The organism is Streptomyces sp. SolWspMP-5a-2, from assembly GCF_900091845.1.
Lineage (GTDB): Bacteria > Actinomycetota > Actinomycetes > Streptomycetales > Streptomycetaceae > Streptomyces > Streptomyces doudnae.
On sequence record NZ_FMCI01000029.1, the window covers coordinates 1 to 49,248 of the forward strand.

The following is a 49,248-nucleotide window of genomic DNA, read 5'->3' on the forward strand; positions in this document are numbered from 1 at the left end:
TCGCAGCCAAGGAGGGAACCCGATGAGTGCGCACGGCGAGGGAATACGGAAGGTCGGCGTCGTCGGCTGCGGCCTGATGGGCTCCGGGATCGCCGAGGTGTGCGCCCGCAACGGCCTGGACACGCTTGTCTACGAAGTCGATGACACGGCGTCGGAGACCGGCAGAACCAGGATCGGCCAGTCGCTCGACCGGGCCGTGGACCGGGGGAAGCTGACGGCACAAGCGCGCGATGCGGTGCTGGGGTCCCTGAGCTTCACGGTCGACCTGGCCGACTTCGCCGACCGGGACCTCGCCGTCGAAGCGGTGCCCGAGGACGAGGAACTCAAGACCGGCATCTTTGCCACGCTCGACCGCGTCATGACGCGACCGGACGCTCTCCTCGCTTCCAACACCTCATCCATCCCCATCATGAAACTTGCTGCGGCCACCTCGTGTCCGGGCCGGGTCATGGGCCTGCACTTCTTCAATCCCGTCCCTGTGCTGGACCTCGTCGAGCTGGTTCCGTCGCTGGTGACGAGCGACGACGCCTGGTCGAGGATGCACCAGTTCGCCACGGAGGTCCTGGGACGGCACGTCATCGTGTCCCAGGACCGGGCAGGCTTCGTCGTCAACTCCCTTCTGATTCCGTACCTTCTCTCGGCGATCCGCATGTTCGAGTCCGGTTTCGCGGTGGCCCAGGACATCGACCAGGGCATGGTGCGCGGGTGCGCCCATCCGATGGGCCCACTGGCACTCGCCGATCACATCGGCCTGGACACGACGCTGGCCGTGGCGGAATCGCTGTACGACGAGTACAAGGAGCCTCTGTACGCGCCACCGCCCCTGCTGGCCCGCATGGTGATGGCCGGTCACCTCGGACGGAAGGCCGGGCGAGGGTTCTATTCGTATTCCGCCGCATGACTCACGCGCAGACACAAGAGGATTCGTCAGTGGCTTGAACGGCCAGAGCGACAGAGCCTTCACCAGCTTCTCCCCGGCCGGCCATGGCATCGATCCGGGCGGGCAGACCGGGGGAGGGGCAGGTTGACGTCCCGGAATCGTCGAGCGTCAACCTGCAAGGTGGAAACGGTAGTTGATACCCGGAGACGGCCTGCACCGGAGGTCGCAGGTCGGGCAGACTCCTCAGCGGAGCGCGGTGTCCGGCGCGTTGCGCAGCTGGTGGGCCAGCTCGACGAGGTGCATGGCTGAGTCCGAGGGAGCCGCGCCCAGCCAGACGGCGTTGAGCGCCCGGATCGGCCGCAGGCCTGGGACGTCGAGCCGGACGAGGCTGCCGTTCTGTATGTCGGCCGATGCCGCTCGCGCGCTGATGACGCCGATTCCCCCGCCGGCGCGTGCCGTGGCGAGAATGGTGGCCGTCGAACCGAGTTCGATCGCGTACGGAAGCTTGGGCGCGCCGGTTCTCAAGGCGCCGGCCAGCGCTGCCACGAACGTGTCCCGTGTGCCCGACCCGTGCTCGCGCAGCAGTGTCGGCTGGGTGAGCAGGTCAGCGGGCCGCAGCGGGAACGAGCGGCGTGCTGCCGGATAGGTCGGCGCCGCGACCAGGGCCAGCTCGTCGGTGTCGATCTGACGGTGGGACAGGTCCTGGGGCACGGTCGGCATCTCCACGAAGCCTATGTCGGCCTGTCCGCTGCGGACCCGGTCGCAGACGTCGTGCGAGTTGGCGACGACGGCGGAGACCTCCAGGCGGGGATGGTCATGGCGCAGGACGAGCAGCCAACGAGGCATGAGGTACTCGGCGTTGGTGAGGCTTGCCGCGACTCTCAGGCGCGCTCCTCTGCTGCGGCGCAGGGCCTCGACATTGCTCGCCAGTACCTGCGCCGGCCGGAGGACGTCGCGGGCCCACGCGGCGAACGCCTCGCCGACAGGTGTCAGAGTCGTACCGGTGGTCGTGCGCGTCAGCAGGGCGAGGCCCGTCCGGCGCTCCAGTCGGTTGAGCCGGTTGCTCGCCGCCGGTTGGCTCATGCCGTGCTCGTGGGCGGCCTTTCCGACGCTGCCCAGCTCCGCCACGCTCAGCAACAGGTCGAGTGACCCGAGGTCGGGAATCCATGGGGGAAGCGGCACGACGTCACCCGACCGCGAGTTGGAGGAGGAGACTCGTCGCGGCCACCGTCGCCCAGAGGACCAGTCCCAGGACGACGGGCCGGGGGCCGGTGCGGCGCAACTCCGTGATGTCCGTGGACAGTCCGATGCCCACGAGGGCAGTCGTGATGAAGAACAGTGCCGTGTGGGCAAGCGCCGCGTGCGTCGACTGCGGCAGCAGGCCTGCGGTGTTGGCCGCCGCGGTGAGCAGGAAGCCGACGAGGAACCACGGCACGAGCCGGACCGGGTTGACCTTCCCGGCTGCGGTCGCCGGGTCGGTCCTCGCCTCACGGCGACGTACCAGGGCGGCCAGCGCGAGGCAGATCGGTATGATCATCAGCGATCGTACGAGCTTGACGACGACGGCGTGGTCGGCGGCCTCGTGCCCGTAGGACGAGGCCGCCGCGACGACCGAACTGGTGTCGTTGACGGCGGTGCCGGCGAACAGGCCGAAGTCCGACTGGCTCATGCCGAGCGCGTGGCCCAGCGGCGGGAAGACGAGCACCGCGGCGACGTTGAAGAGGAAGATCGTCGATACCGCGTAGGCGATGTCGTTGCTCTTGGCCTTGATGACCGGGCTCACGGCGGCGATCGCGGATGCACCGCAGATCGCTGTACCGACGCCGATGAGCGTGCGCAGGTCGGCGCCGATCCGCAGCCGGCGCCCCACCAGGTACGCGACGCCCAGGCATGCGGCGAGCGTGCCGAGCATGACCGGCAAGGAACTGGCTCCAACCTGTGCGATTTCGGTGAGTGACAGCTGTGTGCCGAGCAGCACGACGGCGAGCTGCAGCACAAAGCCCTTGGCTCGGGCCACTCCGGGCAGCAGTACGGGGCTGATGCCCAGCCTGACGCGCCACAGTGTGCCGATCAGGATGCCGATGACCGGAGCCCCGACGAGCGGGGCGACCAGTCCTGCTCCGGTCGCGGCGGCCGCGAGGACCGCGCACACCGCGAGCCCGGGAACATGCCGCAGGACTGTCGTGCGCGGTGCGGCAAGGCGCTGCGGTCCGACGTCCGGCGTCCGTCGTGCAGGGGGAGTCTGTTCGCCGGGCTGACGCTGTGTACGGGGCATGCGGTCAGTCTCTGTACGGGGTAGACCTCCAGGTAGCCGTCACTTGGTTGGCACGCTCATAACACGTGGTTATGAGCCTGGGGCAGGGTCCGGTGGGAGCAGGGCGGTGGTGATCAGCAGACGTCCCGCGGCTCTCGCGGCCTCGAACGAGTCCTCGCCGGGGCGCAGGGCGGCGGACAGCAGCGCTCCGTCGTAGAGCACCATCAACGACTCCGCGGTGCGTTCGGGCACGGCCACTCTGCCGGTCAGGGCCTGCTTGAGCAGCGCCTTGATGGCTGTCTTGTGCGTGCGTGCCCAGTGCGCCGCGGGCCCGTCCGCCGCCGGCATCTCCGCGACGGCGAGTGCGAAGGCGCAGCCGCGGAACGATCCCTGCTGGGAGCGGCTCTCGCCGACGTCGAGCAGGGCGTCGAAGACGTCGGCCGGGTCGTCGCTGTGCGCGTGCTCGATCGCGGTGGTGACGGCGGCGAGCGTGTGGGTGTGGCGTCTTTGGAGGTAGGCGGCGATCAGGTCGTCCTTGCCGCCGAAGTTGCCGTACAGCGTGCCCCGGGCGACGTTCGACTGCTCGAGTATGCGCTGGACGCCGGTCTGCTGGATTCCTTCGGCGTAGAGCAACTCGTCGGCGGTGGCGAGGAGTCGCTCGAGTCCTGGCTTGCGCCGCTGCTGTCGTTCGACGCCGGTCTGGGGCGTGTTCTCCGCCTCGCCGGTCTGCGTCATGGGATTGAGGATAGCACCGTCATTGACTTTAAGTAGACCGACTGTTCTAGTGAGGACCGCGCCTGCGCAGTCGCCCAGACGCCTCCTCCGAAAGGATCCGCGCCATGTGCTTCCACGACCCCGCCGACCGCAAGTACGCCGCCAACCTGCGCCGGGCCACGCCGACGATGCAGGCGGCCTACGCCGCGTTCGGCGAAGCGGTGTTCAAGAGCGAGGACGCCGCACTGCCGCAGAAGGTCCGTGAGCTGATCGCGGTCGCCGTCGGCACGACCACCCAGTGTCCGTTCTGCATCGACAGCCACACCCGCGCCGCCGTGGCCGCGGGCGCGACGCCCGAGGAACTCGCCGAGGCCGTGATGGTCTCCGCCGCGATCCGTGCCGGCGGTGGCATCACGCACGGCTTCCAGGTGATGAAGACCCAGGTGGAAGAGGCGCGGAAGGCCGAGACGGCCAACTCCGCCTGAGGGCGCGCGAGCTGAGCACTCCGAACACACCGAAGGACCCCTTCGACGAGCCGAAGCACCCGCACTTCCCATCATGACGAGGTAAAGACACGATGAGTTCTACGCTCGACGCCCCTGCCGCTCCCAGCGACTTCGTCGTCATCAACCCGACCTCCGGTGAGGAGGTCGGTACCTTCGCGAACGCCACCCAGGGCGAGATCGACGCCGCCGTCCGGCGGGCGAAGGCCGCGCAGAAGCAGTGGTGGGGCATGACCTCCGATGCCCGCAGCCGCGCGCTGTGGCGGTGGTCGGAGCTGATCGAGGAGCACCACGAAGAGCTCGCCACGCTCGATGCCCGCTGCACGGGCAAGGTCATCCGTGACGGCCTGGCCGAGACCAGGAACGCCGCGCGGTACGCCCGCTGGTGGGCCGGGAAGACCGACAAGCTGTACGGCGAGCAGCTCGCCGACGTCCCCGGCCGCATGTCGTACACCATCCGCGAGCCCCTGGGCGTGTTCGCCGTCGTCCTGCCCTGGAACGCACCCGCGTTGGGCAGTGTCTCGCGCACGCTGCCACCGCTGGGCTGCGGCAACGCCGTCATCGTCAAGCCGTCCGAGTTCTCCCCGCTGTCCGCGCAGCGCATGGCCGAGCTGACGGTCGAGGCCGGTATGCCCGAGGGCCTGTACCAGGTGCTCATCGGCACCGGGGCCGTGGGGGGCGCCCTCGTCGAGCACCCGGGCGTCGACGGCATCTCCTTCACCGGCTCCGTGCCGACCGGGCAGAAGGTGAACCTCGCGGCGGCCGCCGGCTTCAAGAAGGCGACGCTCGAACTCGGCGGCAAGAGCCCCGTCGTCGTGTTCCCCGACGCGGACCTCGACGACGCCGCGCTCGGCGTGCTCATCGGCATCCTGATGAACGCCGGCCAGATCTGCGCGGCCAACAGCCGCCTGCTCGTGCACGAGGACATCGCCGCGGAGTTCACCGAGAAACTGGTCGAGCGTGCCGCGCGCGTGGTCGTCGGCGATCCGCTCGACCCGGGCACGCAGGTCGGTCCGCTGGTGTGCCGGCGGCAGTACGACAAGGTCATGGACTTCATCGCGGCGGCGGAGGCCGAGGGCGCCACCATCAGCGCGGGCGGCGGGAGGCCGGTCCATCTGGCCGAGGGTGAGGGGCTGTTCATCGCCCCGACGATCATCACCGATGTGCGCCCGGACATGAAGGTCAGCCGGGAGGAGGTCTTCGGACCGGTCCTGGGGATCACCACGTTCGGCACCGAGGAGGAGGCCGTCGCGCTGGCCAACGACAGCGAGTACGGCCTGTCCTCCTACGTGTGGACGTCCGACGCGGCCCGGCTGCACCGGATGGCCGAGCGCCTCGAGGCCGGTGTCGTCCACGGCAACACCTACCTCGTCATGGACGTGCAGCTGCCGTTCGGCGGCTTCAAGCAGAGCGGGGTCAACAACGCCTTCGGCAACGAGGCAGTCGAAGCGTGCACCCAGGTCAAGCGCATCACCCTGCGCACGGGCGAAGGCCCGCTGCCCAGCCCGTGGCCCGGCGTCTGAGGAGGATCGCATGCCCACCACCACCAGGGCCTACTTCCAGCGGGAGCAGGACGGCCCCCTCGAGCTCACCACCGTCACCCTCGCCGACCCCCGCCCCCACGACGTGCGGGTCAGACTGATCGCGACGGGCGTCTGCCAGAGCCAGATCTACTGGATGCACCAGCCCAGGCCCAAGCCGCTTCTGTTCGGCCACGAGGGCTACGGAGTCGTCGAGGCCGTCGGGGACGCGGTCACCCGGGTCGGTGTGGGGGACACGGTCATGGTCACATGGCTGCCCAGTGCCGAGAGCGCCGAGCGCGCGCCCGGTCAGACGCTCGCGACGCTGCCCGACGGCACGGAGGCGTTCTGGACGAACGTCAGCACCTGGAACGAGCACACCGTGGTCGACGAGCAGTATCTCGTCGTGCTCGGGCCCCAGTTGCGTGATCCCGCCCTCGCGCTGATCGGGTGCGCGGTACCCACCGGCGCGGGCGCCGTCATCAACGCCGGTGCCGTCACCGCCGGCGACACCGTGGCGGTCATCGGCCTCGGCGGGGTGGGCCTCTCCGCGGTCGCCGCGGCAGCGGCCCAGGGGGCTGCCGCGGTCATCGCCATCGACATCGCCGACGAGAAACTCGCCTTCGCCAAGCGGTTCGGGGCAACCCACGTAGTCAACTCGGCCACCCAGGACGCCGTCGCCGCGGTGCGCGAGCTGGCCCGCGGACGCAGCGGGAACCCCGGCGTGGACGCCGCCGTGGACTGCGTCGGCAACGCGACCACCATCACCCAGGCCGTGGCGATGGCGGCGGACGGGAAGGTCTCTCTCCACCGGGGTGGCAACGCCGTCGTGGTCGGCGTACCGAAGACGTCCCTGGACCTCGACCCGATCCAGTTGCTGACGAAGGAGAAGTCGCTGCTCGGCACCCTGGGCGGCGGCTGCGGCCACGACCAGCTCGGCCTGTTCTGCGACTGGACCCTGACCGGCACCCTCGATCTCGCCGCGATGGTGACCGAGCGGTTCGCCTTCGAGGACCTGCCGCAGGCTGTCGAGGCCCTGCGCCAGGGAAGGATCCTCGGCCGGTCCCTCGTCGAGATGGGCTGACCCGGCACCGCTCCGCACAGCACCCCCGTACGCGAAGTGTGCGTACGGGGGTGCTGTCCTGGTGCTGCCGGGCAGCGTGGACCACGCTCGCGGACCCGGTCGGAGCGAGCGCCCGCCCGGTGCGCGGCGGTCCGCGAGGCGAGGACGCCTCGGCCTCGTGCCCGCGCCACCGGGGCCGGGAGGACGAAAGGCCGGTGGCGGCGCGATCTCGTCGTCGCGCCGCCACCGGCCTTCCGTGCGGACCCGCCTACCGCGCGTGTGCCCAGGCGGAGACGAACGTCGTGCGGCTGCCGTCCTCCTCACTGTACGAGCGGCGGGGCAGGGAGCCGATGTCCGCTCCGTACACGTGGATGCCGACACACGGCACGTCGCTGGCCGCGGCGACCGAGTGCACGTCCTGGTCGGTCGTGCAGCACACCTCGATGTCGCCCGGCTGGAGGAATCCCTCGTCCAGCTCACGCAGTCCGTTGGGTCGCGAGGGGTCGACGGCGAAGCGCCGCTCCCGCTCCCGGCCCGCGACGATGCCGATCACGCCCCAGGTTCCGTGGTCGTGCACGGGTGTCCTCTGCCCGACGTTCCACACCGCCGAGGCGATGCTGAACGAGCCGTCCGGCGCCACGTACAGGGGGTACATCACGTAGTGGTCCTCGTTCGGCCTGCGCAGCGGTTCGGGGAGGGTGATCCCGGACTCGAACCAGGTCCGCAGATGACGGGCGACCGCCTGGGTGACGGCCTGTTCGTCGGTGCCGAGGGTCTGCACCTCCCCGTCGACCGCGCGGACGAACGCGGCGAACGCGGCGTCGTCGCCGAGGGCAAGGCCGCTGGCTGACTCGGTCATGGAGCTACCTTTCGTCGTGCTGACATCGTGCGGGTCCGGGCAGCGAGCCGCGGGTGTAGTGGGCGAGGGAACCGGCGAGATCGGGGGAGCGGGCCAGCGAACGGGCCAGACTGCCCAGACCGGCGGGGTCCCGCTGCTGGGTCGCCTCCTTGAGCGCGGCCAGCACCCCGGGCGAGCGGTGGACGGCATCGACGGTCTCGCGGACCGCGTCCTCCAGCCGGCCGTCCGCGACGACCTCGGTGAGCAGACCGGAGGCCGACGCCGCGCGCGCGTCGAGGACGGCCCCGGAGGCTCCGAGCTGCACGGCGCGGGCCGGGCCCACCAGCTGCGACAGCCGCGACACCCCGAGGACCACGCCGAAAGCGCTGCCGGGGAAACGGAAGCGGGCCCGTTCGGTGCCGATGCGCACGTCGCAGGCGGCGACCAGGTCGGCCCCCGCACCGATGGCCGGGCCCTCCACGGCGGCGATCGTCAGCATGCCGGACGTCATGACGCGCTCCAGCAGCAGACCGATGCGCAGGAAGCGCAGGGTCAGTACGGCCGACGCGGTCGGGTCCGAGGTGTCCAGGCCGAGGTCGAAGCCACCGCAGAACTGCCGCTCGGCCGAGCGGATCACCAGCACGGTGCACGCCGCGGCCTGCGCCGCCTCGACGCCGGAGAGCATCAGGTCGACCATGTCGGCGGTCAGCGCGTTCGCGCGTTCCCCGCGCTGCAGCGTCAGGGTCGCGAGAGTTCCCTCGGTCTGCAACCGCACCGGCGGCGCGGTCACCCGGTCCACTCGGTCACGACCTCGTCGTTGTGCTCACCGAGCAGCGGCGGACGCCGGGCACCCGCCGCCTCGGTGCCGGAGATACGAGCGGGGAACGTGAGGTCGGGCACCTCGCCGAGGATCGGGGCGGTGAGCGACGTCAGCAGCCCGGTGGCCGCGACATGCGGATCGGCGAGGATCTCCTCGAACGTGTTGATCGGCCCGCAGGGTATGCCGTGAGCGGTCAGCGTCGTGACCCACTCGTGCGCGTCGCGCGTGCGGAACGTCTTCTCCAGCAGCGTGGCGAGCACCTCCTGGTGCGCCACGCGCCCCTCCTGCGTCGCGAAACGCGGGTCGTCGAGCAGGTCGTCCCGCTCGACCGCCGCGCAGACGGAGCGCCACAGCGCGTCCGTCCCGGCGGCGAGGGTGAAGTAACGGTCCTGTGCCTTGAACGCCTGGTAGGGGGCGTTGCGCGGGTGCGCGCTGCCCAGCGGGCTGGGCGCGCGTCCGGTGCCCCAGAACTCGCTGACCTGCAGCGCGGACGTGGCCAGCAGGCAGTCCAGCATCGGCACGTCGATGTGTCGCGAGGTGCGCGGCGAGGCGCTCTCGGTGAGCAGCGCCGCGACCGACATCGCCGCGTAGAGGCCCGTGATGAAGTCCGCCACCGGCACACCGGCCTTGACCGGCGGACCGCCGTCGGACCCGGTGACGCTCATCAGACCGCTCATGCCCTGGATGACGACGTCGTAGGCGCCGCGGTCGCGGTAGGGGCTCTCGAGCCCGTAGCCGCTGATCGAGCAGAAGATGATGCCGCTGTGCTCGGCGGCGATCGACTCGTACCCCAGCCCGAGCCGGTCGAGGACCCCGGGCCGGTAGTTCTGGACGACGACATCGGCCGAGAGCATGAGCGCCCGCACCTCGGCGTTCTGCGCCGGGTCCTTGAGGTCCGCCACGACGGAGCGCTTGTTGCGGTTGAGCGAGGTGAAGTTGTAGCTGAAGCGGCGGCCTTCGGCATCCGCCTTGATCGGTGGCCATCCCCGCATCTGGTCACCGTTGGGGGGTTCGACCTTCACCACGTCGGCGCCGAGGTCGGCGAGGAGCATGCCCGCGAACGGACCGGCCGCCACATGTCCGAACTCCAGAACCCGGATACCGGTCAGGGGCCGTGCTCGGGCAGCCGTCTGCGGCTGCTCGTCGTGGGCGAGCTGTACTGTCATTGTCCGTCTCCTATCGGCCGCGGAAATGCGGTTCGCGGCGCTCGCGGAAGGCAGCCAGGCCCTCTTGCAGGTCCTCGCTCGACGACACCCGGCCCAGCAGGCGGGCAGTGCGCACATGTTGTTCGACGGCGGCCTGGCCCACGTGCTGGTCGACGAGTGCCTTGGCCGTCCGGATGACCAGGGGGGCGGACGCGGCCAGTTTCCGGGCCCAGTCCATGGCCCTGGTGACGTGTTCGCCGGGTGCGACGACCGCGTTGATCATTCCGACGTCGTAGGCGCGGGCCGCGGGGATCGGCTCGCCCAGCATCAGGAACTCCGCGGCCACCTTCTGCGGGACGCGTGCCACGATGCCCGACGCCAGGCCGCCGAACGCGCCCACCCGGCCCTCGGGATAGACGAACCTCGCCGTCTCGGTGGCGACGATGAGGTCGCTGTACTGCGCCAGCACCCATCCCGCGCCGATGCAGTGGCCGGACACCGCGGCGACCACCGGCTTGTCCAGGTCGACCGACAACCCCGGTACACAGCGCCACATGTCGTGGGTGACGTCGCCGAGGTCGATGCCCGCGCAGAAGCTGCGCTCCCCTTCGGAAGTGAGCACCGCGGCCCGCGCGTCGCCGTCGGCGAAGCGCTGCCAGATCCTCTGCAGGTCGTCGACCATCTGCGGCGACAGCGCGTTCAGCTTCTCCGGCCGGCGCAGCGTCACGACCGCCACGTCGCCGTCGACCTCGTACGTGACGCTCCCGCTCATGACGCTTCTCCTGTCGTCAGCCGCTCGTGCGGCAGTGCTCCGAGCACCTCGCCGGTGTGCTGGCCGAGCAGCGGCGCCGGCCGGTCCGGGACGGTGCGTGCGCCGTCGATGCGGAGGGGCAGCCCGGGGTAGGGGTGCCGGCCCGCGCTGGGGTGATCGAGTTCGGTGAAGAACCCGGAGTCGCGCAGCTGTTCGTCGGCGAAGAGGTCGGCGGGTCCCGCGACGCGTGCCGAAGGGACTCTGTCGGCCTGCAGAGCGGCCACGAGGGCGTCGGGATCTGTGATGCCGCTCAGCCAGGTGGACACCGCCGCCTCGACACGTTCCAGGTCACCGGCCCGTCCGGCCGCCGTTTCCCATCCGGGCTGTGGCGTGACACCGGCGCTGTCCATCACCGCGGCGACGGCCGCCCACTGCCCGTCGTCGTGGACGCCCAGCGCGAGCCACTGGCCGTTGGCCGTCGGGTAGATGCCGTGCGGTGCCCCGGTCGGGTCGCCGTTCATGCGCAACTGCCCTGCCGTGCCCCGGGATTCGAGCACGTACTGCTCGCCGAACAGGGGCATCATCGCCTCGGACTGCGGGATCTCGACATGGCATCCGCGGCCCGTGCGGCGGCGCCGTTCGAGGCCGGTCATCACGGCCGCGGCGGCGAACATGCCGCCGACCGGGTCGCCGATGGCGAAGCCGGTGAGCACCGGTCCGGACTCGTCGCCGGAGAGCCACGTGTTGCCGCTCGCCGCGTCGAACTGGGCGCCGAAGCCCGCGGCACGGGCCTGCGGAGACGTCGAGGGGAACGCGGTCATCTCCACGACGACGATGTCGGGGCGCAGGTCGCGCAACTGCTCGTAGCCGAAGCCCATACGGGAGAGCACGCCGGCGCGGTAGTTGGACATGACGACGTCGCAGGTCGCGGCGAGCCGGCGTGCCTTTTCGATGTCCTCGGGCGACTTCAGGTCCAGCCGGACGCTCTTCTTGCCGACGTTCTGCGTGTTGAACCAGGCGTTGCGGTTGCGCGGGTCGTCGCCGTAGTCGAGGTCCGGGTAGCGCAGGCGCAGGTCGTTGCCGTTGCCGCGCAGGATGTCGGGGCGGTCGGGGTTCTCGATCTTCAGGACCTCGGCGCCCAGAGCCGCGAGAATGCGGGTGCCCATCGGCCCCGACCACACGTGGGTCAGGTCGAACACGCGGATGCCGGCGAGAGGCAGGTCCTCGTTCACGTGCTCACTCCCTCGGTGACGAGCAGGTTAGGAATGGTCGGGGCGTGTCCGCCGCCCCGGACCTCGTGCCACACGCCGCGCGCCGAGAGGTCGGGATCGGCGAGCACCTGCTCCGGGGAGCGCACCGCGGCGGTGGCGACGTCGTGGGCGGCGCCGTCGGCGAGGGCCTGGGCGACGGTCCGGCCGGCGCCCCAGGCGTCGAAGAGGAGCCCGAGTTCGGCGACATGGCCGAACCGGTCGCCGAGTTCGACGAACCGCCGGTCCTCGTCGAGATCCGGGCGCTCCAGCATCCTGGTGATCGCGGTCCAGGCGAGGCCCGCGTAGACGACGACCCATCCGTCCGTGCAGGCGACGACGAACCGTGGGCCCGACTGCTCCAGGAGCGAGTCCGAGCCGTTGTAGGCGTACTGGGTGGTCGGGTACGGCAGCACGCTGGCGACCGTCTCCAGCAGGGAGACGCGGACCTCATGGCTGCCGGGCCGCGACGCCGAGAGCTCGGCGACGAGCGCGGTGAAGAGATAGAGCCCGGCGAGGTACTGGTAGCGCAGGCCGAAACCGTAGACGGGGGTTCCGTCGCGGCCGACGGTGTACGCGGCCGCTCCACCCATGGCCGCGAGGGTGACCTCGTCGGCGGCCCAGTCGGCGCGCGGTCCTTCGGGGCCGTAGGCGTCGATCACACCCGTCAGCCGTGCGGCGGACGGCGCGGGGCCGGGTGCGTCCAGGAGGACGATGTCGGGGGTGACGGGCGGACCGGCGGCCCGTTCCTTCCCGGTGTCCAGGAAGTCCAGCGTGGCCTCGGTGAGCTGGTTGCCCGGCCGCCCACCGTGGTCGAGGACGCGGGCGCCGTTCTGCACGAACAGCCAGCCGCAGTACCGTGCGGCGGCGCTGGTTCCCGCGTCGAGGACGGTGACGTGGCTCAGCCACGTGGTCCGGCTCATCGGCGCGGCACGATGCTCTGCGGCAGCAGCCGTCGGACGAGGACGATGATCGCCTGGAGGACGACTCCCAGCAGAGCCAGCACGATCAGGTCGGCGAAGATGGCGGCCGTGTCACCCATCGCCTGCGCCTGCACGAGTATGTAGCCCAGCCCGTTCTGCGAGCCGACCAGTTCCGCCGCCACCGCGCCGAGCAGCGCCACGATCAGCGCGACGTCGAAGGAGGGGAACAGGTAGGACATCGCGTTGGGGAGGCGCAGGTAGCGCATCTCCTGCCAGCGCGACGCGTTGATGGAGCGCATGAAGTTGTGTTCGTCGGCGTCGATCTCGGTGAAGCCGGCGATGGCGGCGGTCATCACCGGGAAGTAGGCGAGCGAGGCCGCGACGGCGATCTTCGGCGACATGCCGTAACCGAGAGCCACGACGAGCAGGGGCGCGACGGCGATCTTGGGGAACGCCTGGAGCGCGATCACGTACGGGTAGAACGCGATGCGGCTGATCGGGCTGTGGGCGAACAGGGCGCCGAGCAGCAGTCCGGCGACGACGCCGATGGCGAAGCCGATGACCATCTCCAGCAGCGTGGTGCTGATGTCGCCCCACCAGTCGCCGTCGACGAGTCCGGCTCGCAGCGCGTCCCAGGTCTTGTCCACCGGCGGGATCAGCAGGTCCGACACCAGGTGGTTCGCCGAGACGAACTGCCAGAGGAGCAGGAGCACGATTCCGACGGCCGCGGGCAGACCGGCGCGCAGGGCGAGCGAGGGCTTGCGTTCCGGCCGGTCGCCGCGGGGGCGACGGCCCTTCGGGGACTCGGGTGCGGCGTCGGGGAGGGGTATGGCGGTGTCGGGCTGGGGTCCGGTGGTGGCGCTCACGCGTGTGCTCCCTGCTCCTGGTGGCCGATGAGGCCCCGGATCCGGCTGACGAGCTCGTAGAAGGCCGGATCGGTGCGCAGGCGTGGTGTGCGCGGGCGGGCCAGCGGGATGTCGACGATCTCCTTCAACGTCCCCGGTCGGCTGGTCATGACGCCGACCCGGTCGGAGAGGTAGACGGCCTCGGCGATGTTGTGCGTGATGAAGACGACAGTCTTGGGGCGGTCGGTCCACAGCCGCATGAGCTCGTCCTGCAGGCCTTCGCGGGTGAACTCGTCCAGGGCGCTGAACGGCTCGTCCATCAGGAGGACCTCGGGATCGCCGACGAGGGCGCGCACGATGGAGGCGCGCTGCTGCATCCCGCCGGAGAGTTCGCGCGGATACCGGTGCCGGAAGTCGGCCAGCCCGGCGAGTTCGAGAAGGTGGTCGGCTCGTCGCAGCGCGGCGGTGTCGACGCGTCTGCCGACCTTGCACGGCAGCAGGACGTTGTCCTCGATCGTCAGCCAGCGCAGCAGCGTCGCCTTCTGGAAGACGATGCCCGTGGACGGGTCGGGCTCGCTGACCGCGCGGTCGCCGATGCGGACGGTGCCGGTCGACGAGGGGAGCAGTCCCGCGATGATGTTCAGCATCGTGGACTTGCCGCATCCGCTGGGCCCGACCAGCGACAGGAACTCCCCGCGGGCGATCGTCAGGTCGACCGAAGTCAGCGCGGTGACCGGCTCCTTGCCCCCTTTGACCGCGTAGGTTTTCGAGACGGATTCCAGGATGATCTCGCGCCCGACACCCGCCGGTGAGGCCGGTGTCTGCGTGCCTGTCGTTGCGGACTTCATAGGTCTTCCAGGTCCTTGTCGGGTGTGGCTGCGGCCGTGGGGTGAATGAAGGGGGACCGGGCGACAGCAGCCCTTAACGCGCTGAGCAGCACATCGAATCGGCTGGTGATGCGGGCTTGCGGTCCGGAGAACCCGATCGCGACGCTCTCACCGGTCGGTCCGCTGACGACCATGACAGCGAGGCCGGCCACACCGGTGCGCCATTCGCTGTCGTTGACGGCGTACCCGCGCTCGCGCGTCTCGGCGAGTTCGCGGCGGAGGACGTCGGCGTCGGTGACGGTCGCCTCGGTGTGTGCCTGCAGCGGCCCGGACAGCACCCTCGTGATCTCGCCCTCGGGCTGCATGGACAGCAGCATCTTCCCGGTCGCGACGCAGTACGCCGGTGCGGTGCCGCCGAGTTCGGTGTAGCTGCGGATCGGCTGCCAGCCGTCCGCCTTGTCGATGTAGGTGACCTGGCCTCGTTCGTAGGTCGCCAGGTGCACGGTCTCGCCGTGTTCCTGCGCGAGGCGGCGGACCATCGGGTAGAGCGTGTCGCGCACGTCCGACAGCCGGAAGGACCGGCTGGCGATGCTCCACACGGTGGTCGTCAGCCGGTACGTGTCGTCGATCGGGTCCCTTTCGACCCAGCCCAGCGCGGTGAGGGTGCGCAGAAGCCGGTAGACCGTCTGCCTGGCCAGCCCCAGCTCCCCGCTCAGGTGCCGGACGCTGGTGCGTCCCGCGGCGAGGCTCTCCAGGACCTGCAGGCCGTTGGCCAGGGTGGACAGTATCTGGCCGTCGTTCTTCTCGGAGGAAGTCACGGTGGTGCTCCTTTCGCGGGCGGCAGCGCCTCGGTCGGGCCCGCCGGCCGGGTGGGGGGACACGGCCGGCAGGGGTGGACCGGCCGGCCGCGCAGGGGCGGCGTCTCAGGGGGTGGCGGTCTGCGCCTTGAGCGCGGCGTCCCGGTCGTAGTCGTTCGCCGCCTCGGCCACCTTCAGATCGAACGTCGAGGGGATGTCGATCTTCCCCTTGACGATGCCGGCGTCCTGGTGGAACTTGACGGCCTTCGCGATCTGCGCGTCGGAGAGCACACCGTAGGCCCCTTCGGGACCCATGTTGGCGATCTTCGACCAGTACGCCTTGACGAGCGCCTCGGTCTGGGTGACGGCATCGGCGTCCGAGGCGCCGCGCGGCTTGGTGTCCGGATGGGCCGCGAACAGCTCCTTGATGATGGTCTGCGGTGCGGACTGCGCGACCAGCGACGTCTCGGACATGCCCTGGATGAACTTCACGATCTCGGCCCGGTGGGACTTCAGGGTGTCGGCGTTGACGATCCACGCGCCGGAGCCGTCGAGCTCGTCCAGCGGGGACGGCAGTATCCGCAGGCCGTCCTTCGTCAGTCCGCTGAGCACCTCGTAGGGGCCGTCATAGGTCGCGACCGCCGCCACCTGCCGGGAGTTCACGGCCTGGGCGGCCTGGGCACCGGTGCCGATCGGCAGCCACTTGACGTCCTTGTCCGGGCTCATGCCGTCCAGTTGCAGCGCGGCGCGGTTGTAGAGGTACGAGCCGGTGTTGAGCGCCTGGACGCCGACGGTCTTGCCCTTGAGCTGGCTGATCGAGGTGATGGGACTGTTCTTCGACACGGCGAGGTGCCAGATGTTGCCGCCGGTCACCGCGACGATCTTGACGTTCGGGCTCTGGGAGGCGACCGACAGCGCCGAGCTGAGGCCGACGATGCTGACGTCGGCCTTCCCCGTGGCGACGAGCTGCGCGGACTGGGTGCCGCCCTGGACGAGTTGTATCTTGACGTCGATCCCGGCGGATTTCCACGCGTGCTTGGGGGCGTACACGTCATAGGGCGCGTTGAACGCCGAGAGGGTCTGTGCCCCGTCGACCAGCGTCAGCGTCTTGTAGCCGGACTTGCCCTCGGTCCCGCCGGAGTCGCTGCCTCCGCACGCCGTCAGACCGATGAGCAGGAGTCCGGCCGTAGCCGTCGCCGTTACCGGCACCAACCGCTGTCCTAGCTTCATTGCTCGCACAGGCCGGCCTTCCATCCCGGAGGTCTCGTCACTATGTGATGAGGCCTAGTCAAATTCTGCGGCGACTGTAGGATGCGGCTCACATAACGTCAAGGGGTCATCAAACTACGTCCACGCCGAGGTGGCGTGGCGGGATCGGATGCGGATGCGATACCACCAGGCACTCGCCCGTGCTCTGCACCAGGCCGACGTGGACACGGTCTTCGGCGTTCTCGGCGATGCGAACCTCTTCGCGATGGACAGCTACGTCCGTGAACAGGGCGGACGCTTCCTCTCCTTCTCGCACGAGGGCGGCGCCGTGCTCGCCGCGGCCGGCTACACCGCCACGTCCGGAAAGCTCGGCGTCGCGACGGTCACCCACGGCCCGGCGCTCACCAACACCGTCACGGCCCTGGTCGACGCCTCCCGCAGCCGCACCCCTCTCCTGCTGATCGCGGGCGACACGGCGGCCGCCGACCGGGACAACCTGCAGAACATCGACCAGGCGTCGATCGTCCTGCCGACCGGCGCGCTGTTCGAGACGGTCCGCTCGGCCGACACCGTCGCGGCGGACGTGTACGGCGCGATCAGCCGTGCCCGGTCCGCGCGCCTGCCGGTCGTGCTCAACGTGCCGGTGGACCTGCAATGGGCCGAGGCCCCTGACACCGTCCCGCCCTTCATACCGACCCCGGTCCGCTCGGCGGCCGCGCCGGACCTGGCCGAGCTGGACGAGGCGCTGGGTCTTCTCGCCAGCGCCCGGCGGCCGATCGTCCTGGCCGGCCGGGGAGCCGCCGGAGCCAGGGACGCCCTGGACGAGCTAGCCGCGGTACTCGGCGCGCCGGTCGCCACCAGCCTGCGCGGAAAGGGACTGTTCGCCGGGCACCCGTACGACCTCGGCGTCTACGGCACCCTCGCGCACGACATCGCCGGTGAGACGATCGCGCGCGCCGACTGCGTGCTGGCCGTCGGTGTCGCGCTGAACGCGTGGACGACATCGAAGGGCGAGCTCACCGCGGGAAGACGCGTCGTCCACATCGACAACGATCCGACCGCGCTCACCCGTGCGATCGGCGCGACCGTGTCGGTACTGGGTGACGCGGAGGCCACCACGCGCGCGCTGACCCGCTCCTTGATCGAGGCCGAGACGGAGCCCACCGGGTTCGCGTCCCGCGAACTGGCCGCCGCGCTGGGGGAGTACCGCGACCGTGGTGCCCGGCCCGCGCCGACCGAGGGCATCGATGTCGAGTTGGCCCTCGCGCAGATCGACGCCGCCGTTCCCGCGGACCGGACCCTCGTGATCGACGACGGGCGGTTCATCATCACCGCTTACCGTGAGCTGACGGTTCAGCACCCGTCCGCCTATGTGCACACCTGCAGCTTCGCGTCCATCGGGCTCGCCGTCGCCAGCGCGGCCGGCGCCCACACGGGCCGCCCGGACAGGCCGGTACTGGTCGTCTGCGGGGACGGCGGGTTCATGAGCGCCGGGCTCACCGAGTTCTCCACGCTCGTCCGGCACGGCATCGACGCGGTCGTGGTCGTCATGAACGACTCCGCCTACGGCGCCGAGCACATGCAGTTCCGGGCCCGTGGCATGGACCCCGCGATCTCGACCTTCGACTGGCCGGACCTCGCACCGGTGGCCGAGGCCCTGGGCGGCATCGGCCACACCGTCACGGACCACGCCGGGCTGGCCGCCGCGCTGGCGTCGCTGCCGGGCCGTGACCGGCCGGTCCTGATCGACGTGAAGATCGACCCGGACCGCGTTCCGACCCCGGGCTACTGATGAGTGCCCGGGTGCGTGAACTCGCCGAACTCCTCCTCGACGGACGGCTGCTCACCGCGCCGGAGTCCATCGAGGCGTACCGCCGCGACTTCGTCCCTGACCCGTCGGCGGGAATGCCGTGCGCCGTCGCCCTCTGCGCCAGTGCCGCCGATGTCCAGGCCTCCCTGCGCTGGGCGACGCGCCACCGCGTCCCCGTCGTCACCCGCGGTGCCGGCACCGGCCTGTCCGGCGGTGCCACGGCCGTCGACGGCTGCCTGGTCGTCTCGACCGCCGGTATGACCGACATCCGGGTCGACCCGGACGCACGGGTGGCCACCTGCGGCGCCGGAGCGCTCAACGCCTCGGTGAAGGCCGCCGCCGCCCGGCACGGGCTGTTCTACCCACCCGACCCCGGGTCGTTCGAGATCTCCACCATCGGCGGCAACATCGCCACGAACGCGGGCGGACTGTGCTGCGTGAAGTACGGCGTCACCGCCGCCTACGTCCTGGGCATCGAGGTCGTCCTCGCCGACGGCACCCTTCTGGAACTCGGCGGCCGGACGGTCAAGAACGTCGCCGGGCTGCCACTGCTGCCGCTGTTCGTCGGGAGCGAGGGCACCCTCGGTGTCATCACCCGCGCCCACCTGCGACTCCTGCCCGCGCCGCCGCCCGCCTCCACCGTGGTCGCGGTGTTCCCCACCATGAGCCGGGCCGGCGAAGCGGTCGTCGCCATCGGCCGCACGGTGGTCACCTCGATGCTCGAACTGCTCGACAACCGCACGATCAACAACGTGGAGGACATGCGCCCGAGCGGCCTCGATCGCGACGCGGCGGCGCTGCTCCTCGCCCAGACCGACGCGGCGGGATCGGGCCGCCTGGAGGACGCCGCGACCATCGGCCGCCTGTGCCGGGACAGCGGTGCCACCGAGCTGTACTCCACCGACGACCTGGCCGAGGGCGACCTCTTCGTCGACATCAGGCGCTCCACGGGACCAGCGGTGGAGAGGCGCGGGTCACTCCTGCCGGAGGACGTCGGGGTGCCCGTGGACCGCTTGCCGCAACTGCTCGCCCGCATCGAGGAGATCGCGGCCGAACTCGGCGTCGAGATCCCGGTCGTCGCCCATGCCGGGGACGGCAACGCCCACCCCACGATCGTCTACGACTCCGACTCCGAGGACCGGGCGCGCGTCGCGTTCGACCGCATCCTGAGGACCGCGGTCGACCTGGGCGGCACGATCACCGGTGAGCACGGGGTCGGGCGGGCCAAACGACCCGCGCTGGAATCCCAGATCGGCTCCGGGGCCTTGCGGATCTCGCGCCTCATCAAGGCCGCACTGGACCCGGAGGGGATCCTGAACCCCGGGGTGTTGTTGTGACGGCGCTGGTGGCGGACGCGGGCTGCGGACCTGGACACGCCACCGGACCGTGCACGACAAGCCGGGCGTCGGCCCATGCCCGGATGATCAGCGCAGGTCGAGTACGGCCTTGCCGATGAGGCCGCTCTCGACGGCTTCGTGCGCGTCCGCCACGTCGTCGAGGCCGAAGGAGCGCACCGGCAGGGGCGTGAGCGTGCCCTCGCGCAGGGCCGCGGTGATTGCGGTGGCGGCGCGCAGCAGCGCGTCCCGTGGCGCGGTGAGGAAGAGCGCGAAGCGCAGTGCGAGGTTGGACCACATGAGCGGGAAGACGGGCAGGGTCGGGTCTTCGGGCTGGGCTGCGTAGGTCACCACGGTGGCTCCCGGGCCGGCGACGGCCAGGTCGAGGCCGAGGTTGTCGGTCAGGGCGACTTCGATGATCCGGTCGACAGGCCCGGCCGCGTGGAGGATCTGCTGTGCTGCGTCGGCGTCGCGGTAGTTCACGACGAGGTCCGCACCTGCGGCTCTGGCCAGCGCGGCCTTTTCCGGGCCGCTGACCGTCGTGACGATCCGTGCGCCGGCGATCCGGCCGAGTTCGATCGCGTAGTGCCCGACGGCGCCCGCACCGGCCGCGACGAGGACGGTGCGGTCGCGGGGCGAGCCGTCGGCGTGCAGGCACCAGTGCGCGGTCATCGCCGGGATGCCGAGACAGGCGCCGAGTTCGTCGGAGATGCCGTCGGGCAGCGCGACCGCCTGTTCGGACGGTATGACGGTCCACTGGGCCGCGGTCCCCCACGGGTGGCCTGCGCCCGCCATCCAGAGCCAGACGCGTTCGCCGATCCGGCTCGGGTCGACGCCCGCGCCGACCGCGTCGATCGTGCCGGTGCCGTCCTGGTGCGGGATGCGGCCGGTGCGCTCACCGACAGGCTGGAAGTCCTGCGGGGTGGAGTTCAGCCGCAGGAACATGTCGCCGGGGTTGATGGCGGAGAGTGCGACACGCACGCGGACCTGGCCGGGGGCGGGCTCGGGGCGTTCGACGTCCACCACCCGCAGCACGCTCCTGGCGGGACCTGCTGTGTCGTGGAAGGCTGCCCTCATCGCTTGATCTCTCCTCTTCGTCATGGCACGGGCCACGGCACCGGCCGGGGACACGTATGTCGCCACGGTGGGCCCTTCCCCACATCGCGGTGTGATTCCTCGGCGGCGGGCCCCCGTGCCGGGCCGCGCCGCGGCCGACAGCGGGCGGCACCGCTCGCGACGGGCCGTCGAGACGCGCCCGCGTCATGCCGCCCGGTGGCATCGGCCACGGTCAGATCCGGTCCGCGGCCCCGTCGCCGGTCTACAGGCCGGAGGCGACATCTCGCATGAGCGATTCCAGATCGCGCTCACCTTCAGGGGTCTGCGCACCGTGCTCCAGGGCCCCTGCCATGAGGCGCGCCGGCAGGTCCCCGCTCACCAGCTCCGCCCACGCGTCGTTCTCCGCGCGCAGGCCGTCGGCCAGGTCGGACGGAGGCACCAGCCGCTTCGCGGCGGCGATGAGCTCCGGAGACAGCGCGGCGATCTTTCCGGCCACTTCGTCGACGAACGCGTGCAACTCGGACGCGGGTACCGCACGGTTGATCCACCCGTAGGCGGCCGCCGTGTCCGCATCCACCAGATCACCGGTGAGCAGCAGTTCCAGCGCCCGGTTGCGCCCGACCCGCTCGCGCAGGTACTGCGTGCCTCCGCCGCCGGGCACGATGCCCATCAGGACCTCGCTCTGGCCGATGCCCGCGGTCTCCCGTGCGGCGAAGGTCATGTCGGCGGCCGCGACCAGCTCGGCGCCGCCCGCTCGCGCCTTGCCCGCCAGTTCGACGATCGTCACCTGCGGCTGGTGGCGCAGCAGCTCGCCGACTCCCTGGAAGAGATTGGCGTCCGGGTTGCGGTCTGCGATCTCCTGCAGTCCCGCCAGCTCGTCGAGGATGTGGATGTCGACGTGGGCGACGAAGAACTCGGGGTCGGCACTGCGGAACACGATCACGCGGACCGAGCGGTCGTCCCGCAGCTTCCCGAGGACGTCGTGCAGTTCACGGATCAGCGTCCCGCTGAGCACGTTCACCGGCGGGTTGTCCAGGGTGATCCGCGCGACTCCGGCATCGATGGCGACGTCGAGGGTCGTGTAGGAGTCCAGATTCATGACCGTTCCAAGGTTTGCGATGAGCGGGTAGGTTTGCAACGCATACCTACCCTGGGCTCCACGCCGAGGACGGTCAATAACGCACTTTCCGACAACCAAGGATCATGGTGGATACCAGCCCCGCACCTCTCCCGCCCCGCCCGATGCCGCGCTTCAGCGCAGAGTGCCCCAGCAGGCCCATCCTTGATCAGGTCGCCGACAAGTGGTCCATGATGGTCCTGGCGGTCCTGGAGCGGCCGACGAGGTTCAACGAGATCAAGCGGCAACTGGAGGGCGTCACACAGCGGGTGCTGACCCAGACGCTGCGCAGACTCGAACGCAACGGCCTGATCCAGCGCCGGGTGCTGGAGACCTCCCCGCTCGGAGTGGAGTACTCCCTCACCCACCTCGGGCAGTCCTTCCGGGAGCCCTTCACCCGCCTGTACGACTGGACGGTCGAGCACAGCGACCAGGTCCTGGCGGCGCAGCTCGCCTACGACGCGCGGTCGACGAGGCAGTGAACCTGTTCCCCGTCCGCTCCGGGCCGGCGAGACGGAGAACAGTTCGGTCCCGGTTCAGCTGTCGTCCTCGTCATCGGTCTCGAAGGTGAAGTAGAGGCTCAGGCAGTAAGGCTGTGCCTCCCCGTGCAGGTGGTCCCACGACAGGTCAGCGACACGGACCGGATGGGCCGCGATCCATTCCTGCGCCCTGACGAACGGCGTGCTGTTGTCCGTGCCGAGGAACAGCTTGCGGGCGATGGGGTGCACGCAGGTGTCCTCGTCTGCATCGTCGAATCCCCGCGGGACATCGAGAGCGTAGGACGGGTCGATCATGTGTTGGACTGTCCCTTCAGCCGGAGCGTCGCCGTCCGAGGGCGGTGAGGCCGTGCCCCCTCGTGCCGGAAGACGCGTGCGGGACCCGAAGAGGTTGCTCCCCACGTCGCGGCTTCCCTCCCGGGCGGCACGCGTCTCGATCGAGTCCGGCGAACGACTCGGGCGGCGCGGGCGGGTCGTCGAGCGCACCACGCCCTGGCCGACCGGACGCCGTCGCCCCGACCACCCCCACGAACGGCTCCCGCCAACCGCCGGTACCGGTCCGCGGGTATCGCTCAGGGGCGGCCCAGCGCCCTGCAGGTCCAGCCCGCTTCGCGCCACGCCGTCGCGTCCAACGCGTCCCGCGCGTCGACCATCCGACGGTGTGTCACCACCGAGCCCATGAGGTGCGGGTCGATCTCCTGGAACTGCGGCCACTCCGTCAGCAGCGCCACCACGTCGGCGCCGGTCGCCGCCGAGATCGCGTCCGTCGCGTAGCGCAACTCCGGATGCGCGCGCCGGGCGTTGTCCGTCGCTTCCGGGTCGACGACGGTGACGTGGGCGCCCGACCGGTGCAGGGCGCGGGCCACGTCCAGGGCGGGGGCGTCCCTGATGTCGTCCGAGTGGGGTTTGAACGCGGCGCCCAGGGCCGCGACCCGGACGCCGGTGAGATCGCCTCCGGCCAGCTCCCGGATCAGATCGACCGTGCGGGAACGGCGGCGCTTGTTGATGGCGTCCACCTCGCGCAGGAACGTCACCGCCCTGCCCACCCCCAGTTCCTCGGCGCGGTGCACGAAGGCGCGGATGTCCTTGGGCAGGCAGCCGCCTCCGAAGCCCAGGCCCGGCTTGAGGAAACGGCCGCCGATACGGTCGTCGTAGGCCAGCGCGCTCGCCAGGCTGTGCACGTCCCCACCGGTGGCCTCGCAGATCTCGGCCATCGCGTTGATGTACGAGATCTTCGTCGCGAGGAAGGAGTTGGCCGCCACCTTGACCAGTTCGGCCGTCGTCAGGTCGGTGACCACTACCGGGGTGCCCGACGCGATCACCGGGGCGAACGCCGCCCGCAGCCGCTCCTCCGCGCGCGCCGATGCCACGCCGAACACCAGCCGGTCGGGGCGGATCGTGTCGTCCACCGCGTAGCCCTCGCGCAGGAACTCCGGGTTCCACGCCAGCTCCACCTGGTCGCCGGCCGGCGCCAGGCTCCGGACGAGTTCCGTCAGCCGTGTCGCCGTGCCCACCGGCACCGTCGACTTGCCCACCACCAGCGCCGGACGGCGCAGATGCGGTGCCAGGGCCGAGACCGCGCTGTCGACGTACCGCAGGTCCGCCGCGTCGGAGCCCTGCCGTTGGGGAGTGCCCACGCAGATGAAGTGGATGTCCCCGAACTCCGCCGCCTCCTCGAAGCTCGTCGTGAAGCGGAGCCTGCCGGAGTCCGTCGCCTTCGCCAGCAGGGGCGGCAGCCCCGGCTCGAAGAACGGCACCTCGCCCTCGCCGAGTCGCCTGATCTTCGTCTCGTCCACGTCCACGCCCAGCACCTCGAAGCCGAGCACCGCCATGCAGATCGCGTGCGTGGCCCCCAGGTACCCGGTGCCGATCACGGTGATGCGCGGGGAGACCGGGGGTGACACGCCGTCGTCCCGCTCTTCCGCCGAGTCCGTCGGCGATTGTGCCGACGCCGTCCCGTGCCGCTGACGCTGCTGCTCCTGTGCCGCCACTGCGGTCATGAACACCTCCAGTTGATCGTGTCGCGAGAGAAAGGAACAGAACAGGAAGGAGAGGGGAGGGAAGGGGGGAGCAGAGAGGGCGTCAGCTCGTCGGTACGGGGCTTGTCGGCTTCTCCTTGTTCCGGCGGCGTCCTGCGTAGCGGGTCCCTGTCAGCAGACCCAGCACCGCCAACGTCACGCTCACATGGCCGAACGTCGTGAGCACCCGGCTCAGCAACAGGAGCGTCACCAGGTTCGGGCCGGTCAGCAGGACCCCCAGCGTCACGCCCAGCACCACCTCACGCACCCCGATGCCCGCCGGGGTGAGCGACAGCGCTCCCGCCACCGCGCTGAGCGTGAAGCCGCCCACCCCCAACGTCACCGCCGGCCACGCGGGAACCCCCAGGGCGATCGCGATCACCGCCGCGTGCATTCCGTTGCAGCACCACGCCAGAACGCTGAGCGAGATCATGCCCATCGACGTCCTGCGGTCCGGCAGTTCGATCTCGTGCTCCCCCTGGCGCAGGACCCGTTGACCCAGGGCAAGGAGCCGTCCCAGCAGGCGGGGTGACATCATCACCGCGGCCGCCGACAGCAGCACCGGCAGCATCAGCCACCACATGGGGTCGTCCGCCACCAGGCGCGGGAACGCCAACAGGCCCACGAGACAGCCGCTCAGCGCCGTCAGGACGACCGCGGCCACCCCGGTCGCCATCAGCCTCACCCTCGGGGCGCCGAACCTCTTCGCCATCGCCGCCTGCGTGACCGCAGGCCAGATGGCGCCCGGCAGGTAGCGCGTCGCCCCGGACATGAAGAAGATCCACGCGGCGTCGGACAGGGAGAGCCGGACCCCGGCACCGGCGACCAGCCGCCGCCACGCCAGGAAACTCGGGAACTGCGACAGCACACTGCACCCCGTCGCGATCCCCGTCGCCCGCCAGCCCACCGAACGCACACTGCCGCCCAGACCGTCCCGCACGTCCCAGATCTGCCAGACCAGGAGCACGAACACCGACGCGTAGGCGATCGCCTTGAGGGGTTTCATGACACGGCTGTTCCTCGTGCGCCGGACACCGCTCATCGCATGAGGGTGTTCCGGCACCGCGTCCCCAGCACACGGGCGTGGTCCCGCATGGGGCTGATCTGCGCGAACAGCTCCTCGTACGCGTCCAGCGACGTGTCCACGCTGTACAGCTCCCGCGCCCGCCGACCGCCCTCGGCCCGCTCCTGCGGTGTCAGCGCCGCCAGTTCGGTGATCGCGCGGGCCAGCGCGTCCGGGTCGCGCGGCGGGACCCGGCGGCCGAAACCGGTCTCCAGCACCGGCGAACGGCCGCCCGGCAGGTTCGTCGTCACCGACGGGACGTCCACCATCATCGCCTCGGCCTGCACGGTCCCGAAGGACTCGGCCACGGACGGCAGCGCGAACACGTCGATCGACGCGTAGAAGTTGTCGATCTGCCGCCCGCCCAGCATGCCGAGCATCCGGATCCGCTTGTCCTCCCCGATGAGCGGGCGGAGCCGGTCCTCGATGCCACCGCCGGCCACCTTGATCCAGTCGCCGCCGATCAGCAGCCGGGCCTCCGGGTCGTCGAGCCGCTGGAACGCCCGGATCAGGTACTCGATCCCCTTGTCCTCGACGATGCGCCCGAGGAACCCGATGTGCAGCCCGGCCCCGTCGCGGTAGTCCGGCTCACCGCCACGCCGGTCCAGGCACGGCGGCGCGATGCCACGCCAGTTCCGGCGCTTGATCAGCGGCCACAGTTTCGAACCGCGCGCCTGGTCCTTGCTGTTGACCACGATCGCGTCGGAGACGCGCAACGCCGTGGACGTGGAGACGTCCACCGCGCGCCGGGCCACGTTGTTGACCGCCCCCGACGGCAGCCACAGGTCCATGTGGTGCGTGGTCACCAGCGCCCGATTCCGTGTGCCCAGGGCGATGGGACCGACTTCCAGCATCGGGGCGTGCGGATTCACGATCGCCGACCTGCGCGCCACATCGCGGGCGACCGATATGAATTGCGGGCTCACCGGTCCCCGGCCGATGGTCCGGCTCACCGGAGTGCGGAAGACCGACACCCCGGCCAGATTCTCCCTGAGCGGCAGCGTTTCGTCGTGCTGTGTCGTGACGACCGCCACCCGGTGTCCCCGGGCCGCCAAACCCTCGGCAATCCGCTGGGTATGTATCGTCAGCCCGCTGACATAGGGCGTGTAGTAGTTGAGGATGATCGAGACGTCGAATTCATGGTCACTCATGACAGCCTTCCGGGGGAATTCATGGGAATTCTGGGGGCGGAAGCGCGGATTGCGGGGAATTTCCTGGCGCTCGCATTCTGCCGCGTGCCGGTGGTCATGTGAGGCGGCCCACTGCAAGGCTCGCCAACCACAGAACGGCATTGATCAGCAGCGGCGCGTCCGTCAACACGTCCCGGCCCGGTTCTCCTCCGCTGCGGTGCACGGACAGCAGTTGCATGTAGCGGCTCAGCGCGAAGACCGCGAACGGCACCGTGACGACGGCCAGCACCGCGGCGTGCGGGTGCGACGCGGAGAGGATGAACAGCTCGTAGCTGATCAGCGTGGTCGCCAGCAGTACGGCCACCAGTTGGTCCAGGAGAGGGAGCGAGTAGCCCGCCAGCGCGGGGCGTTGCCCCGCCGCCTGGCCGCGCGGGGTCACCGTCGCCAGCTCGTGCCTGCGCTTGCCCAGGGACAGCAGCAGACAGGCGCAGTACACGCAGATGATGAGGGTGGGGCTGAAGGGCGCCCGCACCGCCAGGCAACCCGCCACCGCCCGCAGCACGAAGCCGACCGCCACCACGCTGACATCCACCAGCGGGTAGTGCTTCAGTACCAGGCAGTAGGCCAGGTTCAGGGCCAGATATCCGGCGACCGTGAACCGCACCGGCGCCGGCAGCGGCACCGCCGAGGCTGCGGCCACCGCCAGGCAGCCCGCTCCCAGCAGCAGCGCGCCGAACGGACCGATCCGCCCGTCGGCCAGCGGGCGATGGCGTTTGACCGGGTGCAGTCGGTCCTGGTCCCGGTCCAGCCAGTCGTTGAGCACATAGACGGAGCACGAGGCCGCGACGAACGCGACCACCGTGGCCAGCGCCTTCCCGATGTGGTCCCAGAGCGCCGGGGCGTCCACCGCCAGCGGGACGATCAGGACGAAGACGTTCTTCACCCACTGGTGCGGTCGCAGCAGCACCAGCGGTGCCGGTAATCGTGGACGTCGTGTCCCGGCGGCCGTGTCGGCCTGGACCCGGGGGGTCGATGGTGCCGTCGTGGGCGGATCGCTCCGGTCGCCCACGGTGCTCTCGCTGTTCAGCCGCCTCATGACCGGAGACCGATCGCGCGGGCCACTTCCATGGGCCGGCCGGGGCGTGCGGAGCAGGGGGTGCACGTCGTCGCCGCCGTGTCGAACCTGTCGGGTTGCGCCATGGTGCGTCCCTTTCCGGGTTCTGGGGGAGTGTCTACGGGGTGTGTGCGGGGACTATCAGGCTGATCTGTTGGGCCGTGTGGTCCGAGAAGGCCGCGCCGCCGCCGAATCTGTCGTCCGCCACCGCCAGGTCCTGGTTGGTGAACAGCCAGTCCAGGCGCCACAGCCGGGGGAGCGGGAAGCCCGACACCGGCCAGGAGCGCGGCGGCAGCCAGGAGGCCGACGGGCTGTGCAGGCGGGTGCCGCCTCCCAGCGAGGACCCCTTCATCCAGGGGGAGTTGAAGTCACCGCTCACCACGGCCGGGTGGGGGTTGCCCACCACGTCCGCGCGGAGTTTTCCCAACTCGCCCGTCCACCAGGCACTTCGTCCCTCGGAGGCTCGGTACGTGTTGGCCCTGAAGGGATTGCCCAGGTGGAAGGGGACCGGCAGGTGCACGTTGTAGAACGAGACGGTGCGTCCGCCCACCCGGAGGTCCGTGCGCTGGAACTTGGTGCCCTTCCAGTACCAGTCGCCGGTGCCGCCCGGGGTCGGCGCGTGGTGCGCGGTGACGACGGGCAGCCGGGTGAGCGTGATCAACTCGCCCTCCACGGAAGCCCGGTAGCCCGGGAACTCCCTGCGCAGGCGGGCCGAGTCGTCGATCCGCACCGGCTGGTCGCCCTTCCAGTACAGGTACTCCTGGAGGAGGTACACGTCGGCGTGCTGCCTGCGCAGGAACGCGTAGAACGCGTCCTTGTCGTCGGACATCTCCCAGTAGCGCGTGGACCAGACGAACACCGTGACCGGAGTACCGGGGGGATGCGACGTGACGGTGCCCCACCCGGGGCCGTACCCCGCCAAGTGGGCTCCCGCCAGCAGCAGTACGACCAGGACCGCGGCGAGCGGGCGGCGCACCGGACGGGCCAGGGGCAGCAGGGCGAGCAGGAGCAGGGGGACCGCCACCAGGGTCAGTGGCGGGACGTTCTGCACCAGGAACCACGGCCACCAGCGGCCGGTGAGCAGCACGGTCAGGACGAGGAAGACCGTCCACACCGTCGTCGCCGCCACGAGCAGTCTCGCGGTACGCCGAGTGGCGGCGGTCGGAGGGGGCTGCCGGTCGTCCGGTGGGGTGTGCTCCTCGGGCGGCGGTAAGTGCGGTTCCCTGTCCGGGACTCCGACCTCCGTGGCCGGCATCTCAGAAGAAGACCTTCGCCATGGCCAGCATGCCCTGGCGCCACGGGTCGCCACTCGTCCGGCCCACTCCGGCGCCGGAGCTGGAGGTCGCCCGCCGGGTCCGCCACCACTCGTAGGACTGGAGGATGGCGTCCTGGTTGGACAACTGCGGGCGGAACCCGAGCTTTTCGCGGGCCTTGTCGATGCTCATGTAGGAGTCGGCGAGCAGCTTGTGTGTCAAGCGGTCGTACACCGGCGAGAGTCTGACCCGGGACAGCGCGCGCAGCGCCGCCACCGCGGGCCTGCTGGGGATCGACACCACGCGCTTGCCGTGGCCCGCCGCGTCCAGCACGCACTGGAAGTCCTCGCGCAGGGTGCCGAATTCCGCGGCGCCGATGTTGTAGGTGTCGCAGGCGATCTCGTCCGGGGCGCGCAGCGCGATCAGCACCGCGTCCACGAGATCGGCGACCCCGAGCATCTGGATGCGCACGTCGCCCGTGCCGAGCACGGGGAAGTTCCTGCCCTCCTCTGCCCACTGGAAGAGCATGTCGAACAGGCCCATCCGGGTCGGGCCGAGGAAGGTCTTGGGGCGCAGCACGGACAGGCTCATGCCCTCGGCCCGGAACCGTTCGGCGACCTCCTCCGCCTCGGCCTTCGCGGAGCTGTAGTGGTCCACGGGCCTCTTCGGGTAGTCCTCGGGCGTCGGCACCGTGCGGGGCAGGCCGTAGACGGCCGTCGTGGAGATGTGCACCACCCGGGGGACGGCGGCGGCACGCGCCGCTTCCAGCACGGTGGTGGTGCCCTCGACGACGATCGACCGGATGTCGGAGGCGGAGTAGCTGGGCAGGGCGGAGGCGGAGTGCACCACGGCGTCGACGTCGCGGAACGCCTCGGCGAGGGCAGCCGGGTCGCGGATGTCGCCGGTGTACACGGTGAGTCCGGGGGCGTCGGCCAGCGTGCGGCGGTCGAACGCGTGGACCTCCGTGCCGGAGGCCGCCAGGCGTTCCGCCAGGTTGACGCCGAGGACCCCGGCGGCGCCCGTGATGGCGACGCGGGCGGGGAGCGGAGGGCGGGGCGCGGGTGCGGTGCCCGAGGAATTGATCACCATGAGCGCGCCCCCGTTAAGGGGAGCCGGTACCGAATCACGAGGCTTTCGAGGGCCGTTCGATCCCACCGGGAGACGCTCGATTTCCTGTTTTTGCCGAGGTCGATGCGAGGGGGCATGGTTCTTTTTCCTCCTGCTGATGGCACGCTGCCGAGCATGCCATGGCTATGGCGCGTGCATGTCAAGTGGTTGAGTGGACAACGATGTCAGCTCAGGGCTACTCGGTCAAGGTGTGCTTGGCATTCATTCGACCGAAGGATCGTCGGGCCGGTCGGCCGAGTGGCAGATTTCGACTTCCGGTGCTGGTGGAGGCCGCCTTTCCGGAATGATTGTGACCGCGTTTCCGAGAAGTATGCGTCTCGAATTGGTCGGAGGTGGAGCCTCAATCGGCGGATTGTGTGGAGGTCTTGGTTTCCGTCTCGTTACGCGTTTGTGTGCGGAGCTGTCATCGGGTCTCAAAGGGGCGCGTGTTTGGGTTTTTGTCGATATGTTGCAACCCGGAGCCCGAGTCGTGCGCGGAAAGTCGTTGGCTCGGTGGTCCGTTCGTGGCGCGTAGGCATGAACTGACCGATGGGCCGTGGGCGTTGGTCGCTCCGTAGCCGTAGCCGTAGCCGTAGCCGTAGCCGGGTCGGACGGGCGGGCCTGGTCGGGACCGGCGGCAGGCGTCGGGCGGGATCTTGTGGAAGCTGTCCACCGGGGCTGCCTGGCGTGACCTGCCCGAGCGATGCGGGCCCTGGAAGACGGTCTGTGAACGGTTCCGGAACTGGTCCTGGGTCCGCACCCACCTGTCATCGTCATCGAACTCGGCGCGCGGGCCGTCGCACCAGGCCCGCTCGGCAGGGGTTCGGATCGACGGGTGCGAGCGTTCCCGGTGATCCGGTTGATGACAGGCCGCCGACACCAGAGATCTCCGCACCTGTCGGCAGCACTCTCCGTGCCTGTCGGCGGCGTCCGGGCGTCATGCGGCCGGTGAACGACTCCACCCTGTGCACGACTTCGCCTTGTGCGCGACCGGCTTGTCGTCGGCGGCGTACGCGAACGGGTCCTGGCCGCGGATACCGCCCGTGCCGTCGACCGGCTGTGTCCGCTCGCGCGGCAGGGTCACCAAGGACTCCGGCAGCCTGACGCTCCCGGCCAGCCCCTCCTGCGGGACTCTCACCGCAGGCCCGCCCGGTGAACCCTCACGGACACCGCGCCCCGCCCAGCGCTGAGGAGAACTCACCGTCCAGGAACCCTGCCTGGACGAGCGGGCCGCCGTGCCGCCAGCCGTCGCGCCGACAGCTCACCGGGACGCGGAAGGAGCGGCCGCACCTCGGCCCCGTCCCCGTACGGCCAGGTCCTGGATGGTCGGTCCGGGAAGGCGCGTCACCCTCCGGAACGTCGATCTCGCGCACGGCCAGTTCACTCGTCGCCCCTCGTCGTCCTCCGCCGCGGCAGGCGGACACGCTGCCGGGCGTGCCGGTGCCCGGCCGGAGGGAAAATTCCGGCCGACCTCTTGACGCAGTCGTCCGAGGAGGATCACAGTGCGGGGTAATGCGCATTACTAATGCGCATTACCCCGCAGGGGCGGTCGGTCTCGCCCAGCCACGGGCACCGACGGACGACGAGAAGGAGCGGCGATGGAGGAACCAAGGAAGCGGGCCAGGCCCGGCAGGGCCCCCGCGCCCCCCGGCCGCACCTCCCGTCCGCGCCAGGCCGAGGTCGCGCGGCTCGCCGGGGTGTCGCAGGCCACCGTCTCCCTCGTGCTCGGCGCCAAGAAGCAGGGCTCCGCGATCTCCGCCGAGACCCGGCAGAAGGTGCTCGACGCCGCCCGCAGCCTCGGCTACGTGCCGGACCCCGCCGCCCGCAGGCTCGCCGCCGCGCGCAACGACCTGCTCGGCGTGTTCAGCTTCACCGCGACCTTCCCCACCGACGTGCAGCACTCGTACTACCCGTTCCTCGTCGGAGTGGAGCAGGAGGCCGCCGCGCGCGGCTACGACCTCGTGCTGTTCACCGGGTCGAGCTCCGGCGGCGCGGGCGCCTCGGGACCTGACGCGCTGAGCCGCGTCAGGCTCGCGGACGGCTGCCTCTTCCTCGGTCGCCACGCGCCCACCGAGGAACTGCGGCGCCTGGTCGAGGACGGTTTCCCCGTCGTGCACATCGGCCGCAGGGACGAGCTGGAAGGCCTGGCCTGGGTCGGCGCCGACTACGTGAGCGCGAGCCACGAGGTGGTCGACCGGCTCGCCGCGCTCGGCCACCGGCGGATCGTCCTGGTCCGCGAGGACGACGAGGCGCCCGCCTCCACCGACCGTGAACACGGCTTCCTCAAGGGCCTGGAGCAGGCCGGGCTGCCCGCCGGGCCCGAGGCGGTCTTCCGTACGGCCGACCCCGCGCGCACCCTGACCCCGCAGCGGCTGCGCCGGTGGCTCGACGAGGGCGTCACGGCCTTCGTCGCGGAGGAGACCGACACCGGCAACGCATGGCGCGCCCTGCGCGCCGCCACCGCCGAGGCAGGACTCGACTGCCCGCGCGACCTGAGCCTCGCCCTGCTGGGCAGCCCGCCGCCCGACCTCGACGGGGAGACCGTCCCCGCCGGATTCGACATCCCCCGACCCCAGCTCGGCGCGGCCGCCGTCCGGCTGCTCGCCGCCCTGGTCGCGGGGGAGGAGGCGGCGGAACCCCTCGTGGCCTGCCCCTACCGGCCCGGCGTCACGGCGGGCCCACCGCCCACCGGCCCCTGACCCGCAGCCCCCTCACCGCACCGACTGCGCCACCACGCACCACCCGCACCACCGCATCACGAGGAGAGTCAGTGAACACCCACCCCGACATCCTGGTCGTCGGCGCCGGACTCGGCGGCGTCGCCGCTGCCCTCGCCGCCTGCCGCGCCGGACGCACGGTCGTCCTCACCGAGGAGACCGACTGGATCGGTGGCCAGCTCACCTCCCAGGCCGTCCCGCCGGACGAGCACCCGTGGGTCGAGCAGTTCGGCGTCACCGCCTCCTACCGCGCCCTGCGCGAGGCGATCCGCGGCTACTACCGCGACTGGTACCCGCTGCGCGCCGAGGCCGCGGCCCTGCCGGGTCTCAATCCCGGCGCCGGCCGGGTCAGCAAGCTGTGCGCCGAGCCGCGGGTCGCGCTCGCCGCGCTGGAGGGCATGCTCGCTCCGCATCGGTCCTCCGGGCGTCTCACGCTGCTCACCGAACACCGCCCGGTCGCCGCGGAGACCGAGGGCGACTTCGTACGCTCCGTCACGCTGGAGGACCTGCGCGGCGGTGCCCGCCGCACGGTCACCGCCCCCTACGTCCTCGACGCCACCGAGACCGGCGAACTGCTGGAGCTGGCCGGGGTCGAGCACGTCCTCGGCGCCGAGTCGCGCGCCGAGCACGGCGAGCCGCACGCCCCCGAGCAGGCCGACCCGCTCAACCAGCAGGGCATCACCTTCTGCTTCGCGCTCTCCCACCACGAGGGCGAGGACCACACGATCGAGAAGCCCGCCGACTACGACTTCTGGCGCTCCTACCGGCCCGACTTCTGGCCCGGCCCGCTGCTCGGCTTCCTCGCGCCCGACCCGCGCAGCCTGGAGGCAGTGCCGCGCACCTTCGTACCCAACCCGGAGATCGACCCGCTGGCCGTCAGCGCCGACCAGTCCGCCGACGCGGGCGACAAGGAACTCTTCGGCTTCCGCCGCATCCTGGCCCGCAAGCTGCACCGGGACGGCGCCTTCGACTCCGACATCACCCTCGTCAACTGGCCCCTCAACGACTACTGGCTCAAGCCGCTGATCGGCGCGGGTGCCGAGACCTCCGCCGACGCGGTCCGCGAGGCCAAGCAGCTCTCCCTGTCCGTCCTGTACTGGCTCCAGACCGAGGCCCCGCGCCCCGACGGCGGCACCGGCTTCCCCGGGCTGCGGCTGCGCCCCGACGTCACGGGCACCGAGGACGGCCTCGCCAAGGCGCCGTACGTGCGCGAGTCCCGCCGGATCAAGGCGGTCACGACCGTCGTCGAACAGGACGTCGCGATCGACCTCGTCGGTCCCACCGGCGGCACCCGGCACCGCGACTCGGTCGGCGTCGGCAGCTACCGCATCGACCTGCACCCCTCCACCGGCGGGGACAACTACGTCGACATCGGCTCGGTGCCCTTCGAGATCCCGCTCGGCGCGCTCGTCCCGCGCCGCACCCGCAACCTGCTGCCCGCGGGCAAGAACATCGGCACCACCCACATCACCAACGGCTGCTACCGGCTGCACCCCGTCGAGTGGAACATCGGCGAGGTCGCCGGCGCCCTCGCCGCCCACTGCCTCGACGAGGACGTCGAGCCGCGCGAGGTGCAGGCCGAGGAGAAGCGTTTCGAGGTGTTCGCCGCGCTCCTGGAGCGGGCCGGGGTCGAGCGCCACTGGCCCCGGGTGCAGGGCTACTGAGACCCCACCGGTGACCGGGAAGCAGGACGGCGCGCCCGGTCGCCCGAGCGGCGGGACGGCCGGACGGGACAGCTCCACCTGTTCCGTCCGGCCCACCGCCCGCGTCAGCGCCGACAGAGCACAAGGAGGTGCCCAGACCATGACCACCCACCGCATCCGCGTCGGCATCGACGTGGGCGGAACCTTCACCGACGCCGTGGCCGTAGACGCCACGAGCCTCGCCCTCGTCGGGCAGGTGAAAGTTCCCACCAGCCACCATCACGAGGACGGGGTCGCCCACGGGATCGTGGAAGCGCTCGACCGACTGCTGGACCAGACCGGCCACGCCCCTGAGGACGTCTCCTTCCTGGCCCACGGCACGACACAGGCTACCAACGCCCTCCTGGAGGGCGACGTCGCCACCGTCGGCCTGATCGGTCTCGGCGGCGGCGCCGGAGCGCTGTTCACCAAGCGCCTCGCGGCCCTCGGCAGGACCGAGATCGTCCCGGGCAGGAAGTTCCCGCTCGTCTACGCGCACGTCACCGAGCCCGAGGACCGGGCCGCGGTCGAACGCGCCGTGGACGAGGTGATCCGCGGTGGGGCACACGTGGTCGTCGCCACCCAGCCGTTCAGCGTGGACCGCCCCGAGGGCGAGGACATCGTGCGCGAGGTCGCCGCGGCGCGCGGGGTCCCGATGACCGCCGCCCACGACATCACCTCCCTCTACGGCCTCCACAAGCGCACCAGGACCGCCGTCGTCAACGCGGCGATCCTGCCGAAGATGTTCGCCACCGCCGACCTCGTGGACGCCTCGATCACCAAGGCCGGGGTCACCGCCCCGCTGATGGTGATGCGCTGCGACGGCGGCGTCATGTCCCTGGACGAGATGCGCCGCCGCCCCCTGCTCACCGTCCTCTCGGGACCCGCCGCCGGGGTCGCGGGCGCGCTCATGCAGGAACGCGTCAGCGAGGGCGTCTTCCTGGAGACCGGCGGCACCTCGACCGACATCAGCGTCGTCCGGCGCGGCAAGGTCGCCGTCACGCACGCCACCCTCCTGGGCAAGGGCTCCTACCTCTCCGCGCTCGACGTGCGCACCGTCGGCGTCGGCGGCGGCTCCATGGTCCGGCTCAGCGGCGGCAAGGTCACCGGCGTCGGCCCGCGCAGCGCGCACATCGCGGGCCTGCCCTACGCCTGCTTCGCCGAGCCCGCCGACCTGGAGGGCGCCCGGCTGGCCACCGTACGACCGACCCCGGACGACGCCGAGGACCACGTCGTCCTCGACGCCGAGGGCGGCCGCTACGCGCTCACCATGACCTGCGCCGCCAACGCGCTCGGCCGCGTCCCCGAGGGCGACTTCGCCCGCGCCGACCGTGACGTGGCCCGCGCGGCCCTCGCCCCGCTCGCCGCGGCGCTCGGCACCGACGTGGACGGCGCCGCCACCCAGATCCTGGACACCGGCACCGCACAGGTCGGCGAGGTCGTCGACGCGCTCCTGTCCGACTACCACCTGGACAAGGACACCGCACTCCTCGTCGGCGGAGGGGGCGGCGCCGCCTCCGTGACCCCGCACCTGGCCGCCACCACCGGCCGGGAGGGCCGCATCGCCCGGCACAACGAGGTCATCAGTCCCATCGGCGTCGCGCTCGCCCTCGTACGCGAACAGGTCGAGCGGATCATCCCCGGCGCCGGCCAGGAGGACATCCTCTCCGTGCGCGCGGAGGCGGAGCGTGCCGTCGTCGCCCAGGGCGCCGCCGCCGACGCCGTCGAGGTGGAGGTCACCGTCGACCCGCAGACCAACACCGTCCGCGCGATCGCCACCGGCGCCACCGAACTGCGCACCCAGGACCGCGCCCACCGCGCCGACGACGCCGAACGCCTCAGCCTGGCCGCCGCGAGCCTGGGGACCCCCGAGGCGCGGGTGCGGACCCTCGCCGGCACCTCCGCCTACACCGTCTACGGCACCGAGCAGCACCGCAGGCTGCGCGGGGTGCGCCACCCGGTGCGCGTCGTCGACGCCGACGGCGTGGTGCGCCTGCACGCGCCCGACGCGCACGTCGACACCACCACCGTCGGCGCGGCCGCGCAGGTGCTCGCCACCCTCGTCGACAAGGCAACCGCCTACGGGGACGGCGGCGTCCGCGCCCCCGCGCTCCGGCTGCTCGTGGGCTCCCGCATCGCGGACCTCTCCGGTGTCCTCGACCCCCAGCCGCTGCTGGCCCTGGCCCGCACCGAACTGGAGGGCAGACCGGCCGACGAGACGATCATCGCCCTCGTGGAGGAACGCCCATGACCACCCTCGCCCCCACCGCCGACGGGGCGGCCCTCGCTGCCGTCGACGACGTCGAGTACGGCGCGCGTCTCCTCGCCGGCCTGTCGCTGCACGAAGGACGCGACCCTGACCTGCTGCGCCACTGGGCGGCGGCCGCCTTCGCGTTCGGTGCCGCGCTGCCCGCACGGGCGCAGGCCGCGACGCCGCGGATCGTGGAGAGCGACGGCGGGCTCGAACGCGGCCTGCTGGCCCGCTACACGTCCCGCCCGCCCACCGTCGAGCTGTACACCGACACACTCGACGCCGCCGAGCGCCTCGTCGACGCGCACGGCTGGCGGGACCTGTTCCCGCGCGGCTCGGTGCGCGCCGCCGCCCTCGCGCACGAGGCCGTCCACGAGCGACTGCACCACGGACCCGAGCGCGCCGCCCTCAAGCGCGCGCTCGGCCACCCCGTGCTGAGCGTAGGGCGCCTGCGCGTCCTCGCCCACGTCGCCGGGGCCGAGGAACTGGCCGCGCACGCCCACGCACGCGCCGTCTGCGGCCTCGGCCGCAGCCCGCTCCTGCTGTCCGCCGCCCTCGCGGCCTCCGCCTCCCCGGCAAGAGAGAAGTGAGCCATGGGCATCGTCATCCTGATCATCATGGCGGCCGGTGTCGCCGCGATGCTCACCAAGAAACTCCCCACCGCCTTCGCGCTCGTCCTGCTGGCCGTCGCGATCGCCTTCGTCTCCGGCGCGCCGCTCACCGGCAAGAACAGCGTCTTCGACACCGTCCTCCAGGAGGGCGCCCCGGCGCTCGCCGCGACGATGATCGCGATCCTGCTCGGCTCCTGGCTCGGCAAGCTGCTCGACGAGACCGGAATCGCCGGAACCCTCGTCCGCAAGATCGTCGAGTTCGGCGGTGACCGGCCCACGGTCGTCGCACTCGGCGTCCTCGTCGTCTCCACCCTGATCGGCACTGTCACCGGCTCCGCGCCCGCCGCGATGCTCGCCGGGATCATCGGCATCCCCGCGATGATCGCCGTCGGCATCCCGAAGGTCACCGCGGCCGGGACGATCCTCATGGGCATCGCCGCCGGCATGCCGTTCGAGCTGCCCGTGTGGCAGTTCTTCTCCACCGCGCTGGACCTGCCGGTCTCCGAAGTGCGCCACTTCATGATCCAGCTGTTCCCCTTCGCGCTCTTCGCCGCGCTGATGTTCGTGCTGGTCGAGTCCCGCAGGCGCGGCGTGGAACACGCCTGGGCCTTCAGGACCGAGGCCCCCCGCAGCACGTCGGGCAGGCGCCGCGCCCGGCTCGGCGACGCCCCCTGGTACGCGCTCCTGACGCCGCTCGTCCCGCTGTTCCTCGCCCTCGTCCTCGACGTCGCGATCATCCCCTCCCTGCTCGCCGGCGTCCTCTACGCGCTCGTGACCACCACCCGCCCCCGCGACATGAACCGGCGGCTGCTGCGCACCCTGTACAGCGGCTTCGAGGTGGCCGCGGCGCCCATCACCCTGTTCGTCGCGATCGGCGTCCTGCTGGCCGCCGTGCGGCTGCCGGGCGCCGTCGACGCCCTCGAACCGCTGGTGAAGGCGGTCACCCCCGGCAACCCCGTCCTCTTCGTCGTGGTCTTCACCCTGCTCGTGCCGCTGTGTCTCTACCGCGGCCCGCTCAACGTCTACGGTCTGGGCGCGGGCATCGCCGGCGTCCTGATCGCCACCGGCATCTACCCGGCCGTCGCGGTCCTCGGCATCACCGCCTCGTACAACCAGGTCTTCGGCGTCGCCGACCCGACGAGTACGCAGACCGTGTGGTCGGCCCAGTACGCCGGTGTCGGCCCCCAGCAGGTCATGCTGCGCACGCTGCCCTACGTGTGGTTCGTCGCCCTCGGCGGATTCATCGTCACGGCGGCCGTGCACCTCTGACCTCCAGCGGACACCTCCCCAGCCCCGCGGCGGGCGGCACGTCCTGCCGCCCCCGAGGTACGCGCACCGCCTCTCCACCTCTGTCCCCGCGCAGTCATCGGAGGAACACCATGCACGTTCCGCAACGCCCCGCCCGCAGGCTGCTGTTGAAGTCGGCCGCCGCCACCCTCGCCGCCGCAGGACTGCCCGCGACCCCGGCCCTCGCCACCCCCGCGGCGGCGCCCGGCGGCTTCCCCGACTACCGCTACGTCAAGACGCTCCTGACGCCCGGCCAGCTGAAGTACAACCCCACGGGGGAGATCATCTTCCCGTGCCTGCGCGGAACGGCGGGCCGTGTCGCGCAGCCGCTGGGCCGCTACTACCTCTACTACGCGCCGCACGACGCGCCGGGCGGCATCTGCCTCGCCTACGGCGACCACATCGAGGGGCCCTTCACCGAGTACCCGCACAACCCGATCGTCGCCAACGTCTGGGACCCGCACTACTCGGTGAGCCACGTCTCCTCGCCGCACGTCATGTGGAACGAGAGCGCCAAGGAGATGTGGCTCTACTTCCACGGCGAGAACACCACGACGCGGCTCGCCCGCTCCAAGGACGGCATCCACTTCACGTACGACAAGGTGGTCCTCACCACCGCGATGCTTCCCGCGGGGACCACCGAGACCTCGTACGCTCGCGTCTTCCCCCACGAACTGCCGTCGAAGAACGCCCACTTCGTGATGCTGTTCATGCTGAACAACACCAGCAACCACCGGGACATCCACTGGGGTTGGTCGGCCGACGGCCGCAACTGGACCTTCGACCAGAAGGCATTGGTCAGCCACAACGACGTGTCCGCCGTCAATGTCGGCGGCCCGCACCTGCTGACGCGCAACGGCAGCGCCTTCGTCGTCTACAACAAGGACAAGGAGAGCGGCGGCGACCTCATGATCACCGAGGTCGGAGCGGACTTCAGCCTCCGCAGGCACCTCGGCCGCTTCTACGACTCGTCGGCCGGAGCCCCCGACAACGGCCGCAGCGCCGCCCCCAGCTTCGGCACGGAGGGCGGGGTCGCTTACATGGTCTACGAGTCCGGCGAACGCCTCCAGGGGAAGATAGCGGTCGCCCGAGCCTGACCCGCCCCGGCCGTCCGCAGGCCAACAGGGGCGCCTGGCGGGGGATTTCCCTGTCAGGCGCGCCTGTTGGCCTGCTCGTTGGATCTGCGACGGGTCGATCAACGCGGCCGGCAGAAGGCGTTCCGGTGCGCTGAGCATCTCCAGGTGAGGCGCGCGGACTTGGAGGGCGACGGGAGGGGTGCGTCGTCCTGGCCGGGATCGCCGACTTGCGCCGCAGGCTCCGCGAGGCCACCACCAGGGCGACCGAACTGCAGGGCAAGTTCATGTGCTCGCCACAGTGACCGCAAACCTCTACTACGAGAACCTCGAGTTGAAGGTGACCTCCGCCCAGGGACAGCGCCGGATCTCCGCCCTGCCCGCGTCCGGCCCCTGGTTGGAGTAGCTCTGCGGGCAGAAGGCCCACGGAGTCCTGTGCATCGTGTCGGATGGTGACGTGGCACCTACCAATAGGTGCGCGTGATCTTGTCAGGCAGTTGCCCTTGACGCTCCCCCTCTTGGAAGATCACCGATGCCGCGATCAGGAAAGCGCGGCGGAGTTTCGGGTCCGGGTCGGGATTTTCCACATTCCCGACGTTTTTGTCGAGAAACATGTCACCGAGGGCTATTCCCTCAAGCGTGCAGGGGCGGGCGACTGATCCCTCCGGGCCGATCAGGATGTTTCCGGTCTCTCCTTCGGTTTCCCAGGCGTAGACGGATCCCACGTCGAGAGAAGCGGTCTTCGCGCATGTCAGTGATGCTGCCACGGGGATTTCCGCCAGTTCGCTCGCGCCGGGGATCTGCTTACCTGAACCCTATCGGCCGCGGGCGCATGCTCGTCGCGGGTGTGGACGGCGTCCAGAGCTGTCTGGTGGGCGCGGCGATAGTTCTGGTCGCCGTGCTGACGCATTCAGTTCGACTCATACAGTTCATGTGTGAGCAGATCGAAATCGCTTACGCACCCGTGGGTGTCGAGATCACCGAGCTGGCCGAGGCAGCCGGCTCCCGTTGGGCGATCGAGGAGTGCTTCCAGGCCGCGAAGAATGAGTGCGGCCTGGACGAGTACGAGGTCCGTCGCTATGTCGGCTGGTATCGGCACATCACTCTGGCCATGCTCGCCCATGCCATCCTGACCGCACCTGCAGCACAGCCCCAGGCCGACGGCGATGCCGCAGAGGGGGCTGCAGAAACGGATCAGCCTCCGTCCCACTCACCGTTGCAGAGATACGGCGGCTCCTGGACGCTCTCCTGCCCCACCCGCGAGCCGACCGCGTTCCCGTACCCACGCGCTGAAATGGTCGGCCTGGAGAAGACGCAGCCAGGCTGTCGCCCGCCACTGCCATTATCGAAAACGCAGCCCAGGACACGAACCGCTGCTGGAGTACTACACAGACTGGGAAGCCACCCTGAGCCGCAAGCTGCCGATCGCCCAGCAGCACATTTACAACGACATCCTCGCCGTCCTGGATGGTGTCCCGTAAATCACCGGGGACGTGCCTGGTGGCCCGCACGTTTGCCTGTCATCCGGTGAAGGTGAGGTTGTGCAGGCGGGCGATGCCGAGCATGGCGTGGTGGACGCCGTCGCCCTCGAGGCGGCAGTCGCGGAGGATCTTTCAGCTCTTCATGTGGGCGAAGGTGTGCTCGACGCGGGCGCGGACCTTGCGGTGGGAGGCGTTGTGCTCCTCCTTCCAGGCGGGCAGTTGCTCGTCCTTGTGCCGGCGGTAGTGCGGGATGGTCAGGCCGGTGCCCCGGTAGCCGCCGTCGGCGATCACTGTGGGGGTGGTGCCGACGGCGGCCTTCGCGCCGGAGTCCTGCCAGGCCCGGCAGTCGTTGCGGTTGCCGGGCAGCGGCTTGCCGACGGCGACGACCAGGCGGGAGTCGGCGTCGATGACGACCTGGTGGTTGGTGGAGTAGCGGTAGTTCTTGCTGGAGGCGGCCACGGTCCGGTCGCGGGTGGGGACCAGTGTGCCGTCCACGATGAACACGGTGTCCTTGCGGAATCGCCCTCGGGACTGGAGGGCGAGAGCTGGTCCGAGGTGGTCGACGATCCGGTCAGCCGCCGACTTCGAGACGCCGAACAGCGGGCCGACTTGACGCAGGGTGAGGCTGGTGCGCCCGTACGCGGCCACCAGCAGCACCCGGTCCTCCAACAGCAGCGACCACGGCCCGCCCTTGCGGACCGGATCAGCCCCCTCACGCCGCAGCGCGGTGATCAGCCTGCTGAAACTACCGAGGGCTCAGCCCGGTGAACGGACCTATCCATGAAGGCTCCGACGCCGTGATCACACCAGCCACGGCAAGATCATCTCACCTCTGACCAGCAGTTACGGGACAACCTCTAGAGGGCTGCAACGACTTCCACCACCCACCATCCGGTTGCATTCCACCCACCTGATCGTCCAGGCCATCCGCTTCTTGCACAGCAGGAACAATCGCGCCCGCGCACACCACACACCGCGCTTCGCCTACCTCTTCGCCCCCGCGCCCGACGGGAAGGTCCCCCTGGAGGAAACAATCCAGGAAGACCTCCACGACTACCTCGACGGTAATCTGGAGAATGCCGACATCGAAGTCACCGACCGCAGCGGAGACCGCGCCGACATCGAAGTCCGCTTTCCCGGCTTCACCGCCGTCATCGAATGCAGGCGCACAAAAGGTAGAAGCCCGCGCAAGGGACTACGGAGCTACCTCGGCCAGGCAGTGGCCTACCAGGCTGGTGGCATCACCTTGGGCATGCCGGTCATCCTCGACCTGACACCCAAACCAAGCTGGATCACCAATTTTCGCGACGACATGTGGGCAGACCACATCCCCTCACCAGTCCCAGAACAACGAGACCGGTGGGCTGTCGTCGTCCGCGTCCCCGGAAACAGAACATCTCCGTACGACATGACCACGCCAGCCCCAGCTCAGTAGAAGAGACCGATCCGGCTACGTCCAGCGCACGCCGATAATGGAGAGTTGCTCGATTTGTTCCGGGGGCAGAGTGGCGGCCCGGCTGCGTTGCATCCGCTCCTCCCGCAGCCCCGGCCGGCCGGGAAAGCCCGTATGTGGGGCCCGGTGCCGCCGTCGAGCGATTGCCATCGCGAAGAACGGGCGTGCGGGCGAGGGGAGTTCTCCGCCCGCCGGCCTCCGTACGAGCGCTGTCCTGATCTCCACGGCGGTCCTGTCCTGAATCGCGTTGTTGATAGTTGGTGGGTGTATTCGTTTTCGCAGACCAGGCGCACCGCTCGTCACGCACGCCTCTCCCGTACACCCGCCCGGCGCGCGTTTGTGTTGTCAATGGCGGGTTTTCGTCCTGTGGAGCCCAAGATCCGTCCGTCAGTCTGATCGTGATGGGTCGGCGGCAGGCACGCCGACGATTGAAGGAATGGTCCAGCACTCGTTCGGGGCCGCAATGCAACGTGTGGAGGAGCCCTTCTTCCCTCGGCTCGATCCGTGCATCGACCAGTTGCGTTCACGTTCCATTTGCTCGAAGAAGTCGTTCCGTTAGTCAACCGCGCCTGAAACAGAGTGGACTCACGCATGACAACGTTTCCCAGCACGGCCATTCACGACTCGGTCACCACGCTCATCGACGACCTGGACCGGCACCCGGTCTACGAGAACGAGTACTTCAAGCTCCTTGAGGGAACGCCCTGGACCGGTGACGCGTTCGACTTCCACCGGGCGAACTTCTACCACCGCACCGAAGGCACCGTGAAGGGCATAGCCCACGTGTGCGCCCAGGCCGCGGCCCACGACGACATGGACACCCTCGTCCTGTTCTCGCACATTCTCAACGAGGAGACCGGCGACGGAAACCGGGCGCACTGCCACGAGGTGCTGATGGAGAACACCCACAACCTGCACGGCCAGGTCGAGTTCGGGGTGGCTCCGATGCTGGTCAAGGAGGCACGGGAGAGCAAGCTCGTCATCCCGGAGACCCTGGAGTACCGGCAGCGCACGCTGGACCTGCTGACGGCCGGCTACCACAGCATGCTGGGCGTCGCGATGGCCCTGGAGTCCCACGCCGACCGGATGCTCAAGATCTGCCGCACGGCGTTCCGCAACACCAACAAGAACCTGCCGCAGGACAAGTTCGTCCACGACGTTGAGGTCTACTTCAACGTCCATGTCGGCGACGCGGGCGTCGAGGAACGCCACGCCGCGGACGCCAAGAAGTGCGTGGTGAACAACTGCCACAGCGAGGCGGACGTGGCAGCCATCGCCGCCGCCGCGACGGAGACGCTGAACATCCAGCTGCGCATGTGGAACGCGATGCACAAGGCCGTCACCAACTGAGTTTGCGGTTCCCCGAGGCTGCCCGGACGACTCCAGAGAGGTAGACCGCACGACTGTGCAGAATAACCGAGGAATCTCCCGCGCCATTTTGAACATCCCGGAATCGGTGACCCACGGCACCGCCGCGAAACTCCTGGCGATGAACAGCACGCTCGCCCCGGAGGACCAGGTCATCGACCTCAGCATCGGTGCCCTGGACACACCCGCCGACCCCCGGATCGACCGCGGCGTGATCGACTTCATCCGTACGCGGCCCGAGGTGCTCCACGCGTTCGCCCCCGTCAAAGGATTCCCCTTCCTGCGGGAGTCCGTCGCGGCGCGCGTGAACCGGTTGCACGACATCTCCTACGACCCGGAGAACGAGATCCTGGTGACGCCCGGCGGCGTCAAGGGCTCCGTCTCCGTGGTCTTCCACGCCCTGCTGGACCCGGGCGACGAGGTCGTCGTCCCGGTGCCCAACTGGCCCCACTACTCGGACATGGTGCTGCTCCACGAGGCCGTGCCGACGACCGTCCGCGCCACGGCCGAGAACGGGCTGACGGCGCCGGCCCTGGAGCAGGCGCTCAACGACCGCACCAAGATCGTGGTGCTCGGCGACTGCATCAACCCAACCGGCAAGATCTACTCCACGCAGGAGCTCTCCGCGCTCGCCCAGGTTCTCGCCCGGCACAACCAGCGGCGCGAGTCCGACGGCGTGAGCCCGGTCTACGTTTTGTTCGACTGTCCCTACGAGGCCCACGTCCTGGGCGAGCGCGCCCGGACCTTCGCCGCCATCGAGGCCACCCTCCCCGACGGGACCCCCGTCCCGATGCGGCCGTGGACGCTGACGGTGACCGGCCCCGGCAAGACGTACGGCATGCACGGCGACCGGATCGGCTACCTGTGTGGACCGCCCGACATCGTCGAGGCCGCCGCCCGTGCCCAGGTCAACCTCACGTCGTTCGCCTCCACCTACGGCCAGGTCGCGACGCACCTCGCGCTCCAGCCGGACATGGACGACGTGGCCACCGAACGGGCCAGGTCCGCGCGGGCGAACCTGGAGGTCATGCTCCGCGAACTCGAGTCCGTGCCCGCACTGCGGGTCAGGCCCCCCGACGGCGGCTACTTCCTCTTCGTCGACCTTTCGCACTACGCCCACGCCTACCAGCAGCACGGGTACGTCACGGCGGACCAGTTCCTGCTGGAGGAGGCGAGGGTCGCCACCATCTGCGGCAACCACTTCGCCCAGGGGGAGGAATTCGACCACTACGTACGGATCAACTGCGGTCGTACGGGTTCCATCCTGAGTCATGCCGGCACACGCATCAGGGGTGCCCTCAGCCGTCTGGAGTCCTGAGCTGAAAGCCAACACGGTGGGAACTGTCAGGTACTGCGTCATCGGCACCGGATTCGCCGGAACCTGCGCGCTGTGGCATCTGGTCCGAGAACTGACCGCTCCCGGCCGTCGGTCCCCGCTCTCCCGTCCGGCAGTGTCGATCGCCACGGTGGAGCGGGGGCCGGTCAGCGGCCCCGGATACCCCTACGCCAAGGACAACGCCCAACTCGGGCACCGGTGCAACAACGAGGCGAGCACCATGGGCATCCATGGCAACGACTTCGTCGACTGGCTCGCCGAGAACAAGCCCCGGCTCGTCGCCGACCATCCGGAACTCGTCCTGGAGACCCACCCCGGGATCGACCTGGAGCAATGGCGTCCAAAGAACGGCGAGTTCTATCCGCGGGCCCTGTTCGGCCTGTACCTGGAGCACCGGTTCCAGGACGCGGTGCGGACCGCCCGGGAGCACGGCATCGACGTGCGGCAGTACACGGAGCACGAGGCCGTCGACGGATGGAGCGCGCGGGACGGATTCTCCGTACGGCTCTGCGACCTGGCGACGGGCCGCGAGTTCGACCTGGACGGGCTCGACCGGGTGCTGCTGAGCACCGGGCACTGGCAGTCCGCGCAGGGCGACCCGCTCGCGGAACACCCGGGGTACCTCGCGGCGCCCTACCCGCCGGGCAGGATCCTGCCCGCCGTCGCGGACCGCGTCCGGCGCGGTGCGGGCGACCGCCCGCGGGTCTACGTCCAGGGCATGGGGCCCAGCGGCATCGACGCCGTCATGACCCTGTGCGACGAGGGCGCGTTCACGTACACCGCCGACGGACACATCGACTCCTACCGGCCCGCCCCGACGGCAGGGGGGACGGAACCCCTGCACATTGTCGTCGGGTCGCGCTCCGGTTTCTTCCCGCCCGTCCGGGGCCCGCTCACCGGCCACGAACTGCACCATCTCACCCCGGACGCCTTGGCCGGCATCCGGAGCGAGAACCGCGGGCAGTTGCGGCTCGAACCCGTGCTGGACCTGCTGGACAAGGACCTGCGCCGGGCGACCGACGGGGCGCTCGGGTGGCACGACGTGGAGAAGCCTCGCTTCGCCTCGGCCAGGGAGAAGCTCGAAAGCGACCTCCACGACGCACGCCACGGCAACCTCGTCTACACGCTCGTCCTGAAAGCACGCCGCATGTGCTTCTACCGGGAACTGACATCCGCCGACAAAGCACTGTACGACCGGTACTTCGACCCGCACTTCATCCGCACCGCGGTACCGATGCCGACGGCCAACGCGGAGAAGCTGCTCGCCCTCATGGACGCCGGGGTCCTGTCCACCGTGCAGCACGGCTACGCGGACCCACCGGTCGGCGTGCACGAGGACGGCGGATTCGTGATCGCCTACCAGACGGCCGACGGCGAGCGGTCCCGGCTGCGGGCCGACTGCGTCGTACGGGCCAAGGCGCACGACTTCGGCCTGGAGCACCACCCCTCGCCCCTCGTGCGCAACCTGCTGCGGCGGGGCGAGATCGTGCGTCACGAGGAATCCGGCTACGCCACCGGCGGACTCGCCCTCGACCCGCACGGCGACTACCGGGTGACCAGGCGCGTGGGAGGAATCACCGGCCCCTCACCGCACCTGTCGTCGTACGGATCCCCCGTCAGGTTCTGGCAGACCGAGAACAATTACGCCGGGGCCTTCGTGAGAGCCGCCGAACAGGTCGCCGCCGACTGGGCCGAAACCGCGAGAAGCATTCCGCAGCAGACCGGGGCCCCCGAGAGCATCACCGTCCCGGACGACTCAGAGCTGATCACCACCGAAACACGGAGCTGAACCATGGAAATGAAAGAGTTCTACTACCAGGACGGTCTGCGGGTCAGCGTCTTCAACCTTGATCACGAAGCGGTGCCCTACCACTTCCACAACGAGGTCTCCGACATGGTGTACTGCTCCCGGGGGCAGATAGCCATCGAACTCCCCGAGGCCGGCGAGGTGTTCACCCTGCATCCCGGGGAGGTCTTCCAGGTGCCCCGCACGAACAAGCATCGGTTCGTCAACGGAGCACCCGTCGGAACCCACTCGCGGTACGTCCTTCTCCAGATCGGCGCGTTCGACATCAACTTCGTACCGCCCGCGGAAGGGCTCGCGGAGAAGGTCGCCGACCGTGAGGCCACGCACGTGGCGGACGCCGAGGTGTACATCGAGAACCGCGAGGGGGACATCCGCAAGCTCGCCGAACACTTCGCGGTGGAGAAACCGGAGGTCCTGACCGAGGAGGAACAGGGCGACGTGGTGCAAGCGCTGCGCTGTTTCGTGGACCGCGGGATCGCGGCCGAGCACCCGAGGGCCGCCGTCCAGCCGTGACCGACGCCGCTCCCTTCTCGTTCGGGCCGACCACCTTCGTACTGATCGTCCTCACGTTCTTCGTGGGCGGCCTGTTCAAGGGACTGACCGGGCTGGGCCTGCCGCCCGTCGTGCTCGGTGTGCTCACCGCGACGATCGGCATCGAGCCCGCCAAGACGCTGATCGTCATCCCGACGTTCCTGACCAACGTAGCCCAGGCGGTCCGGGGCGGCCACGGCCGGAGAATCATCCGGCTCACCTGGCCGTTCCTCCTGGCCGCCACCGTGTTCACCCTGTCGGGGGCCCTGACGCTGAGCTACTTCCGGGCGAATGTGATGTCCGCCCTGCTCGGCGTCGGGCTCGCCTTCTACGGAATTCTCGGACTTTTCCGACTGCGGGTGAACATCAGGGGAAAATGGTGGAATCACCCGGTCGGCGTCTTTCTAGGAGCAGTCAACGGCTTCCTTACCGGAATGACCGGATCCTCGGCCGTACCGGGTGTTTTCTACCTCCAGTCGATCGGTCTGCTGCGGGACCAGCTGATCCAGAGCATGGGAATCCTGTTCACGCTGTCGACGGTTTCCCTGGCGTGGTCGCTGCGTACCCAGGACCTCCTGGAACTGAACCTCCTCCTCACGTCGGCAGCGGCCCTGGTACCGGCATTTCTGGGAATGTCGCTCGGTAACAAGATCCGCCACAGCATTCCCGAGGAAAAATTCCACACGGTACTCTGTACTGCTCTGGTGCTGCTGGGCCTCTACATCACGGTCCAGAATCTTGCCAAATGACACCGGACCAGTTCATTGACGAGGAGACACACATCATGGAACAGGCCTTCACCGAGTTACTGCGCGAGCTGGAGGAATTCGGCGAGGCCAACGACTCGTCCACGGACCAGCGGAGCCGGAAGATGCTCAACATCACGCACGACACCGGCGCGTTCCTCGCGGTGCTCGTCAAGGCGTGCAAGGCGCGCAACGTCCTGGAGATCGGCACCTCCAACGGCTACTCGACGCTCTGGCTCGCCGACGCCGTGGGCGAGGGCGGCACGGTCACCACGGTCGAACTGGCCGAGGAGAAGGCGGAGATGGCCAGAGACAACTTCCGGCGCGCCGGACTCCACTCCCGCATCCGGCAGATCACCGACGACGCGGGCAGTTTCATCGCCGGGCGCGACGCCGGCGAGTACGATTTCCTCTTCCTGGACAGCAACCGCGCGCAGTACGTCGGTTGGTGGGACTCGCTGAGGCGGATCCTCGCGGACGGCTGCCTGCTCGTGATCGACAACGCCGTCTCGCACGCCCACCAGCTGGAGGAATTCAGCAAACTGGTCGAGGCGTCGGACGACTTCTCCGGAGTCCTGCTGCCCGTGGGCAAAGGCGAATTGGTGCTCCTCAAAGAGGCCGGGGACGCGTCCTAGCCGTACTCCTACCAGATTTCGTGCCGTACTCGTACCCGCACCCTATTTCGTATCGGGCCCGTATCCGCAGCCTCATCCGTACCTGCATTCGTACTGAGGAGCACCTGCCTTCGACGTCATGACGGCCGTTCTGACACGCCGCAGCATCCACGAACTCGCCGGTCCGGCACCCTCCGATCAGGAGTTCGCCTACCTGCTCAAGGAAGCTGCCGCCGCCCCCCGACCACGGCGGACTGCGCCCGTGGCGCTTCTGGCGCAAGGGGCGGTGGTGCCGGAACGAGCGGAGCCGGGAACTGCTGGGCATCGGCCCGGACGAACAACTGCTGGGCTCCCTGGGCATCGGGACGCCCGGTGTCCGGGTGCGACCAGACCGCCGGAGGGTCGAGGACGTCACCGACCGTATGTGTGTCCTGCGCACCTGACGCGGCCCGTCCC

At 70.1% G+C, this 49,248-nt stretch carries 44 protein-coding genes and 3 pseudogenes; 22 read left to right on the forward strand and 25 right to left on the reverse strand.

All coding sequences use genetic code 11. The features are described from left to right. The first annotated feature begins 22 nt into the window (after nt 1-22). The gene (locus GA0115242_RS01580; protein WP_093823679.1) at nt 23-901 is read left to right on the forward strand and encodes a 3-hydroxybutyryl-CoA dehydrogenase; all 879 of its coding nucleotides are present in this window, start codon (nt 23-25) and stop codon (nt 899-901) included. A gap of 222 nt (nt 902-1,123) precedes the next feature. On the opposite strand, the gene GA0115242_RS01585 is transcribed toward GA0115242_RS01580, so the two are convergent. From GA0115242_RS01585 to GA0115242_RS01595, 3 genes are all read right to left on the reverse strand, one after another. Beyond that, nucleotides 1,124-2,062 (reverse strand): LysR family transcriptional regulator, encoded by a 939-nt coding sequence (locus GA0115242_RS01585; RefSeq protein WP_093823681.1) that lies wholly within the window; start codon nt 2,060-2,062, stop codon nt 1,124-1,126. Nucleotides 2,063-2,066: 4 nt separating this feature from the next. Then, nucleotides 2,067-3,155 carry a YeiH family protein gene (locus GA0115242_RS01590; RefSeq protein WP_093823683.1) on the reverse strand — a complete coding sequence of 363 codons (1,089 nt, stop codon included), beginning with the start codon at nt 3,153-3,155 and terminating at the stop codon, nt 2,067-2,069. A 69-nt stretch (nt 3,156-3,224) separates the two neighbouring features. After that, entirely contained in the window at nt 3,225-3,869 is a 645-nt protein-coding gene (locus GA0115242_RS01595; protein WP_093823685.1) for a TetR/AcrR family transcriptional regulator, read from the reverse strand. A 104-nt stretch (nt 3,870-3,973) separates the two neighbouring features. Between GA0115242_RS01595 and GA0115242_RS01600 the strand changes: the two genes are divergently transcribed. The 3 genes from GA0115242_RS01600 to GA0115242_RS01610 all read left to right on the forward strand — a co-directional run bounded on the left by GA0115242_RS01600 (nt 3,974) and on the right by GA0115242_RS01610 (nt 6,955). Beyond that, the gene (locus GA0115242_RS01600; RefSeq protein ID WP_093823687.1) at nt 3,974-4,333 is read left to right on the forward strand and encodes a carboxymuconolactone decarboxylase family protein; all 360 of its coding nucleotides are present in this window, start codon (nt 3,974-3,976) and stop codon (nt 4,331-4,333) included. Nucleotides 4,334-4,425: 92 nt separating this feature from the next. Next, a complete protein-coding gene (locus GA0115242_RS01605) occupies nt 4,426-5,874 on the forward strand; it encodes an aldehyde dehydrogenase family protein (protein ID WP_093823688.1) in 1,449 nt (482 codons plus the stop codon). Nucleotides 5,875-5,884: 10 nt separating this feature from the next. Further along, nucleotides 5,885-6,955 (forward strand): zinc-binding dehydrogenase, encoded by a 1,071-nt coding sequence (locus GA0115242_RS01610; protein WP_093823689.1) that lies wholly within the window; start codon nt 5,885-5,887, stop codon nt 6,953-6,955. Nucleotides 6,956-7,202: 247 nt separating this feature from the next. On the opposite strand, the gene GA0115242_RS01615 is transcribed toward GA0115242_RS01610, so the two are convergent. The 10 genes from GA0115242_RS01615 to GA0115242_RS01660 all read right to left on the reverse strand — a co-directional run bounded on the left by GA0115242_RS01615 (nt 7,203) and on the right by GA0115242_RS01660 (nt 16,336). Further along, nucleotides 7,203-7,793 carry a cysteine dioxygenase family protein gene (locus tag GA0115242_RS01615; protein ID WP_093823690.1) on the reverse strand — a complete coding sequence of 197 codons (591 nt, stop codon included), beginning with the start codon at nt 7,791-7,793 and terminating at the stop codon, nt 7,203-7,205. 4 nt (nt 7,794-7,797) lie between these two features. After that, nucleotides 7,798-8,562 carry an enoyl-CoA hydratase/isomerase family protein gene (locus tag GA0115242_RS01620; protein WP_161352938.1) on the reverse strand — a complete coding sequence of 255 codons (765 nt, stop codon included), beginning with the start codon at nt 8,560-8,562 and terminating at the stop codon, nt 7,798-7,800. Then, a complete protein-coding gene (locus GA0115242_RS01625; protein WP_093823692.1) occupies nt 8,559-9,758 on the reverse strand; it encodes a CaiB/BaiF CoA transferase family protein in 1,200 nt (399 codons plus the stop codon). Before GA0115242_RS01625 ends, GA0115242_RS01620 begins: the two co-directional genes overlap by 4 nt. A 10-nt stretch (nt 9,759-9,768) precedes the next feature. Further along, nucleotides 9,769-10,509 (reverse strand): enoyl-CoA hydratase/isomerase family protein, encoded by a 741-nt coding sequence (locus GA0115242_RS01630; protein WP_093823693.1) that lies wholly within the window; start codon nt 10,507-10,509, stop codon nt 9,769-9,771. Beyond that, on the reverse strand, nt 10,506-11,720 hold the full coding sequence (locus tag GA0115242_RS01635) for a CaiB/BaiF CoA transferase family protein (protein ID WP_093823696.1): 1,215 nt from the start codon (nt 11,718-11,720) through the stop codon (nt 10,506-10,508). The genes GA0115242_RS01630 and GA0115242_RS01635 overlap by 4 nt, the downstream gene beginning before the upstream one ends. Further along, nucleotides 11,717-12,658, reverse strand: a complete 942-nt coding sequence (locus GA0115242_RS01640) for a CoA transferase (protein ID WP_093823698.1) — start codon at nt 12,656-12,658, stop codon at nt 11,717-11,719. The genes GA0115242_RS01635 and GA0115242_RS01640 overlap by 4 nt, the downstream gene beginning before the upstream one ends. Next, the gene (locus GA0115242_RS01645) at nt 12,655-13,524 is read right to left on the reverse strand and encodes an ABC transporter permease (RefSeq protein ID WP_093823700.1); all 870 of its coding nucleotides are present in this window, start codon (nt 13,522-13,524) and stop codon (nt 12,655-12,657) included. The genes GA0115242_RS01640 and GA0115242_RS01645 overlap by 4 nt, the downstream gene beginning before the upstream one ends. After that, nucleotides 13,521-14,351 (reverse strand): ABC transporter ATP-binding protein, encoded by an 831-nt coding sequence (locus GA0115242_RS01650; protein ID WP_093823702.1) that lies wholly within the window; start codon nt 14,349-14,351, stop codon nt 13,521-13,523. The genes GA0115242_RS01645 and GA0115242_RS01650 overlap by 4 nt, the downstream gene beginning before the upstream one ends. Next, nucleotides 14,348-15,148 carry an IclR family transcriptional regulator gene (locus tag GA0115242_RS01655; RefSeq protein ID WP_141721447.1) on the reverse strand — a complete coding sequence of 267 codons (801 nt, stop codon included), beginning with the start codon at nt 15,146-15,148 and terminating at the stop codon, nt 14,348-14,350. Before GA0115242_RS01655 ends, GA0115242_RS01650 begins: the two co-directional genes overlap by 4 nt. Nucleotides 15,149-15,253: 105 nt before the next feature. Continuing rightward, complete coding sequence (locus tag GA0115242_RS01660; protein ID WP_176729718.1) at nt 15,254-16,336, reverse strand: ABC transporter substrate-binding protein; 1,083 nt, start codon at nt 16,334-16,336, stop codon at nt 15,254-15,256. Between the two features lie 175 nt (nt 16,337-16,511). Here GA0115242_RS01660 and GA0115242_RS01665 point away from each other — a divergent pair, with 175 nt between their 5' ends. Further along, entirely contained in the window at nt 16,512-18,128 is a 1,617-nt protein-coding gene (locus GA0115242_RS01665) for a thiamine pyrophosphate-binding protein (protein WP_161352942.1), read from the forward strand. Nucleotides 18,129-18,139: 11 nt separating this feature from the next. Continuing rightward, the gene (locus tag GA0115242_RS01670) at nt 18,140-19,483 is read left to right on the forward strand and encodes an FAD-binding oxidoreductase (RefSeq protein ID WP_256089345.1); all 1,344 of its coding nucleotides are present in this window, start codon (nt 18,140-18,142) and stop codon (nt 19,481-19,483) included. Between the two features lie 87 nt (nt 19,484-19,570). On the opposite strand, the gene GA0115242_RS01675 is transcribed toward GA0115242_RS01670, so the two are convergent. After that, entirely contained in the window at nt 19,571-20,557 is a 987-nt protein-coding gene (locus tag GA0115242_RS01675; protein ID WP_093823712.1) for an NADPH:quinone reductase, read from the reverse strand. A 241-nt stretch (nt 20,558-20,798) separates the two neighbouring features. After that, nucleotides 20,799-21,674, reverse strand: a complete 876-nt coding sequence (locus GA0115242_RS01680; protein WP_237548546.1) for an enoyl-CoA hydratase/isomerase family protein — start codon at nt 21,672-21,674, stop codon at nt 20,799-20,801. 65 nt (nt 21,675-21,739) lie between these two features. Between GA0115242_RS01680 and GA0115242_RS01685 the strand changes: the two genes are divergently transcribed. Then, nucleotides 21,740-22,135, forward strand: coding sequence for a winged helix-turn-helix transcriptional regulator (locus GA0115242_RS01685; RefSeq protein WP_237548547.1), 396 nt, complete (start codon nt 21,740-21,742; stop codon nt 22,133-22,135). 54 nt (nt 22,136-22,189) lie between these two features. Here the strand turns inward: GA0115242_RS01685 and GA0115242_RS01690 are convergent, their stop codons facing one another. The 7 genes from GA0115242_RS01690 to GA0115242_RS01720 all read right to left on the reverse strand — a co-directional run bounded on the left by GA0115242_RS01690 (nt 22,190) and on the right by GA0115242_RS01720 (nt 29,817). Then, nucleotides 22,190-22,447 (reverse strand): hypothetical protein, encoded by a 258-nt coding sequence (locus GA0115242_RS01690; protein WP_093823719.1) that lies wholly within the window; start codon nt 22,445-22,447, stop codon nt 22,190-22,192. Nucleotides 22,448-22,722: 275 nt separating this feature from the next. After that, nucleotides 22,723-24,150, reverse strand: a complete 1,428-nt coding sequence (locus tag GA0115242_RS01695; RefSeq protein ID WP_093823721.1) for a UDP-glucose dehydrogenase family protein — start codon at nt 24,148-24,150, stop codon at nt 22,723-22,725. Nucleotides 24,151-24,232: 82 nt separating this feature from the next. Further along, nucleotides 24,233-25,174, reverse strand: coding sequence for a lysylphosphatidylglycerol synthase transmembrane domain-containing protein (locus GA0115242_RS01700; protein WP_161352944.1), 942 nt, complete (start codon nt 25,172-25,174; stop codon nt 24,233-24,235). Between the two features lie 32 nt (nt 25,175-25,206). Then, nucleotides 25,207-26,499: a glycosyltransferase family 4 protein gene (locus GA0115242_RS01705; protein ID WP_237548554.1), complete on the reverse strand. Its 1,293-nt coding sequence runs from the start codon at nt 26,497-26,499 to the stop codon at nt 25,207-25,209. Further along, nucleotides 26,477-27,328: a UbiA prenyltransferase family protein gene (locus GA0115242_RS01710; protein ID WP_161352946.1), complete on the reverse strand. Its 852-nt coding sequence runs from the start codon at nt 27,326-27,328 to the stop codon at nt 26,477-26,479. The genes GA0115242_RS01705 and GA0115242_RS01710 overlap by 23 nt, the downstream gene beginning before the upstream one ends. Nucleotides 27,329-27,593: 265 nt before the next feature. Next, a complete protein-coding gene (locus GA0115242_RS01715) occupies nt 27,594-28,604 on the reverse strand; it encodes an endonuclease/exonuclease/phosphatase family protein (protein WP_141721448.1) in 1,011 nt (336 codons plus the stop codon). A gap of 127 nt (nt 28,605-28,731) precedes the next feature. Further along, nucleotides 28,732-29,817, reverse strand: coding sequence for an NAD-dependent epimerase/dehydratase family protein (locus tag GA0115242_RS01720; protein WP_093823733.1), 1,086 nt, complete (start codon nt 29,815-29,817; stop codon nt 28,732-28,734). 482 nt (nt 29,818-30,299) lie between these two features. Here GA0115242_RS01720 and GA0115242_RS42415 point away from each other — a divergent pair. Continuing rightward, nucleotides 30,300-30,581: pseudogene (locus GA0115242_RS42415) on the forward strand (transposase); the annotation flags it as partial. 191 nt (nt 30,582-30,772) lie between these two features. Here GA0115242_RS42415 and GA0115242_RS01730 read toward each other — a convergent pair. Next, a complete protein-coding gene (locus GA0115242_RS01730; protein ID WP_093823737.1) occupies nt 30,773-30,973 on the reverse strand; it encodes a hypothetical protein in 201 nt (66 codons plus the stop codon). A 460-nt stretch (nt 30,974-31,433) separates the two neighbouring features. Here GA0115242_RS01730 and GA0115242_RS01735 point away from each other — a divergent pair, with 460 nt between their 5' ends. From GA0115242_RS01735 to GA0115242_RS01760, 6 genes are all read left to right on the forward strand, one after another. Then, nucleotides 31,434-32,534: a LacI family DNA-binding transcriptional regulator gene (locus tag GA0115242_RS01735; RefSeq protein ID WP_093823739.1), complete on the forward strand. Its 1,101-nt coding sequence runs from the start codon at nt 31,434-31,436 to the stop codon at nt 32,532-32,534. 71 nt (nt 32,535-32,605) lie between these two features. Then, entirely contained in the window at nt 32,606-34,216 is a 1,611-nt protein-coding gene (locus tag GA0115242_RS01740) for an FAD-dependent oxidoreductase (protein ID WP_093823741.1), read from the forward strand. Between the two features lie 139 nt (nt 34,217-34,355). Further along, the gene (locus tag GA0115242_RS01745; RefSeq protein ID WP_093823744.1) at nt 34,356-36,485 is read left to right on the forward strand and encodes a hydantoinase/oxoprolinase family protein; all 2,130 of its coding nucleotides are present in this window, start codon (nt 34,356-34,358) and stop codon (nt 36,483-36,485) included. After that, entirely contained in the window at nt 36,482-37,075 is a 594-nt protein-coding gene (locus tag GA0115242_RS01750) for a hypothetical protein (RefSeq protein ID WP_093823746.1), read from the forward strand. The genes GA0115242_RS01745 and GA0115242_RS01750 overlap by 4 nt, the downstream gene beginning before the upstream one ends. A 3-nt stretch (nt 37,076-37,078) precedes the next feature. After that, nucleotides 37,079-38,365: a TRAP transporter large permease subunit gene (locus GA0115242_RS01755; RefSeq protein ID WP_093823748.1), complete on the forward strand. Its 1,287-nt coding sequence runs from the start codon at nt 37,079-37,081 to the stop codon at nt 38,363-38,365. A gap of 110 nt (nt 38,366-38,475) precedes the next feature. Beyond that, nucleotides 38,476-39,480 carry a hypothetical protein gene (locus tag GA0115242_RS01760; RefSeq protein WP_093823750.1) on the forward strand — a complete coding sequence of 335 codons (1,005 nt, stop codon included), beginning with the start codon at nt 38,476-38,478 and terminating at the stop codon, nt 39,478-39,480. A gap of 440 nt (nt 39,481-39,920) precedes the next feature. Here GA0115242_RS01760 and GA0115242_RS40205 read toward each other — a convergent pair whose 3' ends face one another. After that, entirely contained in the window at nt 39,921-40,223 is a 303-nt protein-coding gene (locus GA0115242_RS40205) for a hypothetical protein (protein ID WP_141721449.1), read from the reverse strand. A 182-nt stretch (nt 40,224-40,405) separates the two neighbouring features. Between GA0115242_RS40205 and GA0115242_RS39685 the strand changes: the two are divergent. Beyond that, nucleotides 40,406-40,591: pseudogene (locus tag GA0115242_RS39685) on the forward strand (IS701 family transposase); the annotation flags it as partial. A gap of 385 nt (nt 40,592-40,976) precedes the next feature. Here GA0115242_RS39685 and GA0115242_RS01770 read toward each other — a convergent pair. Continuing rightward, nucleotides 40,977-41,751, reverse strand: a pseudogene (locus tag GA0115242_RS01770) (transposase). 81 nt (nt 41,752-41,832) lie between these two features. On the opposite strand from GA0115242_RS01770, the gene GA0115242_RS01775 reads away from it, so the two are divergent. The 7 genes from GA0115242_RS01775 to GA0115242_RS01805 all read left to right on the forward strand — a co-directional run bounded on the left by GA0115242_RS01775 (nt 41,833) and on the right by GA0115242_RS01805 (nt 48,813). Continuing rightward, complete coding sequence (locus tag GA0115242_RS01775) at nt 41,833-42,372, forward strand: hypothetical protein (RefSeq protein ID WP_093823754.1); 540 nt, start codon at nt 41,833-41,835, stop codon at nt 42,370-42,372. A gap of 609 nt (nt 42,373-42,981) precedes the next feature. After that, nucleotides 42,982-43,740, forward strand: a complete 759-nt coding sequence (locus GA0115242_RS01780) for an iron-containing redox enzyme family protein (RefSeq protein ID WP_093823756.1) — start codon at nt 42,982-42,984, stop codon at nt 43,738-43,740. 106 nt (nt 43,741-43,846) lie between these two features. Next, a complete protein-coding gene (locus GA0115242_RS01785) occupies nt 43,847-45,076 on the forward strand; it encodes a pyridoxal phosphate-dependent aminotransferase (RefSeq protein ID WP_093823758.1) in 1,230 nt (409 codons plus the stop codon). Next, nucleotides 45,030-46,883, forward strand: a complete 1,854-nt coding sequence (locus GA0115242_RS01790) for an FAD/NAD(P)-binding protein (protein WP_093823760.1) — start codon at nt 45,030-45,032, stop codon at nt 46,881-46,883. The genes GA0115242_RS01785 and GA0115242_RS01790 overlap by 47 nt, the downstream gene beginning before the upstream one ends. A 3-nt stretch (nt 46,884-46,886) precedes the next feature. Then, nucleotides 46,887-47,414, forward strand: a complete 528-nt coding sequence (locus GA0115242_RS01795) for a cupin domain-containing protein (RefSeq protein WP_107461325.1) — start codon at nt 46,887-46,889, stop codon at nt 47,412-47,414. Further along, complete coding sequence (locus GA0115242_RS01800; protein ID WP_202554833.1) at nt 47,411-48,181, forward strand: sulfite exporter TauE/SafE family protein; 771 nt, start codon at nt 47,411-47,413, stop codon at nt 48,179-48,181. Before GA0115242_RS01795 ends, GA0115242_RS01800 begins: the two co-directional genes overlap by 4 nt. Before the next feature lie 35 nt (nt 48,182-48,216). Next, nucleotides 48,217-48,813, forward strand: a complete 597-nt coding sequence (locus GA0115242_RS01805) for an O-methyltransferase (RefSeq protein ID WP_093823764.1) — start codon at nt 48,217-48,219, stop codon at nt 48,811-48,813. Nucleotides 48,814-49,248 lie beyond the last annotated feature (435 nt).

Excerpts from the sequence above, each read along its gene's own strand:
- GA0115242_RS01755 (WP_093823748.1), top strand. The coding sequence starts at position 37,079 with ATGGGCATCGTCATCCTGATCATCATGGCGGCCGGTGTCGCCGCGATG.
- GA0115242_RS01690 (WP_093823719.1), bottom strand. The coding sequence starts at position 22,447 with ATGATCGACCCGTCCTACGCTCTCGATGTCCCGCGGGGATTCGACGAT.
- GA0115242_RS01805 (WP_093823764.1), top strand. The coding sequence starts at position 48,217 with ATGGAACAGGCCTTCACCGAGTTACTGCGCGAGCTGGAGGAATTCGGC.
- GA0115242_RS01675 (WP_093823712.1), bottom strand. The coding sequence starts at position 20,557 with ATGAGGGCAGCCTTCCACGACACAGCAGGTCCCGCCAGGAGCGTGCTG.
- GA0115242_RS01795 (WP_107461325.1), top strand. The coding sequence starts at position 46,887 with ATGGAAATGAAAGAGTTCTACTACCAGGACGGTCTGCGGGTCAGCGTC.
- GA0115242_RS01625 (WP_093823692.1), bottom strand. The coding sequence starts at position 9,758 with ATGACAGTACAGCTCGCCCACGACGAGCAGCCGCAGACGGCTGCCCGA.
- GA0115242_RS01600 (WP_093823687.1), top strand. The coding sequence starts at position 3,974 with ATGTGCTTCCACGACCCCGCCGACCGCAAGTACGCCGCCAACCTGCGC.
- GA0115242_RS01615 (WP_093823690.1), bottom strand. The coding sequence starts at position 7,793 with ATGACCGAGTCAGCCAGCGGCCTTGCCCTCGGCGACGACGCCGCGTTC.
- GA0115242_RS01590 (WP_093823683.1), bottom strand. The coding sequence starts at position 3,155 with ATGCCCCGTACACAGCGTCAGCCCGGCGAACAGACTCCCCCTGCACGA.
- GA0115242_RS01595 (WP_093823685.1), bottom strand. The coding sequence starts at position 3,869 with ATGACGCAGACCGGCGAGGCGGAGAACACGCCCCAGACCGGCGTCGAA.
- GA0115242_RS01790 (WP_093823760.1), top strand. The coding sequence starts at position 45,030 with ATGCCGGCACACGCATCAGGGGTGCCCTCAGCCGTCTGGAGTCCTGAG.
- GA0115242_RS01665 (WP_161352942.1), top strand. The coding sequence starts at position 16,512 with ATGCGATACCACCAGGCACTCGCCCGTGCTCTGCACCAGGCCGACGTG.
- GA0115242_RS01650 (WP_093823702.1), bottom strand. The coding sequence starts at position 14,351 with ATGAAGTCCGCAACGACAGGCACGCAGACACCGGCCTCACCGGCGGGT.
- GA0115242_RS01700 (WP_161352944.1), bottom strand. The coding sequence starts at position 25,174 with ATGAAACCCCTCAAGGCGATCGCCTACGCGTCGGTGTTCGTGCTCCTG.
- GA0115242_RS01750 (WP_093823746.1), top strand. The coding sequence starts at position 36,482 with ATGACCACCCTCGCCCCCACCGCCGACGGGGCGGCCCTCGCTGCCGTC.
- GA0115242_RS01720 (WP_093823733.1), bottom strand. The coding sequence starts at position 29,817 with ATGGTGATCAATTCCTCGGGCACCGCACCCGCGCCCCGCCCTCCGCTC.
- GA0115242_RS01735 (WP_093823739.1), top strand. The coding sequence starts at position 31,434 with ATGGAGGAACCAAGGAAGCGGGCCAGGCCCGGCAGGGCCCCCGCGCCC.
- GA0115242_RS01630 (WP_093823693.1), bottom strand. The coding sequence starts at position 10,509 with ATGAGCGGGAGCGTCACGTACGAGGTCGACGGCGACGTGGCGGTCGTG.
- GA0115242_RS01640 (WP_093823698.1), bottom strand. The coding sequence starts at position 12,658 with ATGAGCCGGACCACGTGGCTGAGCCACGTCACCGTCCTCGACGCGGGA.
- GA0115242_RS01685 (WP_237548547.1), top strand. The coding sequence starts at position 21,740 with ATGGTGGATACCAGCCCCGCACCTCTCCCGCCCCGCCCGATGCCGCGC.
- GA0115242_RS01780 (WP_093823756.1), top strand. The coding sequence starts at position 42,982 with ATGACAACGTTTCCCAGCACGGCCATTCACGACTCGGTCACCACGCTC.
- GA0115242_RS01610 (WP_093823689.1), top strand. The coding sequence starts at position 5,885 with ATGCCCACCACCACCAGGGCCTACTTCCAGCGGGAGCAGGACGGCCCC.
- GA0115242_RS01760 (WP_093823750.1), top strand. The coding sequence starts at position 38,476 with ATGCACGTTCCGCAACGCCCCGCCCGCAGGCTGCTGTTGAAGTCGGCC.
- GA0115242_RS01695 (WP_093823721.1), bottom strand. The coding sequence starts at position 24,150 with ATGACCGCAGTGGCGGCACAGGAGCAGCAGCGTCAGCGGCACGGGACG.
- GA0115242_RS01745 (WP_093823744.1), top strand. The coding sequence starts at position 34,356 with ATGACCACCCACCGCATCCGCGTCGGCATCGACGTGGGCGGAACCTTC.
- GA0115242_RS01580 (WP_093823679.1), top strand. The coding sequence starts at position 23 with ATGAGTGCGCACGGCGAGGGAATACGGAAGGTCGGCGTCGTCGGCTGC.
- GA0115242_RS01605 (WP_093823688.1), top strand. The coding sequence starts at position 4,426 with ATGAGTTCTACGCTCGACGCCCCTGCCGCTCCCAGCGACTTCGTCGTC.